This is a genomic window from Sinomonas sp. T428B (genome assembly GCF_056780155.1).
In genome coordinates this window covers 1,398,851-1,453,850 of record NZ_JBRAZR010000001.1, presented here as the reverse complement: position 1 = coordinate 1,453,850, position 55,000 = coordinate 1,398,851, and the positions used below count along the sequence as shown (strand labels likewise).

Annotated in this window: 56 protein-coding genes; 15 read left to right on the top strand and 41 right to left on the bottom strand. The window is 73.1% G+C overall.

What is annotated here, in order from left to right; genetic code table 11:
- Positions 1–188: 188 nt before the first annotated feature.
- From rpsO to ACUYMY_RS06700, 7 genes are all read right to left on the bottom strand, one after another.
- Positions 189–458: a 30S ribosomal protein S15 gene (rpsO, locus tag ACUYMY_RS06730; protein WP_077489187.1), complete on the bottom strand. Its 270-nt coding sequence runs from the start codon at positions 456–458 to the stop codon at positions 189–191.
- A 204-nt stretch (positions 459–662) separates the two neighbouring features.
- A complete protein-coding gene (kynA, locus tag ACUYMY_RS06725; protein WP_481702835.1) occupies positions 663–1,520 on the bottom strand; it encodes a tryptophan 2,3-dioxygenase in 858 nt (285 codons plus the stop codon).
- A 9-nt stretch (positions 1,521–1,529) separates the two neighbouring features.
- Positions 1,530–2,549, bottom strand: a complete 1,020-nt coding sequence (locus ACUYMY_RS06720) for a bifunctional riboflavin kinase/FAD synthetase (RefSeq protein ID WP_481702834.1) — start codon at positions 2,547–2,549, stop codon at positions 1,530–1,532.
- A 38-nt stretch (positions 2,550–2,587) separates the two neighbouring features.
- A complete protein-coding gene (locus ACUYMY_RS06715) occupies positions 2,588–3,034 on the bottom strand; it encodes a hypothetical protein (RefSeq protein WP_481702833.1) in 447 nt (148 codons plus the stop codon).
- Complete coding sequence (locus tag ACUYMY_RS06710) at positions 3,031–3,402, bottom strand: hypothetical protein (protein ID WP_481702832.1); 372 nt, start codon at positions 3,400–3,402, stop codon at positions 3,031–3,033. Before ACUYMY_RS06710 ends, ACUYMY_RS06715 begins: the two co-directional genes overlap by 4 nt.
- Positions 3,399–4,310 carry a tRNA pseudouridine(55) synthase TruB gene (gene truB, locus ACUYMY_RS06705; protein WP_481702831.1) on the bottom strand — a complete coding sequence of 304 codons (912 nt, stop codon included), beginning with the start codon at positions 4,308–4,310 and terminating at the stop codon, positions 3,399–3,401. Before truB ends, ACUYMY_RS06710 begins: the two co-directional genes overlap by 4 nt.
- A 22-nt stretch (positions 4,311–4,332) precedes the next feature.
- Positions 4,333–4,836: a nucleoside deaminase gene (locus ACUYMY_RS06700; RefSeq protein ID WP_481702830.1), complete on the bottom strand. Its 504-nt coding sequence runs from the start codon at positions 4,834–4,836 to the stop codon at positions 4,333–4,335.
- Positions 4,837–4,963: 127 nt separating this feature from the next.
- Here ACUYMY_RS06700 and ACUYMY_RS06695 point away from each other — a divergent pair, with 127 nt between their 5' ends.
- On the top strand, positions 4,964–6,067 hold the full coding sequence (locus tag ACUYMY_RS06695; protein WP_481702829.1) for a ScyD/ScyE family protein: 1,104 nt from the start codon (positions 4,964–4,966) through the stop codon (positions 6,065–6,067).
- Between the two features lie 68 nt (positions 6,068–6,135).
- Here ACUYMY_RS06695 and rbfA read toward each other — a convergent pair whose 3' ends face one another.
- The 5 genes from rbfA to rimP form a co-directional block, all read right to left on the bottom strand.
- Positions 6,136–6,624: a 30S ribosome-binding factor RbfA gene (gene rbfA / locus ACUYMY_RS06690; RefSeq protein WP_481702828.1), complete on the bottom strand. Its 489-nt coding sequence runs from the start codon at positions 6,622–6,624 to the stop codon at positions 6,136–6,138.
- A gap of 99 nt (positions 6,625–6,723) precedes the next feature.
- Positions 6,724–9,603 (bottom strand): translation initiation factor IF-2, encoded by a 2,880-nt coding sequence (gene infB / locus ACUYMY_RS06685; protein ID WP_481702827.1) that lies wholly within the window; start codon positions 9,601–9,603, stop codon positions 6,724–6,726.
- Positions 9,604–9,762: 159 nt separating this feature from the next.
- Positions 9,763–10,083, bottom strand: coding sequence for a YlxR family protein (locus tag ACUYMY_RS06680; protein WP_481702826.1), 321 nt, complete (start codon positions 10,081–10,083; stop codon positions 9,763–9,765).
- 160 nt (positions 10,084–10,243) lie between these two features.
- The gene (gene nusA / locus ACUYMY_RS06675) at positions 10,244–11,212 is read right to left on the bottom strand and encodes a transcription termination factor NusA (RefSeq protein WP_481702825.1); all 969 of its coding nucleotides are present in this window, start codon (positions 11,210–11,212) and stop codon (positions 10,244–10,246) included.
- A complete protein-coding gene (gene rimP / locus ACUYMY_RS06670; protein WP_481702824.1) occupies positions 11,212–11,853 on the bottom strand; it encodes a ribosome maturation factor RimP in 642 nt (213 codons plus the stop codon). The genes nusA and rimP overlap by 1 nt, the downstream gene beginning before the upstream one ends.
- A 95-nt stretch (positions 11,854–11,948) precedes the next feature.
- Between rimP and ACUYMY_RS06665 the strand changes: the two genes are divergently transcribed.
- From ACUYMY_RS06665 to ACUYMY_RS06655, 3 genes are read left to right on the top strand one after another with little or no spacing between them, the layout of a single operon-like run.
- Complete coding sequence (locus ACUYMY_RS06665; protein WP_481702823.1) at positions 11,949–13,091, top strand: DUF4439 domain-containing protein; 1,143 nt, start codon at positions 11,949–11,951, stop codon at positions 13,089–13,091.
- A 52-nt stretch (positions 13,092–13,143) separates the two neighbouring features.
- On the top strand, positions 13,144–13,878 hold the full coding sequence (locus ACUYMY_RS06660) for a VIT1/CCC1 transporter family protein (RefSeq protein WP_481702822.1): 735 nt from the start codon (positions 13,144–13,146) through the stop codon (positions 13,876–13,878).
- Positions 13,875–14,903: an aminoglycoside phosphotransferase family protein gene (locus ACUYMY_RS06655; RefSeq protein ID WP_481702821.1), complete on the top strand. Its 1,029-nt coding sequence runs from the start codon at positions 13,875–13,877 to the stop codon at positions 14,901–14,903. Before ACUYMY_RS06660 ends, ACUYMY_RS06655 begins: the two co-directional genes overlap by 4 nt.
- A gap of 45 nt (positions 14,904–14,948) precedes the next feature.
- On the opposite strand, the gene ACUYMY_RS06650 is transcribed toward ACUYMY_RS06655, so the two are convergent.
- The 3 genes from ACUYMY_RS06650 to ACUYMY_RS06640 all read right to left on the bottom strand — a co-directional run bounded on the left by ACUYMY_RS06650 (position 14,949) and on the right by ACUYMY_RS06640 (position 19,057).
- Positions 14,949–16,346, bottom strand: coding sequence for a pyridoxal phosphate-dependent decarboxylase family protein (locus ACUYMY_RS06650; protein ID WP_481702820.1), 1,398 nt, complete (start codon positions 16,344–16,346; stop codon positions 14,949–14,951).
- A 70-nt stretch (positions 16,347–16,416) separates the two neighbouring features.
- Positions 16,417–17,211 carry a TSUP family transporter gene (locus tag ACUYMY_RS06645; protein WP_481702819.1) on the bottom strand — a complete coding sequence of 265 codons (795 nt, stop codon included), beginning with the start codon at positions 17,209–17,211 and terminating at the stop codon, positions 16,417–16,419.
- A gap of 40 nt (positions 17,212–17,251) precedes the next feature.
- Entirely contained in the window at positions 17,252–19,057 is a 1,806-nt protein-coding gene (locus ACUYMY_RS06640; RefSeq protein ID WP_481702818.1) for a proline--tRNA ligase, read from the bottom strand.
- A gap of 148 nt (positions 19,058–19,205) precedes the next feature.
- On the opposite strand from ACUYMY_RS06640, the gene ACUYMY_RS06635 reads away from it, so the two are divergent.
- The 3 genes from ACUYMY_RS06635 to ACUYMY_RS06625 are packed head-to-tail and all read left to right on the top strand — an operon-like array spanning position 19,206 to position 21,366.
- On the top strand, positions 19,206–19,994 hold the full coding sequence (locus ACUYMY_RS06635) for an ABC transporter ATP-binding protein (protein WP_481702817.1): 789 nt from the start codon (positions 19,206–19,208) through the stop codon (positions 19,992–19,994).
- The gene (locus ACUYMY_RS06630; RefSeq protein WP_481702816.1) at positions 19,991–20,746 is read left to right on the top strand and encodes an ABC transporter permease; all 756 of its coding nucleotides are present in this window, start codon (positions 19,991–19,993) and stop codon (positions 20,744–20,746) included. Before ACUYMY_RS06635 ends, ACUYMY_RS06630 begins: the two co-directional genes overlap by 4 nt.
- Complete coding sequence (locus ACUYMY_RS06625) at positions 20,743–21,366, top strand: TetR/AcrR family transcriptional regulator (protein ID WP_481702815.1); 624 nt, start codon at positions 20,743–20,745, stop codon at positions 21,364–21,366. Before ACUYMY_RS06630 ends, ACUYMY_RS06625 begins: the two co-directional genes overlap by 4 nt.
- Here ACUYMY_RS06625 and ACUYMY_RS06620 read toward each other — a convergent pair.
- The 14 genes from ACUYMY_RS06620 to ACUYMY_RS06555 form a co-directional block, all read right to left on the bottom strand.
- On the bottom strand, positions 21,363–22,130 hold the full coding sequence (locus ACUYMY_RS06620) for a hypothetical protein (RefSeq protein ID WP_481702814.1): 768 nt from the start codon (positions 22,128–22,130) through the stop codon (positions 21,363–21,365). The two genes, ACUYMY_RS06625 and ACUYMY_RS06620, sit on opposite strands and share 4 nt — an antisense overlap.
- 55 nt (positions 22,131–22,185) lie before the next feature.
- The gene (locus ACUYMY_RS06615) at positions 22,186–23,064 is read right to left on the bottom strand and encodes a GNAT family N-acetyltransferase (protein WP_481704986.1); all 879 of its coding nucleotides are present in this window, start codon (positions 23,062–23,064) and stop codon (positions 22,186–22,188) included.
- Positions 23,027–24,193, bottom strand: a complete 1,167-nt coding sequence (ispG, locus tag ACUYMY_RS06610) for a flavodoxin-dependent (E)-4-hydroxy-3-methylbut-2-enyl-diphosphate synthase (RefSeq protein ID WP_481702813.1) — start codon at positions 24,191–24,193, stop codon at positions 23,027–23,029. Before ispG ends, ACUYMY_RS06615 begins: the two co-directional genes overlap by 38 nt.
- Positions 24,194–24,252: 59 nt before the next feature.
- Positions 24,253–24,549, bottom strand: coding sequence for a YciI family protein (locus ACUYMY_RS06605; protein WP_481702812.1), 297 nt, complete (start codon positions 24,547–24,549; stop codon positions 24,253–24,255).
- Positions 24,550–24,569: 20 nt separating this feature from the next.
- Complete coding sequence (locus ACUYMY_RS06600; protein ID WP_481702811.1) at positions 24,570–25,901, bottom strand: M50 family metallopeptidase; 1,332 nt, start codon at positions 25,899–25,901, stop codon at positions 24,570–24,572.
- Between the two features lie 12 nt (positions 25,902–25,913).
- On the bottom strand, positions 25,914–27,155 hold the full coding sequence (gene dxr / locus ACUYMY_RS06595) for a 1-deoxy-D-xylulose-5-phosphate reductoisomerase (protein WP_481702810.1): 1,242 nt from the start codon (positions 27,153–27,155) through the stop codon (positions 25,914–25,916).
- 81 nt (positions 27,156–27,236) lie between these two features.
- On the bottom strand, positions 27,237–27,971 hold the full coding sequence (locus tag ACUYMY_RS06590; protein ID WP_481702809.1) for a TSUP family transporter: 735 nt from the start codon (positions 27,969–27,971) through the stop codon (positions 27,237–27,239).
- A gap of 44 nt (positions 27,972–28,015) precedes the next feature.
- A complete protein-coding gene (locus ACUYMY_RS06585; RefSeq protein ID WP_481702808.1) occupies positions 28,016–28,858 on the bottom strand; it encodes an HpcH/HpaI aldolase/citrate lyase family protein in 843 nt (280 codons plus the stop codon).
- On the bottom strand, positions 28,855–29,313 hold the full coding sequence (locus ACUYMY_RS06580) for a MaoC family dehydratase (RefSeq protein ID WP_481704985.1): 459 nt from the start codon (positions 29,311–29,313) through the stop codon (positions 28,855–28,857). Before ACUYMY_RS06580 ends, ACUYMY_RS06585 begins: the two co-directional genes overlap by 4 nt.
- A gap of 76 nt (positions 29,314–29,389) precedes the next feature.
- Positions 29,390–30,079, bottom strand: a complete 690-nt coding sequence (locus tag ACUYMY_RS06575; RefSeq protein WP_481702807.1) for a CoA transferase subunit B — start codon at positions 30,077–30,079, stop codon at positions 29,390–29,392.
- Positions 30,079–30,855, bottom strand: coding sequence for a CoA transferase subunit A (locus ACUYMY_RS06570; RefSeq protein WP_481702806.1), 777 nt, complete (start codon positions 30,853–30,855; stop codon positions 30,079–30,081). Before ACUYMY_RS06570 ends, ACUYMY_RS06575 begins: the two co-directional genes overlap by 1 nt.
- A 91-nt stretch (positions 30,856–30,946) precedes the next feature.
- The gene (locus ACUYMY_RS06565; protein WP_481702805.1) at positions 30,947–32,122 is read right to left on the bottom strand and encodes an acyl-CoA dehydrogenase family protein; all 1,176 of its coding nucleotides are present in this window, start codon (positions 32,120–32,122) and stop codon (positions 30,947–30,949) included.
- 35 nt (positions 32,123–32,157) lie between these two features.
- Positions 32,158–34,392, bottom strand: coding sequence for an acetyl/propionyl/methylcrotonyl-CoA carboxylase subunit alpha (locus ACUYMY_RS06560; protein WP_481702804.1), 2,235 nt, complete (start codon positions 34,390–34,392; stop codon positions 32,158–32,160).
- A 4-nt stretch (positions 34,393–34,396) separates the two neighbouring features.
- Positions 34,397–36,004: a carboxyl transferase domain-containing protein gene (locus ACUYMY_RS06555; protein WP_481702803.1), complete on the bottom strand. Its 1,608-nt coding sequence runs from the start codon at positions 36,002–36,004 to the stop codon at positions 34,397–34,399.
- Positions 36,005–36,105: 101 nt separating this feature from the next.
- On the opposite strand from ACUYMY_RS06555, the gene ACUYMY_RS06550 reads away from it, so the two are divergent.
- Positions 36,106–36,708, top strand: a complete 603-nt coding sequence (locus ACUYMY_RS06550; RefSeq protein ID WP_481702802.1) for a TetR/AcrR family transcriptional regulator — start codon at positions 36,106–36,108, stop codon at positions 36,706–36,708.
- Between the two features lie 115 nt (positions 36,709–36,823).
- On the opposite strand, the gene ACUYMY_RS06545 is transcribed toward ACUYMY_RS06550, so the two are convergent.
- The 3 genes from ACUYMY_RS06545 to pdhA are packed head-to-tail and all read right to left on the bottom strand — an operon-like array spanning position 36,824 to position 40,373.
- Positions 36,824–38,179, bottom strand: coding sequence for a dihydrolipoamide acetyltransferase family protein (locus ACUYMY_RS06545; RefSeq protein WP_481704984.1), 1,356 nt, complete (start codon positions 38,177–38,179; stop codon positions 36,824–36,826).
- A gap of 32 nt (positions 38,180–38,211) precedes the next feature.
- The gene (locus ACUYMY_RS06540) at positions 38,212–39,234 is read right to left on the bottom strand and encodes an alpha-ketoacid dehydrogenase subunit beta (protein WP_481702801.1); all 1,023 of its coding nucleotides are present in this window, start codon (positions 39,232–39,234) and stop codon (positions 38,212–38,214) included.
- Positions 39,234–40,373 carry a pyruvate dehydrogenase (acetyl-transferring) E1 component subunit alpha gene (gene pdhA, locus ACUYMY_RS06535; RefSeq protein ID WP_481704983.1) on the bottom strand — a complete coding sequence of 380 codons (1,140 nt, stop codon included), beginning with the start codon at positions 40,371–40,373 and terminating at the stop codon, positions 39,234–39,236. The genes ACUYMY_RS06540 and pdhA overlap by 1 nt, the downstream gene beginning before the upstream one ends.
- 177 nt (positions 40,374–40,550) lie before the next feature.
- Between pdhA and ACUYMY_RS06530 the strand changes: the two genes are divergently transcribed.
- Positions 40,551–41,027, top strand: a complete 477-nt coding sequence (locus ACUYMY_RS06530) for an Lrp/AsnC family transcriptional regulator (protein WP_481702800.1) — start codon at positions 40,551–40,553, stop codon at positions 41,025–41,027.
- A 34-nt stretch (positions 41,028–41,061) separates the two neighbouring features.
- Positions 41,062–41,586: a hypothetical protein gene (locus ACUYMY_RS06525; protein WP_481702799.1), complete on the top strand. Its 525-nt coding sequence runs from the start codon at positions 41,062–41,064 to the stop codon at positions 41,584–41,586.
- A gap of 92 nt (positions 41,587–41,678) precedes the next feature.
- On the opposite strand, the gene ACUYMY_RS06520 is transcribed toward ACUYMY_RS06525, so the two are convergent.
- Both ACUYMY_RS06520 and ACUYMY_RS06515 read right to left on the bottom strand, forming a co-directional pair.
- Complete coding sequence (locus ACUYMY_RS06520; RefSeq protein ID WP_481702798.1) at positions 41,679–43,283, bottom strand: solute symporter family protein; 1,605 nt, start codon at positions 43,281–43,283, stop codon at positions 41,679–41,681.
- Positions 43,280–43,666, bottom strand: a complete 387-nt coding sequence (locus tag ACUYMY_RS06515; protein WP_481704982.1) for a DUF485 domain-containing protein — start codon at positions 43,664–43,666, stop codon at positions 43,280–43,282. The genes ACUYMY_RS06520 and ACUYMY_RS06515 overlap by 4 nt, the downstream gene beginning before the upstream one ends.
- A 232-nt stretch (positions 43,667–43,898) precedes the next feature.
- Between ACUYMY_RS06515 and ACUYMY_RS06510 the strand changes: the two genes are divergently transcribed.
- Genes ACUYMY_RS06510 through ACUYMY_RS06495 form a run of 4 tightly spaced genes read left to right on the top strand, consistent with a single transcriptional unit; the run spans position 43,899 to position 47,792 of the window.
- On the top strand, positions 43,899–45,119 hold the full coding sequence (locus ACUYMY_RS06510) for a sensor histidine kinase (RefSeq protein ID WP_481702797.1): 1,221 nt from the start codon (positions 43,899–43,901) through the stop codon (positions 45,117–45,119).
- Positions 45,120–45,124: 5 nt separating this feature from the next.
- A complete protein-coding gene (locus ACUYMY_RS06505) occupies positions 45,125–45,856 on the top strand; it encodes a LytR/AlgR family response regulator transcription factor (RefSeq protein ID WP_481702796.1) in 732 nt (243 codons plus the stop codon).
- Positions 45,853–46,290 (top strand): hypothetical protein, encoded by a 438-nt coding sequence (locus tag ACUYMY_RS06500; RefSeq protein ID WP_481702795.1) that lies wholly within the window; start codon positions 45,853–45,855, stop codon positions 46,288–46,290. Before ACUYMY_RS06505 ends, ACUYMY_RS06500 begins: the two co-directional genes overlap by 4 nt.
- Positions 46,287–47,792, top strand: coding sequence for a sodium/solute symporter (locus tag ACUYMY_RS06495; RefSeq protein WP_481702794.1), 1,506 nt, complete (start codon positions 46,287–46,289; stop codon positions 47,790–47,792). Before ACUYMY_RS06500 ends, ACUYMY_RS06495 begins: the two co-directional genes overlap by 4 nt.
- Before the next feature lie 55 nt (positions 47,793–47,847).
- Here ACUYMY_RS06495 and ACUYMY_RS06490 read toward each other — a convergent pair whose 3' ends face one another.
- The 6 genes from ACUYMY_RS06490 to rpsB all read right to left on the bottom strand — a co-directional run bounded on the left by ACUYMY_RS06490 (position 47,848) and on the right by rpsB (position 52,792).
- Positions 47,848–48,423 carry a DivIVA domain-containing protein gene (locus ACUYMY_RS06490; RefSeq protein ID WP_481702793.1) on the bottom strand — a complete coding sequence of 192 codons (576 nt, stop codon included), beginning with the start codon at positions 48,421–48,423 and terminating at the stop codon, positions 47,848–47,850.
- A 54-nt stretch (positions 48,424–48,477) separates the two neighbouring features.
- Positions 48,478–49,422: a phosphatidate cytidylyltransferase gene (locus tag ACUYMY_RS06485; protein ID WP_481702792.1), complete on the bottom strand. Its 945-nt coding sequence runs from the start codon at positions 49,420–49,422 to the stop codon at positions 48,478–48,480.
- Positions 49,422–49,979 carry a ribosome recycling factor gene (frr, locus tag ACUYMY_RS06480; protein WP_481702791.1) on the bottom strand — a complete coding sequence of 186 codons (558 nt, stop codon included), beginning with the start codon at positions 49,977–49,979 and terminating at the stop codon, positions 49,422–49,424. The genes ACUYMY_RS06485 and frr overlap by 1 nt, the downstream gene beginning before the upstream one ends.
- A gap of 98 nt (positions 49,980–50,077) precedes the next feature.
- Positions 50,078–50,857 (bottom strand): UMP kinase, encoded by a 780-nt coding sequence (gene pyrH, locus ACUYMY_RS06475; RefSeq protein ID WP_481702790.1) that lies wholly within the window; start codon positions 50,855–50,857, stop codon positions 50,078–50,080.
- A gap of 107 nt (positions 50,858–50,964) precedes the next feature.
- Positions 50,965–51,801: a translation elongation factor Ts gene (tsf, locus tag ACUYMY_RS06470; RefSeq protein ID WP_481702789.1), complete on the bottom strand. Its 837-nt coding sequence runs from the start codon at positions 51,799–51,801 to the stop codon at positions 50,965–50,967.
- A gap of 127 nt (positions 51,802–51,928) precedes the next feature.
- A complete protein-coding gene (rpsB, locus tag ACUYMY_RS06465) occupies positions 51,929–52,792 on the bottom strand; it encodes a 30S ribosomal protein S2 (RefSeq protein WP_481702788.1) in 864 nt (287 codons plus the stop codon).
- Between the two features lie 430 nt (positions 52,793–53,222).
- Between rpsB and ACUYMY_RS06460 the strand changes: the two genes are divergently transcribed.
- Positions 53,223–53,798, top strand: coding sequence for a M23 family metallopeptidase (locus ACUYMY_RS06460; protein ID WP_481702787.1), 576 nt, complete (start codon positions 53,223–53,225; stop codon positions 53,796–53,798).
- 7 nt (positions 53,799–53,805) lie between these two features.
- Here the strand turns inward: ACUYMY_RS06460 and ACUYMY_RS06455 are convergent, their stop codons facing one another.
- Positions 53,806–54,996, bottom strand: coding sequence for an acyl-CoA dehydrogenase family protein (locus ACUYMY_RS06455; protein ID WP_481702786.1), 1,191 nt, complete (start codon positions 54,994–54,996; stop codon positions 53,806–53,808).
- Positions 54,997–55,000 lie beyond the last annotated feature (4 nt).

The following is a 55,000-nucleotide window of genomic DNA, read 5'->3' as shown; positions in this document are numbered from 1 at the left end:
CGATCGAGGCCTCTCGGACATCCGCGTCGGCGGATGCCCGCAGGGGCCACTACCGAGGACCGCAGGCTGCCGGTGCCTCCGAAGGGTAGGTCACTACGTGCTGGGACGGGCGGGGCGCCCGTCCCGAAAGGTGGAAGCGGCCCGTGCCCCTGTGCGCGAGGCACGGAAAGCACGGGCCGCTGCCAAGACTATCGGCGCAGGCCGAGTCGCTCGATGAGCGAACGGTAGCGGGCGATGTCGGTGTCGTGCAGGTACGCGAGCATGCGCTTGCGGCGACCCACGAGCGCGAGCAGGCCGCGCTGGGTGTGGAAGTCGTGCTTGTGCTGCTTCATGTGCTCAGTCAGGTCCTTGATGCGCTTGGTCAGGACGGCGACCTGGACCTCGGGGGACCCGGTGTCGCCTTCCTTCGTCGCGTACTCCTGGATGATTGCCTGCTTGACGGCGGGATCCAAAGCCATGGAAGCTCCTCGTGTCGTGCCGTGCGGCCCGCTGGACGGTGCGTCCCCGGGGAACGCCGACCCGCCGCCGCCCGAGGGCGGCAGGCCCGGTGGAACCGGTGCCGGCGCGGCCCAGGCCGCCACGGACTGCAGCGAGGGCCACCGAGGATTCTATCCGCTCGTGCCGCACTGTGTCGAAACGTGCGCCGCCGCTTGGCTCTGCCGCTAGGCCCCGATCTCGGTCCGGACGGCGAACAGCTCGGGGAAGAAGGTCAGGTCGAGGGCCCTGCGCAGGAACCCGACGCCGGTCGAGCCGCCCGTGCCCGTCTTGAACCCGATCGTGCGCTGGACCGTGCGCAGGTGCCGGAAGCGCCACAGCTGGAAGTTGTCCTCGAGGTCCACGAGCTCCTCGCACGTCTCGTACGCCGCCCAATGCTGCTCGGCCTGCTCATAGATCTCCTTGAACAGGGGCACGAGGCCGTCGCAGAAGGTGTGCGCGGCCGTGACGTCCCGCTCGAGGACCTCGGCCGGGACGGCGTAGCCATGGCGGGCGAGGTAGCGCAGGAACTCATCGTAGAGGCTAGGCGCCTCGAGGACGGCCCGCAGCTGCGCCTGCGCCTCGGGCTCGGCGTCGAACACCGGCAGCATGGCCGCGTTCTTGTTGCCGAGCGCGAACTCGACGGCACGGTACTGCCACGACTGGAACCCGGACGCGTGGCCGAGGAAGCCCCGGAACTGGGCGTACTCGTGGGGCGTGAGCGTCGCGAGTACGCTCCACTGCTCGGTGAGGGTCTTCTGGATGTGCTTGACCCGCGCGATGGCCTTGAGCGCCGCGCCGAGGTTGTCCTCGCGGAGCCACCCGCACGCGCTGCGCAGCTCATGGAGGACCAGCTTGAGCCACAGCTCGGTTGTCTGGTGCTGGATGATGAACAGGAGCTCGTCGTGGTGCTCCGGCTCGCTGACGGGCCTCTGGGCGCTCAGGAGGGTCTCGAGCTGGAGGTAGCCGCCGTAGCTCAGCCGCCCCGAGAGGTCCCGGACGATCCCGTCCTCGAGGGGTCGGGTGTTGGGGTTGTGGGTCGTCACGCCTTCACGCTAGCGCGGCTGGCCTGTCCCGGCGAGGACGCGCCGGGCCTGGTCGACGTCGAGCTTCATCTGCTCCACGAGCGCCTCGGGCCCCCGGTAGGCGACCATGCCGCGCAGGCGGCCGACGAACTCGACGGCGACCTTCTGCCCGTAGAGGTCGAAGTCCTCGGGCGACTCGTCGGGCCGGTCGATCACGTGGGCCTCGACCTGGCGGGAGACGCCGGCGAAGGTCGGGTTCGAGCCGACCGAGATGGCCGCGGGCCAGCGGGTGCCGGCCTCGTCGACGAGCCAGCCGGCGTAGATGCCGTCGGCGGGGATGTGCCCGGCGGCGTCGTGCTCGAGGTTCGCCGTGGGGAAGCCGAGGGCACGCCCGCGGGCGGCGCCGTGCACGACCTCGCCGTGCATCGAGTGCGGCCGCCCGAGGATCTCCGCCGCGAGCTCCACGTCGCCGGCCTCGAGCGCCTCCCGGACCCAGGTCGACGACGCGCGCCGCTCCTCGCCGTCGTCCGCGCCGGCGTGTCCCCCGGCGGCGGCGCCGCTCGGCGGAATGTGCTCGGTGAACTCCTTGACGACGACGACCTCGAACCCGAACTTCTCCCCGAGTTCCCGCATCGTGGACAGGTCCCCCGCGTTGCCCCGGCCGAAGCGCACGTCGTGCCCCACGACCACGTGGCTGGCCCGGAGCCCGTCGACGAAGACGCTGCCGACGAACTCCTCGGCGGTCTGCTGGGCGAACTCGAGCGTGTAGTGCAGGACGAGGATCGCGTCGAGGCCGTACTGGGCCAGGATCGCGAGCCGGTCCTCGAGGTCCATGATGAGGTGCGGCGCGGTGTCCGGGTGGTGCACCGTCGCGGGGTGCGGGTCGAACGTGACCGCCACCGTGCGGCTCCCTGCCGAGGCGGCGGCGCGCTTGAGCTCGGCGAGCACCTGCTGGTGGCCGCGGTGCACCCCGTCGAAGTTGCCGATGGTGACCGCGGCGGGCCCGAAGTCCTCGGGAACCTCGTCTAGGCCGTGCCAGATCAGAACCATCGTCCTCGCCTCGTCGCCGTGAGCATCGGTACCCTAGCCTACCGGCTGGCCGTGGGGTGGGCGGCCGGGCGCTCGGCACGGCGCGGGCGGTTCACGAAGAGCCACACGAGGCCGAGCAGCGGCAGGGCCAGCGGGACGTAGCCGTAGCCGCGGCCGAACCCGCTCCACACCGTGTCGTGCGGGAACGCCTCGGGGGCGAGGACGCTCGCCGCGCCGACGGCCAGGACGCCCACGAGCTCGAGGAGCACGGCCGAGAGGGTCACGTACCAGCTCGCGGTGCCGCGGCGCGCCATCGCCACGGTCGCGACGATGTAGACGACGGCGGCGAGCGCGCTCAGGGAGTACGCGAGGGGTGCCTCGGCGAACTTGGTCGCGATCTGGTAGCCCGCGCGGGCTGTCGAGGACACGGCGAAGATGCCGTAGACGGCCACGATGATGCGTCCGAGCCCCACGCTGCGGGTGCTCGGGGATGACTGGCGTGTCACAGGGTTGCTCCGTCCCAGATCTGCTCCATGCGGAACAGCATCACGAAGATGGTCAGCGGCACCGCGGCGAGCACGGCGTTGCTCCACCGGGTCTTGTCGGCCACAGCCCACCAGAACGCCGCGACCGGCACGAGGAGGGCGGTGATGAGGTAGCCCCAGAACTCCCACGTCTCGCCGTGGACCGGCTCGCCCCCGGACTGGCGGATGCCGGCCCCGACGCCATAGGCGACGAGGAAGAGCTCGACGGCGGCGACGGACAGGATCGCGGCATCGCCCGGGTAGGGCTTCATGATCACGGCGGCGAGGCAGACCAGGAGGGACACCACGCACACGGCGGCGCCGACCACGAAGAACGGGTCGGGGATCATGCGCCATCCCCGCGGGCGGCGAAGACGAGCTCGGGCTTCGCGACCGGGCCCGCGTCCTTGAGCAGGGCGACGAGCGACCCGTCCGGGGCGAACGCGGCCGTCACGGTGTCCTTGTCCGCGTCCTTGTCCGCGCCCGCGCGGCTCGCCGGGATGCGGCGGCCGAAGGAGAGCTCGACGGCCTCGTCCTCGCTCAGCTCGCGCACGGGCAGGAGGGAGCGGGCCGCGTCGGCGAGGGGCAGGAGGGCGAGGTCCTCGGCGAGCTGCTCGAGCGTGCGCGCCTGGCCGATGCCGTAGGGTCCGACCTGGGTGCGGCGCAGGGCCGTGAGGTGGCCGCCGACGCCGAGGTCGGCGCCCATGTCGCGGGCGAGGGCGCGGATGTAGGTGCCGGAGGAGCAGCGCACCGTCACGTCGACGTCCTGGAGCCGGCCGTTGCGGACCCGGCGGACCTCGTGCACGTCGAAGGAGTGGATCGTCACCGGCCGCGCCTCGAGCGCGACGTCGTGGCCCGCGCGGACGCGCGCGTACGAGCGCTCCCCGGCGACCTTGATCGCGCTCACGCTGCTCGGGACCTGCTGGATCTCGCCCGTGAGCCGGACGGCGGCGGCCCGGATCTGCTCCTCGGTCACCGCGGCGGCGATGCGCTCCTCAAGGACGTCGCCCTCGGCGTCGTCCGTCACGGTGCTCTGTCCGAGCCGGATGGTCGCGGTGTAGGTCTTCTCGGTGCCGACGATGTAGGACAGCAGGCGTGTCGCCTTGTTCACCCCGACGACGAGCACGCCCGTGGCCATGGGATCGAGGGTGCCCGCATGCCCCACCTTGCGGGTCCCCGCGAGGCGCCGGACCTTCCCCACCACGTCGTGGCTCGTCCACCCGCGCGGCTTGTCCACGATCACCAGTCCAGAAAGCACGCCTCCCAGTATATGGAGGCGTTCAGTACTCGATGCGCCCGCCGAACTCCGCCCAGGCCTCGAAGGGGCGCCCGCTGCCCGCGAGGTCGACCTGCGCGACAGGCATGAGCGAGCGGTCGGCGCCGTCGAAGTACTCGTAGAAGACGGCGTCGTCGAAGCCCGCCGCCGCGGCGTCCCCGCGGTCCGCCGCGAAGTGCACCGCTCCGACCCGGGCCCACAGCGCCGCGGCCAGGCACAGCGGGCAGGGCTCGCAGCTCGCGTAGAGGACGGCGCCGTGGAGGTCGAAGTCGGCTGTCTCTGCCGCCGCCCGCCGGATCGCGACGACCTCGGCGTGCGCGGTCGGGTCGTTGTCCCGCGTGACGCGGTTCACGCCGTCGAACGTCCGCCCGTCGGGCATGACGACGACGGCGCCGAACGGCCCGCCGCCGTCGGCGACGTTCGCGACGGCGAGCCCGACGGCGCGCTCGAGGTGGCGCTGCACGTCGCTCTCGGCCAGCCCCGCCTCGACGCTCTCCCGGTTCCCCATGCGCCCATGCTAAGCGCCCGCTGGCCTCTGGCGGACCTAGCGCGGCCGAGGTGAGCGGTCTATGGTGGCTGCCAACTGGAGGACGCCATTTCATGGTCTCGGTGTCAGAACTGCCAGGGAGACACCCATGAAGAGAATCCCGGCCATCCTCGCCGCGTCCGCGCTGCTGCTCATGCCCGCGGGTGCGGCCCACGCCGCTCCGCCAGCCTCGGAGCCAACAGTCATCGCCTCGGGTCTCATCTCGCCGCTCCACGTGAGCATTGGGCCCGGCAAGTCAGCGATGGTCAGCCAGGAGTTTGCCGGCCTCCTGACCCGGGTCAACCACGACGGATCGACGGAGAACCTCGTCTCGGAGCCGGGGTGGCTCCTCGCCGGATCCGATACCCGGGGCGCAACGACGTACTACCTCGACAGCCAAGGCGCCGGCCCCTTCGACAACCCCCCGGTGGAGAACATCGGCAGGCTACTGGCGGTGGGCCCGGATGGCAGCGTGCGCGTGATCACCGACCAGATCGGCGCCTACGAGGCGGCGAACAATCCGGACCAGGTCAACCGCTATGGCCTGACCGAATTCGATGCGGAGTGCGCCGCCGAGCTCAAGGCGACGGACCCGTTCCATGAGGCCCAGTACACAGGCGAGGCCGACTCGCATCCCTACGCGCTCGACGTCGTCGGCAGGACGGCCTACGTCGCGGATGCCGGCATGAACGCCGTGATCGCGGTTGACCTCATCACGGGCGCGATCTCAACGGTTGCCATCCTTCCGCCGAGGCCCGTCAGAGTGTCCGCCCAGCAGGCAGAAGACCTGGGAGTTCCGGCCTGCGCCGGGCTGACCTACGCCTTCGAGCCGGTCCCGACGGACGTCGAGCGGGGGCGCGATGGGTGGCTCTACGTCTCCTCCCTTCCGGGCGGCCCTGAGGAGCCCGTCCTCGGCGTCCGGGGCGCGATCTTCACGATCAACCCCGCGACCGGGGACGTGCAGCTGTACGCCGACCGCATCCTCACCCCGACGGGCATCGCCTTCGGGCAAAGGGGGGAGCTGTATGTGGCCTCGCTCTTCGGTGGCGGCATCTACCGCGTGCCGGCGGGCGGCGGACCAGCGGAGCTCTTCCTGCAGGCCGCGCTGCCTGCCGACGTCACCGTCAGCGGGTCAACGCTCTACGCAACGACCAACGTCCTCGGACCAGAGGAGGCGCCTCCAGCGGGACAGCTCATCTCGCTCAAGCTGTAGAACAGACAGAAAGCACGCGAGGCCCGCATCCTCATGGGTGCGGGCCTCGCGTCTTTCGTGGACGGACCTCAGTCCACGGTCTCGTCTTCGACGTCGTCGAACTCGCCGCGGTCGGTCACGTCGTCGGCGTCCTCGGCGCCCGTCTCCTTGCGGTACGGGTCGGCCTCGCCGGCGGGCTTGGCGCCGGCGGCGAGGCGGGCCACTTCGGCGTCGCGCTCCTTGGCCTGCCGGAGCAGGTCCTCGAGGTGCGAGGCGTTGACGGGGACCTCGTCGGCGACGAACTCGAGCGTGGGCGTGAGGCGGATGGTGAGGTTGCGCCCCACCTCGCGCCGCAGGACGCCCTTCTTGGCCTCGAGCACGTCGCGGGCGCCCTGCTGGGACGCGGCGTCGCCGAAGACCGTGTAGTAGACGGTCGCATGCTGCAGGTCGTTCGTGACGCGGGCGTCGGTCACGGTGATGGTCTCGGCGCGCTCGTCCTTGACGGCCTTGCGCAGCGCCTCCGCCACCACCACCTTGATGCGCTGCGCGAGACGCGCGGCGCGTGCCGGATCGGCCATGGGATGAACTCCTAGGGGTCGTGCCGGCAGCGCGGCTGCCGGGGCGTGGGAGGGACAGGAAAGGGGGTCCCGCGGGCGGGACCCCCTTCCTCGGGACGGCTAGACGCGCGGCTTCTCGCGCATCTCGAACGTCTCGATGATGTCCTCGAGCTGGATGTCGTTGAACGAGCCAAGGCCGATACCGCACTCGAAGCCCTCCCGGACCTCGGTCGCGTCGTCCTTGAACCGCTTGAGCGACTCGATGGTCAGCTTGTCGCCGATCACGACGCCGTCGCGCAGCACACGGGCCTTCGCGTTGCGGCGGATGAGGCCGCTGCGGACGATCGAACCGGCGATGTTGCCGAACTTGGAGGACTTGAAGACCTCGCGCACCTCGGCGGTGCCCAGCTGGACCTCCTCGTACTCCGGCTTGAGCATGCCCTTGAGCGCGAGCTCGATGTCCTCGATCGCCGCGTAGATGACCGAGTAGAAGCGCATGTCCACGCCCTCGCGGTCCGCGAGCTCGGCGACGCGCTCGGCCGGCTTGACGTTGAAGCCGATGATGATCGCGTTGTCGACCGTCGCAAGGTTGACGTCGTTCTGGGTGATCGCGCCGACACCGCGGTGGATGACGCGGAGCTGGACGTCCTCGCCCACATCGATCTTGAGCAGCGAGTCCTCGAGCGCCTCGACGGCACCCGAGACGTCGCCCTTGAGGATGAGGTTGAGGGTGTCGATCTTGCCCTCGGCCACAGCCTGGTCGAAGTCCTCGAGGCTGATGCGCTTGCGGCGCTTGGCCAGCTGGGCGTTGCGCTCGGCGGCCTCCCGCTTCTCAGCGATCTGGCGGGCGGTGCGCTCGTCCTCGGTCACGAGGAACGTGTCACCGGCGCGCGGCACCGAGGACAGGCCCAGGACCTGGACAGGGCGCGACGGCGTCGCGGCCTCGACGGCCTCGCCGTCCTCGTCGAACATCGCACGGACGCGGCCGTGGGCGGTGCCCGCCACGATCGTGTCGCCGACGCGCAGGGTGCCCGACTGGACCAGGACGGTCGCGACTGCGCCGCGGCCCTTGTCGAGGTTGGCCTCGATCGCGACGCCGCGGGCGTCCTTGTTCGGGTTGGCCCGCAGGTCGAGGGCTGCGTCCGCGGTCAGGAGCACCGCGGAGAGCAGGTCGTCGATGTTGAGGTTCTGGCGTGCGGAGACGTCCACGAACATCGTGTCGCCGCCGTACTCCTCGGGAACGAGGCCGTACTCGGTGAGCTGGCCGCGGATCTTGTCCGGGTTCGCGCCCTCCTTGTCGATCTTGTTCACCGCGACGACGATCGGCACGTTGGCCGCCTGCGCGTGGTTGAGCGCCTCAACCGTCTGCGGCATGACGCCGTCGTCGGCGGCCACGACGAGCACCGCGATGTCGGTCACCTGTGCACCGCGGGCACGCATGGCGGTGAACGCCTCGTGGCCCGGGGTGTCGATGAACGTCAGGCGGCGCTGCTCACCCTCGTGGTCGAACCCGATCTGGTAGGCACCGATGTGCTGCGTGATGCCGCCGTGCTCGCCCGCGACCACGTTGGTGTTGCGGATCGCGTCGAGGAGGCGGGTCTTGCCGTGGTCGACGTGGCCCATGACCGTCACGACCGCGGGGCGCTTCTCGAGGTCCTCGTCGGTCTCGGCCTCGAGCTCGGCGTCGAGGTCGATGTCGAAGGACTCGAGCAGCTCGCGCTCCTCGTCCTCCGGCGAGACGACCTGGATCTTGTACCCGAGCTCCTCGCCGAGGACCGAGAAGGTCTCCTCGTCGAGGGACTGCGTTGCGGTCGCCATCTCGCCGAGGTGGAAGAGCACCGTGACGAGCGACGCCGGGTTCGCATCGATCTTCTCAGCGAAGTCCGTGATGGACGCGCCGCGGCGCAGGCGCACGATCGTGCTGCCGTCGCCACGGGGCACCGAGACGCCGCCGAGCGACGGAGCGCTCATCTGCTCCAGTTCCTGGCGCTTCGCGCGCTTCGACTTGCGCTGCTTGCCGCGGCCTGCGCCGCCCTTGCCGAAGGCTCCCTGCGTGCCGCCGCGTCCGCGGCCGCCCTTGCCGAAGCCGCCGCCTGCGGGCGCGCCGCCACCGCCGCCGGGGGCGCCCCCGGGGCGACCCGGGCCGCGGCCGCCGGTACCGGCGGGACGCGCGCCCGGCTGCGGGCGGTCAGTGCGGGGAGGCATCATGCCGGGGTTCGGGCGCGGGCCGCCCGTGCCGCCGGGGCGCGGGGCACCCGGACGGGGCGCACCGGTGCGGGGGGCGCCAGGACGCGGGATGCCTGCGGTGCCGCCGCCGGGACGCGGGGCCGCGGGACGGGGACCGCCGGGACGCGGACCGCCCGGACGCTCGCCGTCACGGCCGCCGCCCGGACGGGGCATGCCCTGCGAGGACGCGAAGGGGTTGTTGCCCGGGCGCGGCGCACGGTCGCTGTCGCGACCGGGGCGCTGCATGCCCTGCGAGGACGAGAACGGGTTGTTGCCCGGGCGGGGTCCGCCGGGACGCGGGCCAGGGGTGGCGCCGGGACGGGCTGCCGGGCGCGGCGCCTCGGGGCGCGCGGCCGGACGCTCGCTGGGGCGCGGGGCCTCAGCGCGCGGCGCGCTCGGGGCCGCGGGGGCCGGGCGGGACGCCTCGGCCGCGGGGCGCGGAGCCTCGGCGGCGGGGCGCGGGGCCTCCGCCGCCGGACGCGGTGCCGGGGCGGGACGGGTGGACGACGGCGCCGCGGCGGCCGGGCGCGCGGGCCCGGGCGTCGGGGCGGAGCTGGCAGCCCTCGGCGCGGCCGGGCGCGACTTCTCGCCCGCCTTGGAGCCGGGCTTGCCGCCTTCGGCGGGGTAGGCGTCGCGAAGCTTCTTCACGACGGGCGCCTCGATCGTCGAGGACGCGGAACGCACGAATTCGCCGAGCTCTGCGAGCTTGGCGACGGCGTCCTTGGAGGTGATACCGAGCTCCTTGGCGAGCTCGTGTACGCGGACCTTGGCCACATTTCTCCTGTCTCGGTCCGCGCCGAGCCAGGCACGAACCGTCTACTGCTTGCTGCTGGTCCCGTCAGCGAACTCCCTGAGCGCTGACGAGCCCTCTGCGGTGCGCACCACAAAGATCATGGCTACGCACTCATCGGATGGGGACTCATCGGGTGTCCATCAGATTTCTGACCCGCTTTCAGCTTGGACGGTGTCGGGCCCGGCAAATCCCGGGACCGAGGAGCCGAAGTAGTCGTCGACGGGCGTCGCGTCCACCGGGCCTCGGAAGGCACGCTGGAACGCCCGCCGCTTGACGGCTTGCTTCAGGCATGCCCCGTCGGAGTGCAGCCACGCACCGCGACCGGGCAGCCGGCGGCGCGGATCCACGACGACGCGCTGGGCGTCATCGGGGTCCCGGACCAGCCGGAGCAGTTCCGACCGGGCCGCGGTCTGGCGGCATCCGATGCACGTGCGCAGGGGCTCGGCGGTACTGCGCGTCATCCCACTGCTCTCTGCCTCGCCGCGGCCTTGTGGCCGCGGCTCGCGCATCGCACGATCATCGTCTGGCGCCGGGCGCGAACCCGGACTTGTCTATTCTAGACCCTTGCCCCGCAGAACCTTGCATGCGCCGCGACGCCTCCGGCCCCGCCTGGGCGAGGGCTCAGGCCTGGGCGTCGGATCCGATGTCGATCCGCCAGCCGGTGAGCTTCGCGGCGAGGCGGGCATTCTGGCCCTCCTTGCCGATCGCGAGCGAGAGCTGGTAGTCCGGCACGAGGACCCGCGCCGAGCGCGTGGCCTCGTCGACGATGGTCACGCTCGTGACCTTCGACGGCGAGAGCGCGTTGGCGATGAAGGTCGCCGCGTCGTCGCTGTAGTCGACGATGTCGATCTTCTCGTCGTTGAGCTCCGTCATGACCGCGCGCACGCGGGAGCCGAGCTCGCCGATGCACGCGCCCTTGGCGTTGATGCCGGGGACGTTCGCGCGCACCGCGATCTTGGTCCGGTGCCCGGCCTCGCGCGCGATCGCGACGATCTCCACGGCCTTGTCCGCGATCTCGGGGACCTCGAGCTCGAAGAGCCGCTTGACGAGCCCCGGGTGGGAGCGGGACAGCGTGATGGACGGGCCCTTCATCCCGCGGTGGACGTCCACCACGTAGGCGCGGATGCGCGTGCCGTGGCGGTAGTCCTCGCCCGGGACCTGCTCGGGCGGCGGCAGGAGGGCCTCGACGGCGCCGAGGTTCACCTGCACCATGTTCGGGTTGTGCCCCTGCTGGATCGTGCCGGCGATGAGCTCCCCCTCGCGGCCCTTGAACTCGCCGAGGACGTTGTCGTCCTCGACGTCGCGCAGCCGCTGCAGGATGACCTGCCGGGCCGTCATCGCGGCGATGCGGCCGAAGCCCTCGGGGGTGTCGTCGAACTCCCCGATCGGGTTGCCCTCCTCGTCGACCTCCGTCGCCCAGATGGTCACGTGGCCGCTCTTGCGGTCGACCTCGGCGCGGGCCTTGTCGATCGCGCCCGGCGACTTGTGGTACGCGAGCAGGAGTGCCTGCTCGATGGTGGGGATGAGCTTGTCGACGGGGATGTCCCGCTCACGCTCCAGCAGGCGCAGCGCGCTCATGTCGATGTCCACTAGGCCTCCTCGGCGTTCTCGGTGTCAGGGTGGTCGTCGGCGGCGTCGTCGTCGAGGTCCGCCTCGTCGAACTGCGCCTCGTCGAGGTGCGCGAACTCGATCTCGACCTTGCCGCTGCGGATGCGCTCGAACGGCAGCTCGACGGGCTCGCCGGGCTTGGGCTTGACGCCCTTCTTCGCCGGCAGGTCGGGCACGACGACGATGCCGGCGGCGCTGACCTCGCGCAGGCGCCCGGTGACGTTCTCCCCCTGGATGACGTTGACCTTGACGAGCCGACCGCGGGCGCGGCGCCAGTGCCGCGGCTCGGTGAGCGGGCGGCCCACGCCCGGCGAGGAGACCTCGAGGTCGTAGGGGCGGCTGTCGCCCGCGGTCTCGGCGTCCATGACGACGGAGAGCTCGCGCGAGAGCTCCGCGATGACGTCGAGCCCCACGCCGCCGGTCTCCTCGTCGGGGAGGTCGACGACGACGTGCACGGTGCGGTGCTTCCCCGCGGGCTTGACGGTGACGCCCTCGAGCACGAGTCCGTGGGCCTGGACCGCCGGCTCGAGCACTGTGTGGAGGCGGGCTTCTTCTCCGCTTGCCGGGGATGCCTCCTGCGCCTTCGACGGGCTGCCCGCCTCGGGCAGATCGGGCTCGGACATGGCGGTCCGCCTCCTTTGCTCAGTTGTGCCCCTAGCCTATCGGCTCCGGAGGCGGGGCGCGGCAGCCGCCCGGGGCCGTGGCATGATCTAGAGCCGTGACATCCACCACCGAGGGCCCCGACGCTTCCGCGCGCCCGCACGACGCCGCCGCCCCCCGCCGCTGGCCGCGGCCCCTCGTGTGGGCCGCATCCGCGGCGGTGGCCCTCGCCGTGGGCGCCGGGGCGGCGCTCATCGCCGCGCCCGCGCCCCGCCCCCCGCAGCCCTCAGCGAGCGAGCTCGCGCTCGCGGCCGCCGAGGACGACGCCGTCCGGCTCGCCGCCGCGGCCGGGGCCCTCGCCGCCGCCGGCCCCGAGCCTGCCCGGGCGGCCGCTCGCGGCGCCGCGTCCGTCCTCAACCTCCAGGCGGCCGTGCTCGACGGGCGCCCCCAGCTCCCCGAGGACGCCGCCGGGGCCTCGCCGTCGTCGCCGGGCTCGCCGTCCTCGGGCTCGCCGTCATCCCCCACGCCGCCGCCGTCACCCTCCATGGTTCCGGCCCCCGCGCCCGGCGACCTCGCGCGCGGGCTCGCGGACAGCGCCCGCCGGCGCCTGGCCGACGTCGGGCGGGTCGACGGTCCCACCGCCGCGGCCCTCGCGTCCGTCGCCGCGGGCCAGCTCCTCGCGGCCCGCTCGCTCGACCCGCTCGTAGGGGACGTCGCCGCCGGAACGGCAGACACAGGTGCGGAAGGCACCGGCACGGCGAGCACCGGGACATCGGCCGCGTGCCCCTCCCCCGGTCCCGATCCGGCGCCGTTCGAGGCCGTCCAGACGGCCGAGGCCGCGAGCGTGTGGGCCTACACCGTCCTCGCGGCACGGGCTGTCGGCGAGGGGGCCCGCGGCGAGCGGGCCGAGCGGCTCGAGGCCGCCGCCGCGCACGAGGCCCAGCTCGCGCTGCTCGCCCGCGCAGCCGGGCAGGCCTGCGCGGCCCTGCCCCCGCGGGCGCCCGGGGCCGCCCTCCCGGCGGACGCGGGCAGCCCGGCCTCGCTCGCGGCCCTCGAAGAGTCGGCGGCCCAGGCCTGGGCTGACCTCGTCGGCGCCGCGGCGCCCGGGGCGCGGCCCGCCGCCACCCAGGGCCTGGCCGCGGCTGCCGCGGGGCGCGCCGCCGCGGGCCCGCTCGAGCCGGCGGAAGCGGCGTTCCCCGGACACCGCGCGGCGCAGGAGTCGGCAGCCTCCCTCGCAGCCCCCGGCCCCGCCGCGGACTGAGCGCAGGCCCGGGTTGCTGGCAGCGGGGCGTCAGCACTGCGAGAGTGGAAGCATGCCGAGTGAATCCGCTGAATCAGCCACTGAGCTCCATCCCGAGCCGCAGGGCACCGACCTCGCCGCGAAGCTGAACTGGCTCCGCGCGGGCATCCTCGGCGCCAACGACGGCATCGTCTCGGTCGCCGCCGTCGTCGTCGGCGTCGCAGGCGTCACGACGGCCACGGGGCCGATCCTCGCCGCCGGGGCCGCGGCCCTCGCGGGCGGGGCGATCTCGATGGCGCTCGGCGAGTACGTCTCGGTGAGCAGCCAGAGCGACAGCCAGCGGCACCTCATCGCGAAGGAGAGCCAGGAGCTCGAGGAGAAGCCGCGCGAGGAGTTCGACGAGCTCGTCGAGCTGTACCGCGGCAAGGGGCTCTCCGAGGCCACGGCCGCGAGGGTCGCCAAGGAGCTCACCGCGCGGGACCCGCTGCGCGCCCACCTCGACATCGAGCTCGGGATCGACCCCGACGAGATCGTGAGCCCGTGGCACGCAGCCTTCGCCTCGGCGATCTCCTTCCTCCTCGGCGCGGCCCTGCCGCTGCTGACAATCCTGCTCTTCCCGCCGGACGTCCGCGTCCCGGCGACGTTCGCGGCCGTGCTGGCCGCGCTGGCCCTCACGGGCACCTTCGGCGCGTGGATCGGCGGCGGCTCCCGCGTGCGGGCGGCCGTGCGCGTCGTCCTCGGCGGGGCGCTCGCGCTCGCGACGACGTTCGGCCTCGGCAGCCTGCTCGGCACCACGGGCCTCGTATGACCCACGAGCGTGAGCGCGAGGCGCTCGTCCCGGAGTCCCTGCGCGAGCGCTGCCTACGCTCCCCCGGGGGCAGGGCCTGGCTCGACTCGCTGCCCGGGACGCTCGCCGAGCGCTGCGCCGCATGGGGCCTCGTGCCCGACCTGCCGCCCTGGCAGCCCGGGTTCGCGGGCATGTGGGCCGTGGTCGTCCCGGTGCGCCGCGGGGACGAGCCGCTCGCGCTCAAGCTCGTGCGTCCGCACCCGGAGGCATCGCTCGAGCCCGTGGCCCTGCGCCTGTGGGACGGGGCCGGGGCCGTCCGGCTCGTCGACGCGGACCCGGCCTCCGGCGCGCTCCTGCTCGAGCGCCTCGACGCGGGCCGGCGGCTCGAGGACGTGGCCTTCCCCGAGGCCGCCGCGGTCTGGGGCGCCCTCGTGCAACGGCTCTCCATCCCCGAGGACGAGCGCGCCGAGTGGGCGATGCTCGAGCGGATCGACGCCCGGGCCGAGCGCTGGAGCGACGAGCTGCCCGAGCGCTGGGAGCGGCTCGGGCGGCCGTTCCCGCGCTGGCTCCTCGAGGCCGCCCTCGACGTGTGCGCGACCCGCGGCGCGGTGGGCAGGCGCGGGGGCCGCGACGTCCTCGTGCACACCGACCTGCACGGCATGAACGTCCTCGCGGTCCTCGATGGAGCCGAAGGCCCGGCGGGGGCGGCGGACGCGGGCTTCCGGGCGATCGACCCGCAGGTGGCCGTCGGCGAGGCCGAGTACGCCGTCGCGCCCATGCTGTGGAACCGGCTCCGTGAGCTGCCCGAGCGGGGCGCGCCCGAGGCCCTCGCGGAGCGCTGCCGGCTGCTAGCGGCGGAGGCGCGGCTCGACGCCGAGGCCGCGCGCGAGTGGGCGGTGCTGCGGGAGGTCGAGAACGCCCTCGGCCACGCGGAGCGGCCCGGGCACCGGGAGGACCTCGAACGGTCCCTGTGGGTCGCGAGCGCGCTCTGCGGCCGGCTGCTGCCCGGCCTCCCGGGGGCCCGGGACTTCGCGCCGCTGGGCTGAGGACGGCACTCGCAAGGCGGCGCCGCAGAAGGAGCCTCCGCGGTCTCAGAGCCCCTCGGTCGCGGCGAGGGCCTCCCGGACGGCGGCCACGGACACGTCGATGTCTGCCGCGTCGGTGGACCAGTTCGTGACCGAGATGCGCAGGACGGCGCGCCCGTGCCAGCGCGAGCCTGTCATCCACACCCGGCCGTCGGCGACGAGCCAGTCCGCGACGGCGCGGGTGCGCTCGTCGCTGCCGAAGGCGAGGGACACCTGGCTGAAGACGACGTCGTTGAGCACCTCGGCCCCGGGGAGCTCGGCGATCCGCCGGGCCAGCTCCCCCGCATTGGCCGCGAGGCCGCCCACGAGCCCGGCCACGCCGTCCCGGCCCAGGGAGCGCAGCGCCGCCCAGACCGTGACGCCACGCGCCCGCCGCGAGAGCTCCGGGACCTTCTCGAACGGGTCCCCGGGCCCGTGGTCGCCGTGGGCATCGTGCATGAGGTAGTCCGCGTGCAGGCCGAGCGCCGTCCGCAGGGCAGGCACGTCGCGGCAGGCCACGATCCCGCAGTCGTAGGGGACGTTGAGGTTCTTGTGCGCGTCCGTGGCCCACGAGTCCGCGCCGGCGGCGCCCTCCATGAGGTGCCGGGTCGCCGGGGACGCGGCCGCCCACAGGCCGAACGCGCCGTCGATGTGGACCCACGCGCCGTGCTCGCGGGCGGCGGCGATGGCCGCGGGGAAGGGGTCGAAGGCGCCCGAGTGGAGGTTCCCGGCCTGGAGGCAGACGACGGCGGGCCCCTCCCCGCGCGCGAGCGCGGCGGCGAGCGCGTCCGGCCGCACCCGGCCCTCGCCGTCGACCGCCACGGCCTCCGGCGCGCCGAGGCCGAGGTACCGCAGCGCCATGTCGACCGTGTCGTGCCGCTCGGCGCCGACGAGCACGCGGACGCGGGGACCGCCGGCGAGCCCCCGGGCGTTGACGTCCCATCCGGCGCGCTCGAGCACCCGCCACCGGGCCGCCGCGAGGCCCGCGAAGTTCGCCATGCTCGCGCCGGTGACGAAACCGATGTCGGCGCCGGGAGGGAGGCCGAGCAGGTCCACGACCCAGCGGCCCGCGGCCTCCTCGGCCGCGGCGACGGCGGGCGTCGCGAAGCGCAGGCCCGTGTTCTGGTCCCACGCGCTCACGAGCCAGTCGGCGGCCATGGCGGCGGGCAGGGTCCCGCCGATGACGAAGCCGTAGAACCGTCCCGAGGCCATGGCGGTCAGGCCCGGCTCGGCCGTCCGGGCGAGCAGGTCGACGACGTCGGCCGGGTCCCCGCCGGCGTCCGGGAGGCCGCCGTCGAACGCCTCGGCGAGCGCGTCCGCCGTCGTGCGCGGGGCCACGGGCCGGTCCGGGAGGCTGCCGAGCCAGCGCCGCGCGTGCGACGCGGCCCGGGCGAGGGGTGCGTCGAAGTCCTCGGGCCTGAGCATGGTGCGCATGCTACGCCGCTGGCCGTGTGTGCGGAACCGGCCGCGGTGCGGGCCGCCGCGCGCCCGGGAGTCAGGCGACGTTCTCGGCCCAGACGTCGGCCCCGAGCTTGACCGCGAGGGCCGCGACGACGGCGAGGAAGACCCACCGGATGAACCGGCTCCCGCGCGCGACGGCCATCCGCGCGCCCAGGTACCCGCCGCACATGTTCGCGGCTCCGAGGGCGATGCCGAGGCCCCAGAGGACCGCTCCGTGGGGCACGAAGAGGAGGAGGGCCCCGAGGTTCGTGGCCATGTTGACGATCTTGGCCTTGGCGCTCGCCTCGAGGAACGCGTAGCCCATGCCGGAGACGAGGGCGATGACGAGGAACGAGCCGGTCCCGGGGCCGATGAGGCCGTCGTAGAACCCGATCGCCGTCCCGAGCCCGCAGGCCGCGGCGAGGTGCCGCCGCCCCTTGAGCCGCAGCTCGGTGTACTCGCCCAGGCGCGGCCGCAGGACCGTGAAGAGGGCGACGGCGACGATCGCCACGAGGATGATCGGCTTGAACACGCGCGAGGGCAGGACCGTGGCGAGCGCTGCCCCGCCGAGCGAGCCGGCGAGGGCCACGAGCGCCATCGGCACGGCCGTGGCCAGGTCCGGCCGGACGCGGCGCGCGTAGGTGAGCGCGCTCGTCGTCGTCCCGAAGACCGAGCCGAGCTTGTTCGTCGCGAGCGCCTGGACGGGCGTGATGCCCGGGACGGCGAGCAGCGCGGGCAGCTGGAGGAGGCCTCCCCCGCCCACGACGGCGTCGACCCAGCCCGCGGCGAAGCCGGCCGCGACGATGAGCGCGAGCGTGAGGGGTTCGAGGCCCTCGAAGCCCGTCAGCACGCGCCCGCCGGGTGTGTCTGGTCCCCCCGCACCTGACGGGCTAAGCGCCGGCGCGCACGGCGGCGACGACGCGGTCCACGACGTCGGCGACCGGGACATCCTCGGCGGTGCCGCTGCGGCGGTCCTTGACCTCGAGCGTGCCCGAGGCGAGGCCCTTGCCCACGGCGACGATCGTCGGCACGCCGATGAGCTCGGCGTCGCCGAACTTGACGCCCGGGGAGACCTTGGGCCGGTCATCGAGCATGACCGTGAGGCCGCGGGCCTCGAGCTCGGCGGCGACGCGCTCGGCCTCGGCGAAGATCTCCTCGCCCCGCCCGACGGCGACGACGTGGACGTCCGCGGGGGCTACGGCGCGGGGCCAGATCAGGCCCTTCTCGTCGTGGTTCGACTCGGCGAGGGCCGCGACGGCGCGGGTCACGCCGATGCCGTAGGAGCCCATGGTCACGACGACCTGCTTGCCGTTCGCGTCCAGCACCTTCAGGTCCAGCGCCGCGGCGTACTTGCGGCCGAGCTGGAAGATGTGGCCCATCTCGATGCCGCGGGCGGTCTCGAGCGGGCCCGAGCCGTCCGGCGCCTCGTCCCCCGCGCGGACCTCGGTGCACTCGATGACGCCGTCCCAGCCGAAGTCCCGGCCGGCGACGAGGCCGTAGACGTGCTTGCCGTGCTCGTTGGCGCCCGTGATCCACGTGGTGCCCGAGACGACCCGGGGGTCGACGAGGTACAGGAGCTTGGCCTTGCCCTCGAGCCCGAGGAGCGCGTCGTCGCGGTCGAGGCCCGGGCCGAGGTAGCCCTTGACGATGAGCGGGGCCTCCTTGAGCTCCTCGTCGCTCGCGGCGTCGATGCCGATCTCGCCCGCGACGGGCAGGAAGGCGCCGATGTTGGCCTCGACGCGCTTGAGGTCCACGTTCCGGTCCCCGGGCACGCCGAGCACGACGAGCTGCTTCTCGCCCGTGGGCAGCTTGACGGAGAGGACGACGTTCTTGAGCGTGTCCGCGGCCGTCCAGGGCCGCTCGGGATTCGGGTAGATCGTCTGGGACGCCGCGACGAGCGTCTCGATCGTGGGCGTGTCCGGGGTGTCGAGGACGACGGCGGGGGGCGCGGCCGTGTAGTCGATCTCCGGCGGGGCGACGGTGGTGACGGCCTCGACGTTGGCCGCGTAGCCGCCGGCGGAGCGGACGAACGTGTCCTCGCCGACCTCGGTCGGGTGCAGGAACTCCTCGCTCTTGGAGCCGCCCATCGCGCCCGCGGTCGCCTTGACCGGCACGACGTCGAGCCCAAGCCGGTCGAAGATCTTCAGGTAGGCGCGGCGGTGGGCCTGGTAGCTCTGCTCCAGGCCGGCGTCGTCGGCGTCGAACGAGTAGGAGTCCTTCATGATGAACTCGCGCCCGCGCAGGAGGCCCGCGCGGGGGCGCGCCTCGTCGCGGTACTTGTTCTGGATCTGGTAGATGCTCAGCGGCAGGTCCTTGTACGAGGAGTACAGGTCCTTGACGAGGAGGGTGAACACCTCCTCGTGGGTCGGCGCGAGGAGGTAGTCCGCCTGCTTGCGGTCCTTGAGGCGGAAGATCCCCTCGCCGTACTCGGTCCAGCGGTTCGTCGCCTCGTAGGGCTCCTTGGGCAGCAGGGCCGGGAAGTGGACCTCCTGGGCGCCGATCGCCGCCATCTCCTCGCGGATGATCTGCTCGACCCGGCGCAGCACCGCGAGGCCCAGCGGGAGCCACGTGTAGATGCCGGGGGCGGCGCGGCGGATGTAGCCGGCCCGCACGAGGAGCTTGTGGCTGGCCACCTCGGCGTCGGCCGGGTCCTCGCGCAGGGTTCGCAGGAACAGGGTGGAGAGTCGCAGGACCACGCGGGGCATCCGTTCTCGTGCAGGTTCTCGTCCAGGGCAGGGAGAGCCGAGGGAAAAGGTCAGCTACCAATGTAGCCCAGCCGGAACGTTGACCGCCCAACGGGCCCGCCCTACCCTCAATTCATCATGTGATGAATTGGAGCGCGCCATGCCTCACACGCCAGCCCATGCGGCCCCCACCCCGCCCGCCATCGAGGCCGATTTGCTCTCGGTGCGCATCCGGCGCACCCCCATCCTCGACGGCCTCGGCTTCACCGTGCCGGAGGGCCGCATCACGGGCCTCCTCGGCCCCTCGGGCAGCGGCAAGAGCACGCTCATGCGCGCGATCGTCGGCGTCCAGCGCCTGGCCGGGGGCTCGCTCACGGTGCTGGGCCGGCCCGCCGGAGCCAGTGCGCTGCGCGGGCGGATCGGCTACATGACGCAGGACCCGAGCGTCTACCGGGACCTCACGGTCCTGGACAATGTGCGCTACTTCGGAGCCATCCACGGCCGCTCGGCGGCGGATGCACGGGCCGCCGTCGAGGCCGTGGGCCTCACCGACGTCGCGAGGCGGCGGGCCGGCTCGCTCTCCGGCGGGCAGTTCAGCCGCGTCTCGCTCGCGTGCGCCCTCGTCGGCGAGCCCGAGCTGCTCGTCCTCGACGAGCCCACCGTCGGCCTCGACCCCGTGCTGCGCGCGGACCTGTGGGACCAGTTCCACCTCCTCGCCGCGGGCGGCACGACCCTCCTCGTCTCGAGCCACGTCATGGAGGAGGCCGGCCGGTGCGACTCCCTCCTGCTCCTGCGCGAGGGGCGGCTCCTGGCCCAGCTCACGCCCGGGCAGCTGCGCGAGCGCGGCGGCAGCGAGGACCTCGAGGCCGCCTTCCTCGGCATCATCCGCGCGGACCTCGCCCGGCAGGCTGCCGGGCTCCCCGCCCCGACCAAGGAGCATGCGGCATGAACCCGCGCATCCTCGCCGCGACCGCGGCGCGCGTCCTTACCCAGCTGCGCCGGGACCACCGCACGATTGCGATGATCCTCGTCGTCCCGGCGGCGCTCCTGTCGATCGTGTACTGGCTCTTCGAGAACGAGACGCTGCCGCCCGGCGCGCCCCGCACCTTCGACCGCGTCGGGCTCATCATGCTCGCGATCTTCCCGTTCGTCGTGATGTTCCTCATCACCTCGATCACGATGCTGCGCGAGCGGACGTCGGGGACGCTCGAGCGGCTCATGACGACGCCGATCCACCAGGCCGACCTGCTCTTCGGCTACGGCATCGCCTTCTCGCTCATGGCGGCGCTGCAGTCCGGCGTCGCGACGGGGGTCGCCTACTGGGTCTTCGACCTGGACATCGACGGCAACGCCGGGCTCGTCGTCGCCGTCGCCGTCCTCAATGCCGTCCTCGGGGTCGCGCTCGGCCTGTTCTGCAGCGCGTTCGCGCGCACCGAGTTCCAGGCCGTGCAGTTCATGCCTGTCGTCGTCGTCCCGCAGATCCTCCTGTGCGGGCTGTTCGTGGCGCGGGACCGGATGAACGAGGTCTTCCAGGCCGTCTCCGACTGGATGCCGCTCACCTACTCCGTCGACGCGCTCCAGGAGATCGCCGCGAACGCGGATCCGACGGCGGACATGTGGCGCGACTTCGCGACGATGGGGGCGATCGTGCTCGGGCTGCTCGTCCTCGCCTCGTTCACGCTGCCCCGGAAGAGCTCGTGACGGGGCTGCGCCGGGGCCGCCCCGGCGACGCGGGCGCCGGCAACCGCAGGGAGCTCATCGTCTCCGCCGCGACGAGGCTCTTCGCCGAGCACGGCTTCGACGCGGTGAGCCTGCGGCAGATCGCGCGCGAGGCGGGCGTGGATCCGGCGCTCGTCCACCACTACTTCGCCGGCAAGGACGAGGTCTATGCCGCCTCGGTCGAGCTGCCGGCGGACCCCGACGAGGTCCTGGCCGGGCTCGGCGACCGCCCCCTCGACGAGCGGGCCACCGCCCTCCTCACCGCCCTCGTGCGCCTGTGGGAGGGCCCGGCAGGGCATGCGCTCGCGGCGTTCGTCCGCGGCTCCCTCGGGTCGAAGCGGCGCACGGCCGCGATGCGCGAGGTGTTCCGGCGGCGCATCCTCCCGCACGTCTCCGACGGCCTTCCGGGGGACGCCGCCGAGCGCGAGCTGCGGGGCACGCTGGGGGCCACCCAGGTCCTGGGATTCGTGCTCCTGCGCTACGTGGTGCGCCTCGAACCGATCGCCTCCATGCCCGCCGAGTCGGCAGTCCGCCTCGTGGCCCCCGCGGTGCAGCGGCACCTGACAGGTCCGCTGCCGCCGGTCTCCGGCGGCCGCCCCTAGAGCGGGAGCCGCGCGAACGCCATGTCGACGTACGCGCGGACGGCGGCCGCGGCGTCGTCCGGGCGGGCGTCCACGAGGAGCACCTCGACCGTGACCGTGCCCTTGACCGCGACAGCGTGGACGACGCTGCGCTGCTGCGGCATGCTCCCGGCCGAGGGATCGGGGACGCTGGCCGTCGCGGTGACCATGACCCCGTCGGCCGAGGTCCCCGGGTCCGCCGCGGCGGCGGAGACGGGGACCCGCTGGCCGCCGAGGGTCACCTCGAAGCGTGCGCACGCGGCCACGCGCTCGGCCAGGGCCTTGGCCTCTGCGGAGGCCGCGGCGGGATCCGCGTGGCTCTTGAGCCCGACGGCGGTGTTCCTGGCCCGGTTGTCGGACGGGGCGAGGATGAGGGCGGCCGCGGCCTTGTCGAGCCCGGAGGCCGTCGACGGCGCCGTGACGGCCCCGCAGTCCGCGGGCGAGGGCTCGGCGAACAGCGCCGGCACGGCCGCGCCGCCCTGGGCGGCCAGCTGGGCGTGGTCGAGCACCGTCCCGCCCAGCTTGAGGGCGGTGCGCGTCTGGGCAGCGGTCTCGACGAGCTCCTCGGCGGAGAAGCTGCGCTGCTGCCCCGAGGCGTTGAGGCCGGGGACGCCGTCGCCCGTGGACGGCGGGAGCGCCGCCCCCGCCCGGCAGCCGGACAGCACGACGGCGGCGGCGAGGGCCGCGGCCGCGAGCACAGGCCGGCGTCGTGCGGTCCCGAGACGGCGTGCGTGCGGAACGGACATGCTCGTGGATCCCCCGTCGGTAGGCATGCTGGATTCAGCCCCCAGCCTACGGGGTTCAGAACAGGACAGTCGCGAAGGTGCCTACCTGCTCGAAGCCCACGGTGCGGTACGCGGCGCGGGCGCGGTGGTTGTAGTCGTTGACGTAGAGGCTCACGACCGGGGCGATGCGGCGAGCATGGTCGACGACGGCGGCCATCCCGCCGTGGCTGAGCCCGGTGCCGCGGTAGCCGGGGTCCACCCAGACGCCCTGGACCTGGGTCGCGGTCGCGGCGACGGAGCCGAGCTCGGCCTTGAACATGACCTCCCCGCGCGGGCCGAAGCGCGCGAACGAGTGCCCGGCCGCGATGAGCTGGCGGACCCGGCGGTAGTAGTTCTCGCTGCCCCCGGCCACGGGCGAGTACCCGACCTCCTCCTCGAACATCGACACGCAGGCGGGGGCGAGCGCGGCGAAGTCGTCGAGGGTCGTCACGCGCACGAGCGGGTCGGCGGGGACGGCCGGCGGCCCGTCGAGGGCCAGGAGCGGCTGGTCGGGGCGCACGTCCCGCGCCGCGGGGCCGTGCAGCTCCGCAAAGATCGCCAGAGTGGCCTTGGCGGGCCCGAAGATCGAGGCGAAGCGGCGGTGCGAGGACCGGATCGACTCGGCGTACAGGGGCGCGTGCTCGGCCGGGACCTCCACCGGGACGATGTTGGCACCGAGCCAGCAGGCGCTCGTGAGCCGCCCATCGCCGTCGAACGCACCGAGCACCTCCGCGCCGGCGGCCGTGGGAGCGGCCGTCCCGTGCAGCGCGAGGTGGGCGGCGATGAAGACGTTCGCCACCGGGTCCGCGGCGGCGAGCTCCGTGAGGGCACGGGTGTCCGCGTCCTCGAGCCTGCGCACCGCGACGGCGGCGCCGCGGCTACGAGACGGTGACCACGGGGCCGCCCTGGACAGCATCTTCGCCACCAGCCTCCCCCATCTCCTCGGCGATCTTCATCGCTTCCTCGATCAGAGTCTCCACGATGTCCGCCTCGGGCACGGTCTTGATGACCTGGCCCTTGACGAAGATCTGGCCCTTGCCGTTGCCGGACGCGACGCCGAGGTCGGCCTCGCGCGCCTCGCCAGGACCGTTAACGACGCAGCCCATGACGGCCACGCGCAGCGGGACCTCCATGCCCTCAAGGCCGGCCGTGACCTGCTCAGCGAGCGTGTACACGTCGACCTGCGCCCGTCCGCACGAGGGGCACGAGACGATCTCGAGCTTGCGCGGGCGCAGGTTGAGCGACTGCAGGATCTGGATCCCGACCTTGACCTCCTCGACCGGCGGGGCCGAGAGGGAGACGCGGATCGTGTCCCCGATGCCCCGGGACAGGAGCGCCCCGAACGCGGTCGCGGACTTGATCGTGCCCTGGAAGGCCGGGCCAGCCTCGGTCACGCCGAGGTGGAGCGGCCAGTCGCCGCGCTCGGCGAGGAGCTCGTACGCGCGGACCATGACGACCGGGTCGTTGTGCTTGACCGAGATCTTGAAGTCGTGGAAGTCGTGCTCCTCGAAGAGGCTCGCCTCCCACACGGCGCTCTCGACGAGGGCCTCGGGCGTGGCCTTGCCGTACTTCTGGAGGAGGCGCGGGTCGAGCGAGCCCGCGTTGACGCCGATGCGGATCGACGTGCCGTGGTCCTTGGCCGCCTGGGCGATCTCCTTGACCTGGTCGTCGAACTTGCGGATGTTGCCGGGGTTGACGCGCACGGCGGCGCAGCCGGCCTCGATCGCCGCGAAGACGTACTTCGGCTGGAAGTGGATGTCCGCGATCACCGGGATCTGGGACTTCTTCGCGATGATCGGCAGGGCCTCGGCATCGTCGGCGCTCGGGCAGGCCACGCGGACGATGTCGCAGCCGGCGGCGGTGAGCTCCGCGATCTGCTGGAGGGTCGCGTTGATGTCGGTGGTCGGCGTCGTCGTCATGGACTGGACGCTGACCGGCGACTCGGAGCCGACGCCGACCGAGCCGACACGGATCTGCCGCGTCGGCCGCCGGGGCGCGAGGACGGGCGGCGGGGCGGCTGGCATTCCGAGGCTGACCGAGGTCACGTGCTTCAGGCTCCTTCGGGGTGGTGCGGGGTTCTCTGGCTGGGAGGCCGGGGGCCGGCTCAGGCGGTGGCGGCCTCGGCGAGGAGGCCGATGATCGGGTTCCACACGGTCGCGCCGGTCTCGGCGATGAGGCCGGCCTCGGCGAACGGGTCCTGGGCCAGGAGGGCGTCGAGCTCGGCGCGGTCCTCGGCCCGGAAGATCAGCAGGGCGCTGCCGCCGCCCTCGTAGGGTCCGCTCGCGAGCAGGGCGCCCTCCTCGGCGCGCTCCCGGAGCCACGCGCGGTGGGCGGGGCGGACCTCGTCGAGGCGGTCGGGGGCCCCGGTCACGTAGCGGTATTCGACGGCGAAGACAGTCATGGGTCCAGCCTATCCCCCGCTCACCCGAACAGCTTCACCGGCTTCACGATGTCGGCGTAGATGAGCAGCACGCTCATGAGGATCAGGACGCTCGCCACGGCGTACGTCAGCGGCAGGAGCCGGGCGATGTCGAAGGGCCCGGGGTCGGGCCGCCTCCGCCAGGCCGCCACGCGCCGTCGTGCGCCCTCATAGAGCGCCCCGGCGATGTGCCCGCCGTCGAGCGGCAGGAGGGGGATGAGGTTGAACACGGCCAGGGCGAGGTTGACGCCGGCCAGGATGCCGAAGAGCGTGCCGACGCGCGCCTCGAGCGGGACCTCCTCGAGCGCCGCGACCTCGCCGGCGACGCGTCCGACGCCGACGACGCTGATGGGGCCGTTCGGGTCCCGCTCCGCCGTGCTGAACGCCGCCTCGCCGACCGCGACGAGGCGCGCGGGCAGGTTGAGCACGATGCCGGTGACCTGGACGATGTTCTCCCCCACCGCCGGCAGCACGGCGGACGCGGGCTCGGGCGCGAGCTCCTGCCGGGGGCCGATGCCGAGGAAGCCGACCTCGGTGGTCTGGTAGGTCCCGTCGGGGTTCGTCACGGCCTGGCCGTGGGGCCCGACGACGGGCCGGGCGCTGAGCACGGGCGTCACCGCGGTGTGGACCTCGGCGCCGTCGCGCAGGAGCGTCACGGGCACCTCGCGGCCGGCGGAGGCCCGGATCCAGGAGGTGAGCTGGTCCCAGCCCGCGACCTCGCGATCGTCGAACGCGACGACCGTGTCCCCCGGCCTGAACCCCGCCGCGGCGGCCGGCGTCGGGGTGCACGTGGCCGGGTCGGGGGTCTCCTCGCTGCCCTCGACGACCATGCACGCGGAGACGTTCGCGAGCTGGAGGGTGGGGTGCGGCGTGCCGAAGCCCATGAGCGTGACGGCCGTGAACAGCACGCCGAGCACGATGTTCATGGCCGGGCCGCCGAGCATGACGACGACCTTCTTCCAGACGGGGAGCTGGTAGAAGAGCCGCCCATGGTCCTCGGGCCGGACCTCCTCGTGCGCCTGGTCCCGCGCGGCCTCCGCGAGCCCCTGGAACATCCCCGTGCTCGAGGCGCGCACGGACCCATCCCGGGCGTTCGGCGGGAACATGCCGACCATCGCGACGTAGCCGCCGAGCGGCAGGGCCTTGACGCCGTACTCCGTCTCGCCGCGGGTCCTCGAGAACAGCGTCGGCCCGAAGCCGATCATGTACCGGGTCACGCGGACCTTGAACAGCTTCGCTGGCAGCAGGTGGCCGACCTCGTGCAGCGCGATCGACGCGGCGATGCCGATCGCGACGAAGACGACGCCGAGGACGAACAGGACAGTGGGATTCACGAAAATGGACTCCTAACTCCGAGAGTCCAAACGGTCGTGGGCCCGCTTCCGTGCCCACTCCTCGGCCTCGAGGACGGATTCCACCGTGAGCTCAGGCGCGCCGTCGTGCTCGGAGAGCACCGCCTCGACGGTGTCCACGATGTCGAGGAAGCCGATCGCGCCGGCGTGGAAGGCCTCGACGGCCTCCTCGTTCGCGGCGTTGAACACGGCTGGGAACGTGCCGCCCTGCTTCGCGGCCTCGCGGGCGAGCCCGACCGCGGGGAACGCCTCGCCATCGAGCGGCTCGAAGGTCCAGGACGCCGCCTGGGTGAAGTCGCAGGGGGTCGCGGCGTGCGGGACCCGGTCCGGCCAGCCGAGGCCGAGCGCGATGGGCAGGCGCATGTCCGGCGGGGACGCCTGGGCGATGATCGAGCCGTCCGTGAACTGCACCATCGAGTGCACGACCGACTGGGGGTGGACGACGACGTCGATCGCCTCGAGCGGGGTCCCGAACAGGAGGTGCGCCTCGATGAGCTCGAGCCCCTTGTTCACGAGGGTCGCCGAGTTGGTCGTGACGACCCTGCCCATGTCCCACGTGGGGTGGTTGAGCGCCTCGGACGGGGTCACGTGGGCCAGCTCCGAGCGCGTGCGGCCGCGGAAGGGCCCGCCGGAGGCGGTGAGGATGAGCTTCTCGACCTCGGCCGCCCGGCCCGAGCGCAGGCACTGGGCGATCGCGGAGTGCTCGGAGTCGACGGGGACGATCTGCCCCGGCGAGGCCGCCCCCGTCACGAGCGCCCCGCCGACGATGAGGCTCTCCTTGTTGGCGAGCGCGAGCGTCGCGCCGGAGCGGAGCGCGGCGAGGGTCGGGGCGAGCCCGATGCTGCCCGTGATGCCGTTGAGCACGACGTCGGCCGGGCCGCTCCCGCCGTCCCAGGCGGCGATGCGCGTCGCGGCGTCGGGGCCTGAGAACAGCACTGGCTCGTACCCGCCGACGCCCTGCCGCTCCGCGGCCTCCGCGATCTCGGTGAGCAGCTCGTCGACGCTCCCCGCCGCGATGCCGACGGCCTCGGCCCGCGTGTGCACGGCCTGCCGCGCGATCGCGGCGATGTTCCCCCCGCCCGCCGCGAGCGCCGTGACGCGGAAGCGGTGCGGGGCGCGGTCGACGACGTCGATCGCCTGGGTGCCGATGCTGCCGGTGGAGCCGAGCAGGATCACGGACCTCGGGGAGTCGGAGCGCGGGGAATCAGTGCGCTGCTCGGCGCCGGGAGTCTGCATGCCCCCAGTATCCCAGCTGCGCTCTCTCCCAGGTGCGCGTTGCCCCCTGCGGGAACGGCCCAGGGCGAACGGGGATAGGGCTCACAGGCGCGCGATGCCGTTGGCGATCGCGAGCACCGCGCCCGCGTAGGCGATGACGACGACGGCGAGGCGCACGGTCCTGCCTGCGAGCCGGCGCGAGAGCAGGTCTCCCGCCGTGATCCCCACGAGCATGCACGCGAACACCCCGGCCCACTGCCACAGCTCGAGGGCCGGGGTGTGCCCGCCGGTCGCGACGACCTTGGCGAGGAACGACGTCGTGCCCGTGGTGATGAAGAACGGCTGGAGGGTCGCGCCGAAGCGGCGCTGGTCCCAGCTGCTGAGCACCGCGTAGGCGGTCACGGCCGGCCCGCCGACGGCCGCGGCGGCGTTCATGAGGCCGGAGGCGAAGCCGCTCGCGGCGATGACGCCGAGGCCGTCGACGCGCCGCCTAGCCCGTGCGGCGAGCTGCGACATGGCAAGGCCGGTGATGAGCGTCAGCCCGATCCCGATCTGGAGCGGGCCTGCTGGCGCGCGGCTCGCGATCACCGCGCCGAGGGCGATCCCGGCCAGCCCGGGCACGATGAGGCCGGCATAGCGGCGCCAGTCCACGTCCCGCCACACCCTCGAGAGGATGAGCGTGGAGGACAGGGCGCCGCACGCGTTGACGACCATGACGCCGTCGAGCGGGCCGAGGAGGACGACGAGCACGGGCGAGACCATGAGCCCGAACCCCAGCCCGGCGACGCGCTGGGCCATGGCCCCGACGACGACGGCGAGCAGGACGGCGGCGAACACCCGAGCATCCTAAGCCGGTCTCTTCGGGTGACCCCGCCCGTCGCCTAGGCGCCCGCGCGGCGCAGGACCGCCTCGGCGTGGCGCAGGATGGGGCCGTCGATCATGCGCCCCCGATGCTGGAACACTCCTGTTCCAGCCTCCTCGGCGGCGGCGAGGAGCTCGCGCGCGTCCGCGACCGCCTGCTCCGAGGGGCGGTAGGCGTCCCGCACGGCGGCGACCTGGCTCGGGTGGATGCAGGCCTTGGCGGCGAAGCCAGACGCGGCGGCGTCGGCCGACTCGGCCGCGAGGCCCGCGAGGTCCGGGATGTCCGTGTACACCGCATCCACGGCCGCCTTGCCGTAGGCGCCGGCGGCCAGCAGCACGCTCGAGCGGGCGTGCAGCGCGATGGCCCGGTAGGCGCCGTCGTCCGCCCGGCTCGACGTCCCGCCCAGGGACGCGACGAGGTCCTCGGCACCCCACATGAGCGCGACCGTGTTCGGCTCGGCGGCGATCGCGGGCGCGGCCAGCACCCCGGCGGCCGTCTCGCACAGCGCGATGACGCCGTAGGCGCGCAGGAGCGCGAGCTGCTCCGGCGACTCGGCCTTGGCGAGCATGACCATCCTGTACGGCGTGGCCTCGAGGGCCTCGAGGTCCGCCTCGAAGTGCACGCCCGAGGAGCCTGGGCCGGCGGCGTTGACCCGGACGATCGTCCGCTCCGGGTCGAGCGGGACCTCGGCCAGGTTCAGCCGGGCCTCGGCCTTCGCGTCCGGTGCGACGGCGTCCTCGAGGTCGAGGATGACGGCGTCGGCCCGCTCGGCGGCCTTGGCGAAGCGCTCGGGCCGGTCGGCGGGGCAGAACAGGAGGGCGGGGCCGAGGCCGAAGCCGTCCGCGAGGGGGTGGGTGTTCATGCCCCCACCCTATGGGCCTCGCGCGTCCACATGAGGCAGCTGCGCCTGGCCCGCGCGACGACGGTCCCGTCCTGGTTGCGGCCCGTGTGCTCCATGGTCACGATCCCCTGCCCGGGGCGCGAGGACGAGAGGCGCTTCTCGGTCACGGCGGTCTCGGTGTAGAGCGTGTCCCCGTGGAAGAGCGGGTGCGGGAAGGCCACGTCGGTGAGCCCGAGCTGGGCGACGATCGTGCCCTGCGTGAGCTGCGTGACCGACTGGCCGACCATGGTGGACAGCGTGAGCATCGAGTTCACGAGCCTCTGCCCGAACGGCTGCCCCGCGCTCCACGCGGCGTCGAGGTGGAGCGCCTGGGTGTTCATGGTCAGGGTCGTGAACAGGACGTTGTCCGCCTCGGTGAGGGTCCGGCCGGGGCGGTGCGCGTAGAGGACGCCCTCCTCGAGCTCGTCGAAGTACAGCCCGCGCTGGACGACGAGGCGCGGCGCCTCCTCGCCGTCGGGCGCGGGCGCCTGCCCCTCTTCACTCGCCTCCGGCTCACGGCTCCTTGTCACGGATCTCCACCTCCAGCTCGGCCGCGGTGGCCGCCACGACGTCGGCCTCGGACACCTCGGGCGCGAGCTCGCGCAGCACGAGCACCGCTCCTCCCCGCGCCGGCTCCATCCCCGCCCCCACCCCATCGCGGACGACGTCGATGACACCCAGGTCGGTCACGATCCGGTCCACGCACCCCCGCCCGGTGAGCGGGAGCGTGCACTCGGGCAGGATCTTCGGGTTCCCGTTCTTGTCGGTGTGCTCCATCATGACGATGAGCCGCTTGGCCCCGAAGACGAGGTCCATCGCGCCGCCCATGCCCTTGACCATCTTGCCGGGGATCATCCAGTTGGCGAGGTCCCCGTTCGCCGAGACCTCCATGGCGCCGAGCACGGCGACGTCGACGTGCCCGCCGCGGACCATCCCGAAGGACGTCGACGAGTCGAAGAACGCCGCGCCCTTGTTCACGGTAACGGTCTCCTTGCCGGCGTTGATGAGGTCCGGGTCCACGTCCTCCTCGCGCGGGTACGGGCCCGTGCCGAGGATCCCGTTCTCGGAGTGCAGGACCACCTCGACCCCGGCGGGGATGTAGTTGGGGATGAGGGTCGGCATGCCGATCCCGAGGTTGACGTACTGTCCGTTCCTGAGCTCGCGCGCCACGCGCGCGGCGAGCTCGTTGCGGGTCCACGGCATCACGATCCCCCTTCGCTGGCGGCCACTGTCCTCTTCTCGATCCGCTTCTCAGAGTGCGGGCTCCCCGGCGGCACATGCACGACGCGCTGGACGAAGATCCCCGGCAGGTGCACGTGCTCGGGGTCGAGGCCGCCGGGCTCGACGAGCTCCTCGACCTCGGCGATCGTGACCCGTCCGGCCATCGCGCACAGCGGGTTGAAGTTCATCGCGGTCGCGTGGAAGACGAGGTTGCCGTGCCGGTCGCCCTTCTGGGCATGCACGAGCGCGAAGTCGGGGGTGAGGGACTCCTCGAGGACGTAGTCGGCGCCGTGGAAGGTGCGCACCTCCTTCGGCGAGGACGCGAGCACGACGTTCCCCTCGGCGTCGTACCTCTGCGGCAGCCCGCCCTCGGCGACGAGTGTTCCCACCCCCGCCGCCGTGAAGAAGGCGGGGATGCCGGCCCCGCCGGCGCGCAGCTTCTCGGCGAGCGTGCCCTGCGGGGTCAGGACCACCTCGAGCTCACCGGCGAGGTACTGCCGGGCGAACTCCTTGTTCTCGCCCACGTAGGAGCTGATGGTGCGGCGGATGCGCCCGGCGGAGAGCAGGATGCCCAGGCCCCAGTCGTCGACGCCGCAGTTGTTGCTGATCGTCGTGAGGTCCCGCGTGCCCTGGCGGTGCAGGGCGTCGATGAGCGCCACGGGGATCCCGCACAGCCCGAAGCCGCCGACGGCGAGCGACGCGCCGTCGCCGATGTCCGCCACCGCCTGCTCGGCGCTGGCCACCACTTTGTCGATCACAGCCCCTCCTCATTGAGTCTCTCCGCCCGCGCGCGCGGGGTCCGCTCAACCCATCCAATACACGCACCGCCGGTTTGGCTAGAGCTGGCCCTCAGAGCCCCAGCTCGCGCGCGATGAGCATGAGCTGGACCTCGGTGGTGCCCTCCCCGATCTCGAGGATCTTCGAGTCGCGGTAGTGCCGGGCGACCGTGGACTCGTTGATGAACCCGTAGCCGCCGAACACCTGCGTCGCGTCCCGGGAGTTGTCCATCGCGGCCTCGCCGGCCACCATCTTCGCGATCGCCGCCTGGGTCTTGAACGGCTTCCCGGCGAGCATGCGCGCGGCAGCGTCGTAGTAGGCGAGCCGCGCGGTGTGGGCGCGGGCCTGCATGCGGGCGATCTTGAACTGGATCCCCTGGTACTTGCCGATCGTCGAGCCGAAGGCCCGGCGCTCCTTCGCGTACTTGACGGACAGGTCCACACAGCCCTGCGCCGCGCCCGTGGCGAGGGCCGCGATCGCGATCCGCCCCTCGTCAAGGACCGTGAGGAAGTTCGCGTAGCCCCTGCCCCGCTCCCCGAGGAGGTTCTCCTCCGGCACGCGCGCGCCCTTGAACGAGAGCGGGTGGGTGTCCGAGGCGTTCCAGCCCACCTTGCTGTACGCCTTCTCGGCCCGGAATCCCGGGGTGCCGCGGGGGACGATGATCGTCGAGATCTCCTTGCGCTCGGTCCCGTCGGGGCGCCGCTCGGTGCCCGTCACGGCCGTGACGGTGACGAACGCGGTGATGTCCGTGCCGGAGTTCGTGATGAACTCCTTCGCGCCGTTGATCACCCACTCCCTGCCGTCCGCCCCGTCCTCGAGCCTCGCGGTCGTCTTCGTCCCCCCGGCGTCCGAGCCGGCCTCGGGCTCGGTGAGGCCGAAGCCCGCGAGTGCCTTCCCCGACGCGAGGTCCGGGAGCCAGCGCTCCTTCTGCTCGTCGGTGCCGAAGCGGTAGATGGGCATGGCGCCCAGGGAGACGGCGGCCTCGAGCGTGATCGCGACCGACTGGTCCACGCGGCCGAGCTGCTCGAGGGCCAGGGCGAGGGCGAAGAAGTCCCCGCCCATGCCGCCGTGCTCCTCGGGGAACGGCAGGCCGAACAGGCCCAGCTCCCCCATCTGCTTGATCACCTCATAGGGGAAGCTGTGCTCCTCGTCGTGCTTCGCGGACACGGGCGCGACGACCTCGTCGGCGAACTCGCGCACGGTGTCACTGAGCTCCCGGTACTCGTCGGCGAGCTGGAAGTCGACCATGGTTCTCCTCGGTTCTCCTGGTCTGGTCCGGTGGTTCAGGGGGTGCCCGCGGCGGCCGGCGGCTCGGCCGGCTCCGGGGGTTCCGCGGGGACGACGGTCGCGACGACCTGGTCCGCCTTGACGAGCCCGCCGACGGCGACGTGCAACTGGACTGTGCCCGCGAGCGCCGCGACGAGCTGGTGCTCCATCTTCATGGCCTCGACGCTCACGAGCGGCTGGCCCGCCTCGACGGCCTGGCCCGGCTCGACGGCGATCGAGACGACGGTGCCGGGCATCGGCGTGCGGACCTCCGGGTCCGCCTCGCCCTCGTGGCGGTGCACGGCGGCCCGGACGCGCTCGAGCCGGGCCGCGCGGCCCAGCACGGGCAGCGCCGCGGACCAGCCGCCCTCGCCCAGGAAGAGGGTGCGCTCGCCCGTCGCGGGGTCAGTGCGTTCGGCCCAGGCGAAGGCGTGCTCCTCGCCGTCGAGCTCGAGGAGGACGTCGTGGGGCCCGGTCGACGTGAGGCTCGCCTTCCGCTCGGGCCCGGGGCCGGACCCCGAGTCGATGCGGACGACGGCGGCCTGCCGGGCCTGGGGGCCCCGGTCCGGCGGCGGGCCGGCCTGCGGCGCGGCAACCATCACCGTGGCGAGGCCGCCCTCGGGGGTGCCGAGGGAGACGCGGCGGGGAGCGGGCGCGCCGAGGCGCCACGAGTCGGCCCGCCATGGGCCGGCCGCGGTGGCCGGGTGATCCACGCCCGATTCCCCCGCGCCGTCCCCTGCGGGCGCGGCCGCGAGCAGGGCCGCCGCAGCGTACTCGGCCTCGCCGGGGGCCCTGAAGTCCAGGTGGCCTAGCCGGCGCTCGATGAGCGTCGTGTCGAGGTGGCCGGCGCGGACGTCTGGGTCGGCGAGGAGGAGGCGGAGGTACTCGACGTTGGTCGCGAGGCCGAGCACGGTGGTGCCGCCCAGGGCCGCGTCGAGGGCGGCGAGGGCCTCCGCCCGGTCGCGGCCCCAGGCGACGGCCTTGGCGAGCATCGGGTCGTAGTCCGATCCGATGTCGACCCCCTCGGCGAGGGAGCTGTCGACGCGCACCCGGGGCCCGCCGTCGTGCTCGGCGTCCCCCGCCCCCGCGGGCACTGCGAGGGGCGCGCCGCGCAGCTCGGCCGAGCCCGGCTCGCGCAGGAGCTCGACGCGGCCCGTCGCGGGGACGAAGCCGCGGGCCGGGACCTCGGCGTAGATGCGGGCCTCGATCGCGTGCCCGTCGAGGCGGATGGCGTCCTGGGCGAGGGCGAGCGGCTCGCCGGCGGCGATCCGCAGCTGCTGCTCGACGAGGTCGATTCCGGTGACCATCTCGGTGACGGGGTGCTCGACCTGGAGGCGCGTGTTCATCTCCATGAAGAAGAACTCGTCGGGGTGCTCGTCCGAGACGAGGAACTCCACGGTCCCGGCGCCCACGTAGGCGACGCTGCGGGCGGCGTCGCACGCCGCGGCGCCGATCCGCTCCCGCGTCGCGGCGTCCAGGAGCGGCGAGGGCGCCTCCTCGATGACCTTCTGGTGGCGGCGCTGGAGCGAGCACTCGCGCTCGCCGAGGTGGACCGTCGTGCCGTGGCTGTCCGCGAGGACCTGGACCTCGATGTGCCGCGGGGCCCGGATGAGCCGCTCGAGCAGGAGGGTGTCGTCGCCGAACGCGGCCGAGGCGACCCGGCGGGCCGTCGCGAGCGCCCGCGGGAGCCCCTCGGCGGACTCGACCGCCTGCATGCCCTTGCCGCCGCCCCCGGCGGAGGGCTTGATGAGCAGCGGGTACCCCACGCCGTCGGCCGCGGCGAGGAGTTCCTCATCGGTGAGGCCCGGCTCGGCGACGCCGGGGACCACCGGGACGCCGTAGCCGGCCACGTGGTTCTTGGCCCGGATCTTGTCCCCCATGACCGCGAGCGCCTCGGCGCCCGGGCCCACGAACACGACCCCGGCCTCGGCGAGCGCGCGGGCGAGCTCGGCGTTCTCGCTCAGGAATCCGTAGCCGGGGTGGACGGCCTCCGCGCCGGTCGCGCGGCACGCGGCCACGATCGCGGGGATGCTCAGGTAGCTCTGGGCGGCGGGGGCAGGGCCGAGGCGGACGGCCTCGTCGGCCTCGCGCACGTGCCGGGCGCCGGCGTCGGCGTCGCTGTAGACGGCGACGGACGCGACGCCGAGCCGCCGCAGCGTGCGGATCACGCGGCAGGCGATCTCGCCGCGGTTGGCCACGAGGACCTTGGCGAAGGGCGGGGCCGCGGGGGGCCTTGGGCTCGACGGGATCATGGCCTCACATCCTGAAGACGCCGAAGTTCGGCTCGGGCAGCGCCGCTCCCGCGACGACGGCGAGCGCCATGCCGAGCACCCGGCGCGTGTCCGCGGGGTCGATCACGCCGTCGTCCCAGAGCCTTGCGGTCGAGTAGTACGGGCTCCCCTGCTCCTCGTACTGGGTCCGGATGGGCGCCTTGAAGGCCTCCTCGTCCTCGGCCGACCACTCCTGCCCGGCGGCCTCGAGCCCGTCGCGGCGCACCGTCGCGAGGACGCTCGCGGCCTGGTTGCCGCCCATGACCGAGATGCGGCTCGCGGGCCACATCCAGAGGAAGCGCGGCGAGTACGCCCGCCCGCACATCGAGTAGTTCCCGGCGCCGAACGAGCCCCCGATCACGACCGTGAGCTTGGGCACCCGGGTCGTGGCGACGGCGGTGACCATCTTGGCCCCGTGCTTGGCGATGCCGCCGTGCTCGTAGTCGCGTCCCACCATGAAGCCCGAGATGTTCTGCAGGAACACGAGCGGGACGCCGCGCTGGTCGCACAGCTCGATGAAGTGGGCGCCCTTGAGCGCGGACTCGGCGAAGAGGACGCCGTTGTTCGCAACGATCCCGACGGGGTGGCCGTGGATGCGGGCGAAGCCGGTCACGAGCGTCGCGCCGTACTCGCGCTTGAACTCGTGGAAGGCGCTGCCGTCCACGAGCCGGGCGATGACCTCGCGCACGTCGTACTGGGCGTTGACGTCCGTCGGGACGGCGCCGTAGAGCTCCTGCACGGAGGCCTTCGGCTCGACGGCGGGGAGCACGTCCCACGGGGGCTTGGCCGGCGGCGGGAGCGTCTCGACGATGCTGCGGACGATCTCGAGGGCGTGCTCGTCGTTGTCCGCGAGGTGGTCCGCGACCCCCGAGATCCGCGCGTGCACGTCGCCCCCGCCGAGCTCCTCGGCCGTGACGACCTCCCCGATCGCGGCCTTCACAAGGGGCGGGCCGCCGAGGAAGATCGTGCCCTGGTTCCGCACGATCACGGTCTCGTCGCTCATCGCGGGCACGTAGGCGCCGCCCGCGGTGCAGGAGCCGAGCACGGCGGCGATCTGCGGGACCCCCGCCGCCGAGAGCCTCGCCTGGTTGTAGAAGATCCGGCCGAAGTGCTCCCGGTCCGGGAACACCTCGTCCTGCTTGGGCAGGAAGGCCCCGCCCGAGTCGACGAGGTAGATGCACGGGAGCCGGTTCTCGAGCGCGATCTCCTGCGCGCGCAGGTGCTTCTTGACCGTCATCGGGTAGTAGGTGCCGCCCTTGACCGTCGCGTCGTTGGAGACGACGAGGACGTGCCGGCCGTGCACGAGGCCGATGCCGGCGATGACCCCCGCGGCCGGGCACTCGCCGTCGTACATCCCCTCTGCGGCGAGGGGCGCGATCTCGAGGAAGGGCGAGCCCTCGTCGAGCAGCACGTCGATGCGCTCCCGCGGCAGGAGCTTGCCCCGGGCCACGTGCCGCTCCCGGGAGCGCTCGGGGCCGCCGAGGGCCGCGGCGGCGAGGCGGCCGCGCAGCTCGGCGGCGAGGGCGCGCTGGGCGGCCTCGTTCTCTGCGAAAGCTGGGCCGGCTCGGTCGATCCGGCTGAGCAGGGTCTCCATCCGCGTCCTCCCGGGCCCGCGTCCTCGCGGGCTGAGTTAATGACAGCTAACTGGAATCCAAGTTAATGTGGATTAACTGTGATGTCCAGCACGGGAGGGACATGAGCGAGCCATCCAGCCCGCGCAGCGAGGCGAAGGCCTCGCGCCGCCAGGCGATCCTCGACGCGGCCGCGGGCCTCTTCGCCGCCCAGGGGTTCGCGGGCGCGTCCCTCGAGGATGTCGGGGCGGAGGCCGGGGTGCGCGGGCCGGCCATCTACCGGCACTTCGCCGGAAAGCAGGCCATGCTCGGCGCCCTCCTGCTCGAGGCGAGCGAGGCGCTGCTCGAGGGCGGGCGCCAGGTCGCGGCCCAGGCGCACGACGACGCCGCGCGGCTGGGCGCGCTCGTCGCCTTCCAGGTGGACTTCGCGCTCGCCCGGCCGGACGTCATCCGGATCCAGGACAGGGACTTCGGGGCGCTCTCCGACGCCGACCGCGAGCGCGTGCGCGCGCTCCAGCTCGAGTACGTCGACGTGTGGCGGGATGCGCTCGCGCCCCTGCACCCGGACGAGGGCGCCCCGGCGCTGCGGCTGCGGGCCCAGGCGGTGTTCGGGCTCATCAACTCGACCCCGCACTCGGTGCGCCGCCACGGCGGGCGCGTCCCAACGGCGACGGCCCGGCGTCTCCTCGAGTCCATGGCGCTCGCGGCCCTCACGGCCCGCCCGTGAGGGGTCACTTCCCCTCCCGTGAGGGGTCACTTCCCCATCCCTGAGGGGTCACTTCCCATTCGAACGAAAGGGATATGACCCCTCAACCGGTGGGACATGACCCCTCAACGGGCGGTCAGACCATCGTCAGGACCATGGCCGGGTCGGCGAGGATCGCGCCGACGTCGGCGAGGAAGCGGGAGGCCTGCTCGCCGTCGACGAGACGGTGGTCGAACGTCAGCGACAGCGTCATGACCTGCCGCAGCGCGACCTGCCCCTCGAACTCCCACGGCACGCGCCGCACCTGGCCCACGGCGACGATCGCCGCCTCGCCCGGGGTGAGGATCGGCGTGCCGGCGTCGATGCCGAACACGCCGATGTTCGTGATCGAGATCGTCCCGCCCGAAAGCTCGGCGGGCCCGGCGTGCCCCTCCTTCGCCGTGGCCGCGAGGTCCGCGAGCGCCTGGGCGAGCTCCGCGAGGCCCATGCGGTCGGCGTCCTTGATGTTCGGCACGAGGAGCCCGCGCGGCGTCGCCGCCGCGATGCCGAGGTTCACGTAGTGGTACTGCACGATCTCCTGGGCCGCCTCGTCCCAGTGCGAGTTGAGCGTCGGGTTGCGCGTGAGCCCGATGAGCACGGCCTTGGCCACGAGCGTCAGGGGCGTGAGCTTGAGGCCCGAGAAAGCCCGGCTCTCCCGCAGCCGCGCGAGCAGCTCCATCGACGGGGTCACGTCGACCGTGAGGAACTCGGACGCCTGCGGCGCCGTGAACGCGCTCGCGACCATCGCCGCGGCGGTGTGCTTGCGCACGCCCTTGATGGGCGTGCGCGTCTGGCGCTCGCCCGGCTCCGGGGCGCGGACGACGCCGGCACCCGCCCGGGCGGCCGCCGCGCCTTCCGCCTCGGCTCCCTTCCCTGCGGGGCCGATCGCGGCGAGGACGTCGTCGCGCGTGATGAGCCCGGTGGGCCCGGTGCCCGCGAGGCCCTCGAGGTCGACGCCGAGGTCCTTGGCGAGCTTGCGGACGGGCGGCGTCGAGCGGGGGCGCTCGGGGCGGCGGGGCGCAGCTTCCGGAACGCCCGGGCCGGGCGCCGGCCCCGGCTCAGGCGCGCCCTGGCCCGCCCACGTCCTGCCCTTGCGGGCGGGACGCTCGCTCCCCTCCACGAGGGCCCCGTAGCCCACGAGGTTGGGCTCGCGCTTCTGGGTGGGCGCGCCGACGCCGGCCGGACCCGACCGCGCGGGCGGGCGCACGGCGTCGGCCGCGACCTCGAAGGAGACGATCGGCGCCCCGACGGCGACGGTCGTCCCGGGCTCGGCGAGGATCTCGACGACCGTGCCGGTGAACGGACTCGGGATCTCGACGACGGCCTTGGCGGTCTCGACCTCGGCGATGACCTGGTTGAGGGTCACGCGGTCCCCCGCGGCCACGCGCCAGGCCACGATCTCCGACTCGGTCAGGCCCTCACCCAGGTCCGGGAGGCGGAACTCCCGGATCACAGTGTTGGGAGAGCCGGCGTGGGTCGTTTCGCTCACTGGCCCTCCTCGAGCCCGCTCAGGGAGTTCGGCCTGCCGAGGGCGCGGTCCACGCCGTCGAGGATCCGGTCGAGGTCCGGCAGGTGGTGGTGCTCGATCTTCGAGTACGGGTACGGGATGTCGAACCCGGTCACGCGAACGGGCGCGTGCTCGAGGTGGTAGAAGCAGCGCTCGGTGATGCTCGCGGCGATCTCGGCCCCGAGCCCGCCGGACTGCGGGGCCTCGTGCGCGATCACGAGCCTGCCGGTGCGGCGCACCGACTCCTCCACGACGGGGTAGTCGACGGGCGAGAGCGAGCGCAGGTCGATGACCTCGACGGACACGCCCTCGTCGGAGGCCGCGACGGCGGCGTCGAGGCATGTCTTGACGAGCGGCCCGTAGGAGACGAGCGTGACGTCGTCGCCCTCCACGGCGACCCGTGCCGAGCCCATGGAAAGCCCGCCGGGCCCCTCGAGCCCGATGGCCTCGTCGACCTCCCCCCTGTCGTGGTAGCGCCGCTTGGGCTCGAAGAACACGACGGGGTCGTCGCTCGCGATCGCCTGCTGGATCATGCTGTAGGCGTCCTGCGGGTTGGAGACGGCGACGACGCGCAGCCCCGGGGTGTGCGCGAAGTACGCCTCCGGGGACTCGGAGTGGTGCTCGGGGGAGCCGATGCCGCCCCCGAAGGGCACGCGGATGGTCAGCGGAACCCTGACGTTGCCGCGCGTGCGGTAGTGCAGCTTCGCGACCTGGGACACGATCTGGTCGAAGGCCGGGTAGACGAAGCCGTCGAACTGGATCTCGACGACGGGCCGGTACCCGCGGTAGGCCATGCCGATCGCCGTTCCCATGATCCCGGCCTCCGCGAGCGGGGTGTCGATCACCCGGTGGGGGCCGAAGTCTTTCTGGAGCCCGTCGGTGATGCGGAAGACGCCGCCGAGCCGGCCGATGTCCTCGCCCATGAGCACGACCTTGGGGTCCCGCTCCATGGCCCGACGGAGGCCTGCGGTGATCGCCCTCCCGAACGTCATCTCGGCCATCACTGGGCCCCTTCCCGCTCGGCTGCGGCATGTTTGTGCACGTGGCCGGCCTCGAGGCCGGCGAGGTACCGCGTGTAGTGGTCCTTCTGCCGGTCCAGCTGGGTGTGCGGCCCGGTGTACACGTGCTCGAAGACGGCCGACGCCGGCGGGTCGGGCATGTGCACCGTCTCCTCGCGCAGGCGGGCGGCGACGTCGTCAGCCGTGGCCCGGACGCGCTCCCTCAGGGCGTCGTCGAGCAGGCCGCGCGAGGCGAGATAGGCCTCGAGCCGGGCGATCGGATCCTTCTCGCGCCAGTCCTCGAGCTCGTTCGCGTCGCGGTACCTCGTCGGGTCGTCGGCCGTGGTGTGCGGGCCCATGCGGTAGGTCACCGCCTCGATGAACGAGGGGCCGTTGCCGCTGCGTGCCCGCTCGAGGGCCTCGCGGGTCACGGCGAGGCACGCGAGGACGTCGTTGCCGTCCACGCGCACGCTCGGGATGCCGAAGCCGGGGGCGCGGTGGGCGATCGGCACGTGCGCCTGCAGGCCCACGGGCTCGGAGATCGCCCACTGGTTGTTCTGGCAGAAGAACACGACCGGGGCCTGGAAGCTCGCGGCGAAGACCATGGCCTCGTTCACGTCGCCCTGGCTCGTCGCGCCGTCGCCGAAGTAGGTGATCGCCGCGGCGTCGGCGCCGTCGAACTGGATGCCCATCGCGTACCCGGTCGCGTGCAGGGTCTGCGCGCCGATGATGACCTGCGTGGGGGCCATGTTCACCGAGAACGGGTCCCACCCGGCGTTCGCGCAGCCCCGCCAGACCCGCATCATGTCCCCGACGTCGACCCCGCGGCAGTACGCGACCGCGCTCTCGCGGTAGCTCGAGAAGACGAAGTCGTCCTCGCGCAGGGCCCGTCCCGAGCCGATCTGCGCGCCCTCCTGGCCCAGGAACGGCGGCCAGAGCGCGAGCTCGCCCTGGCGCTGGAGGGCGGTGGCCTCGGCGTCGATGCGCCGCACGACGACGAGGTCCTCGTACAGCCCTGTTAGGACCTCGGCCCCCGCGTCGCCGTCGACGTCGGCGAGATAGGGGTCGTAGCGGCCGTCGGCGATCCGCTCCCCGCGCGGCGTGAGCAGCTGGACCGGCTCGCCCTCCGGCCCCGTCGTCATCTGGTACGTAGACACGGCCCTCGCTGCCCCAATCGTCGTCGGCGGCCCCGGGGGGCCGCAGCTTCCTGCCGGATGACTGTGACCATACTCACAAGGCACAGGGGGTACAACCGAACGCGTCGGAACTGTGCATCCTGCCCAAGGCAGGGGCCAGGCCCCGTGCTAGCCTTGCGCAGCATGCACCTCGTGGACGCCACCGACGCCCGGATCCTGCGCGCGCTCGCCGAGGACCCGCGCCGCACCGTCGTGGCCCTCGCCCAGCGGCTCGGCCTCTCGCGCAACACCGTGCAGGCGCGGCTCGCGCGGCTCGAGGCGTCGCACGCGTTCCTCGGCTTCGACCGGCGCATCAACCCGGCGTCCCTCGGCTACCCCCTCCTGGCCTTCATCACGGTCCACGTCCAGCAGCGCCGGCTCGCCGCGATCACCGAGGAGATCGCGAGGATCCCCGAGGTCCTCGAGGGCCACGGGCTCACCGGCACGGCGGACCTGCTGCTGCGCGTCGTCGCGGTGGACGCCGAGGACCTCTTCCGGATCCACGGCAAGATCCTCGCGTGCGACGGCGTCGAGCGCACCGACACGGCGCTGGCCATGGGCGACCTCATACCATTCAGGATGGACCCCCTGCTCGAGCGGGGCCCGCGCACGCCCGCCTGACCCCGCGCCGCCGACCACCGAGGACCACGAGGCCATGACGTTCCCCCAGCTGCCGAACCGGAGCCAGTCCCGCATCGAGCGTCCCCGCGAGCCCACCCAGCAGGAGCTCTGGCTCGGACCCCAGCCCGCGGGGCGGCCCGGCCGGCGGTGGCTGTGGATCGGGTTCGGGGCGGGCGGGGCCGCCGTCGCGCTCGTGGCGACGGCCGCCGTCGTGCTCGCCGCCGTCGTCTTCAGCCCCGATGCCGCCGTGCGCCAGGCCTCGGAGCAGATGAGCTCTGACCTCGCCTCCGGCAGCACCTCGGCGGCCTACGCGCAGTTCACGCCCGCGCTCAAGCAGACCCTGAGCGAGACGGAGCTGACGAGCGCGCTCACCGAGCTGAAGGTCGACGGCTCGTGCCGGGCCGAGTTCGCGCGCGCGGCCTCGGTCGCCAAGGAGGGCCAGCGCCCGCGCGGCGAGGCCGAGGGGTACCTCGTGTGCGGCTCGCGCGCCTTCGACGTCTCGTACCACTGGGAGGGCGACCCCCTGCTCCTGGACGCCCTGAAGATCCAGCCCCGCTGACGCTCGCGCACGACGACGGGCGGCGGCCTCCGCTGGGAAGCCGCCGCCCGCCGTCGTGCGCCTCACGGCGCCGCTGCGGCGCCTGGCGCGAGCTAGTGCGACACTGCCTTCTCGGCGCCGATGCCCGTGAGGGACCGGACCTCCATCTCGGCCTGCTTGGCCGGATCCTCGGTGCCCTTGTCCAGGACGGTGCCGAGCCAGCCGAGGAAGAACGCGAGCGGGATCGAGACGATGCCCGGGTTGTTCAGCGGGAACCACGCGAAGTTCGCCCCCTGGACCATCGAGGTCGGCGTGCCGGAGACGACCGGCGAGAAGGCGATGAGCACGATGGCCGAGCCGAGGCCGCCGTAGATGCTCCACAGCGCGCCCTTCGTGGTGAAGCGCTTCCAGAAGAGCGAGTAGAGGATCGTGGGCAGGTTGGCCGAGGCCGCGACCGCGAAGGCGAGGGCCACGAGGAACGCCACGTTCTGCCCGTTGGCGAAGATGCCGCCGGCGATCGCGGCGATGCCGATCACGATCACCGTGCGGCGGGCGACCTTGACCTCGGCGGCGGGAGTCGTCTTGCCCTTGGCGAGGACGTTCGCGTAGATGTCGTGGGCGAACGAGGCCGCCGCGGTGATCGTGAGGCCGGCGACGACGGCGAGGATGGTCGCGAACGCGACGGCGGAGATGAACCCGAGCAGGAGCGGGCCGCCGAGGACGAACGCCAGGAGCGGGGCCGCGGAGTTGACCCCGCCCGGGGCCGCCTTGATCGTGTCGGCGCCGATGAGCGCCGCGGCGCCGTAGCCGAGCACGAGGGTGAAGAGGTAGAACGCGCCGATGAGCCAGATCGCCCACACGACCGACTTGCGGGCCTCCTTCGACGTGGGGACCGTGTAGAAGCGCATGAGCACGTGCGGCAGAGCCGCGGTGCCGAGCACGAGGGCCAGGCCGAGGGAGATGAAGTCGAGCTTGCTCGTCTCCGTCTTGCCGTACTGCAGGCCCGGGTTGAGGAGCTTCTCCCCGCCGGCGCCCGCGGTCTCGACCGCCGCGCCGAGCAGCGAGGAGAGGTTGAAGCCGTGCAGGGCGAGGACCCAGACGGTCATGGCGAAGGCGCCCGCGATGAGCAGGACGGCCTTGATGATCTGCACCCACGTGGTGCCCTTCATGCCGCCGAACAGGACGTACATGATCATGAGCGCGCCGACGACCGTGATGACGACGGCCTGCCCCTGCCACGCCGTGATGCCGAGCAGGAGCGCGATGAGGGCGCCGGCTCCGGCCATCTGGGCCAGGAGGTAGAAGAAGCAGACGGCGAGGGTCGAGATCGCGGCGGCGATGCGGACGGGGCGCTCGCGGAGGCGGAACGAGAGGACGTCCGCCATCGTGAACTTGCCCGTGTTGCGCAGGAGCTCGGCGACGAGGAGGAGCGCGACGAGCCACGCGACGAGGAAGCCGATCGAGTACAGGAAGCCGTCATAGCCGTTGACCGCGATCGCGCCGGTGATGCCCAGGAACGAGGCGGCCGAGAGGTAGTCGCCGGCGATCGCGGTGCCGTTCTGGCCGCCCGTGAAGGACCGGCCGCCGGCGTAGTAGTCCGCCGCGGTCTTGTTGTTCTTGCTGGCGCGCACGACGATGACCAGCGTCACGGCCACGAAGAGGCCGAAGATGGCCATGTTGAGCCATGTGCTGCTCTGCAGGCTGGCGGCGAGGTTCATCGGGTGCTCCTGTTGGTTCCCTGGGCGGCGGGATCGAAGTCGTGGCGCTCGATCTCAGACCGGATGGACTCGGCGGCCGGGTCGAGCCTGCGGTTGGCGCGGCGCACGTACCAGGCCGTGATGCCGAACGTGCTGACGAACTGGAGCAGGCCGAGCACGAGGCCGAGCGTGATGTTGCCGGCGAGCTTGATGGACATGAGCCCGTGTGCGTAGTCGGCCAGCAGGACGTACAGGAAGTACCAGAGCAGGAACGCTCCGGCGAGGGGGAAGACGAAGCTGCGGTGGCTCCTGCGCAGCTCCTTGAACTCGGGGCTGGCCTGGACCAGCCGGAAGTCAGGGTGCGCGGCCTTCTCCGCCGCGTCCTGGGAGGCGTCGTTGCCCATGGGGTCCTCCTCGGCAGGCCGGGCCAGCGGGCCCGGCGTTTCAGTGATGCACATCACTCTCGTCGGGCCGGAGGGGACCTTCCAGAGGGCCCGGGCGGCGGATCGGCCAGCGGGGCCGGGCGTGCGCCGAACGGCATCCCGGCGGCGGCGAGCGGCGGCGGGTGGATGGACGACGGCGGGCGGTCGCCGGCGGCGGGTGGATGGACGACGGCGGGCCGCTAGCCTTGGCTGCATGTCCCCCGACTCGCTCTCCCTCGCGGTCATCGCCCTCGTGGTCGCCGCGGGGGTCGCGGCGGCCGCCGTCGCCTGGCGCCTGTGGCGCTCCCGCCGCGACTTCGGCAGCGAGGCCGAGCGGGCGAGCTACACGATCCTGCATGCCGCGTCCCAGGCCGGGCGGTCGCTGCGCGGAGGCCTCGACCCGGAGGGGGCGGCCAGGGCGGCCCGCCACCTGCGCTCGATGATCGGCGCGCCCGCGCTCGCGCTCACGGACGAGTCCCGGCTGCTCGCGTGGGACGGCGCCGGCCCGGCGCATGCCGCCACGGCGATGGCGCTCGCGGCGGCGACCCTCGAGCACGGACGCACGCGCGTGGCCTCCGGGGACGAGCTCGACTGCGCCGCCGCCGGCTGCCGCGAGCGCGAGTGCCCGGTGCGCACCGCCGTCGTCGCCCCCGTCCGCGCCGGGGCGCGGGTCATCGGCACGGTCATCGCCCTCTCCCCCGCGGCGCGGGCCGGCCTCGTGCGGGCCACGGGCGAGCTCGCGGACTGGGTCGCGACGCAGGCCGAGCTCGCCGAGCTCGACCGCTCCCGCACGCTGCTCATGGAGGCCGAGGTGCGGGCCCTGCGGGCGCAGATCAGCCCGCACTTCATCTACAACTCGCTCAACGCGATCGCGTCCTACATCCTCACGGACCCGGCGCGGGCCCGGGAGCTCGTCGTCGAGTTCGCGGACTTCACGCGCTACTCCTTCCGCCGGCACGGCGACTTCACGACCCTCGCCGAGGAGCTCAAGAGCATCGACCGGTACCTCCTGCTCGAGCGGGCCCGGTTCGGCGAGCGGCTCCAGGTGTCCCTGCGCATCGCCCCCGAGGTCCTCGGCACGGTCATCCCGTTCCTGAGCCTCCAGCCGCTCGTCGAGAACGCCGTCCGGCACGGGCTCGAGGCGCGCGAGGGCGTCGGCCACATCGAGATCACGGCCGAGGACACGCCCAACGAGGCGATCGTGCGGATCGAGGACGACGGCGCCGGGATGGACCCCGAGCGGGTGCGCGAGGTCCTCGCGGGCCGGGCCGGCGGGGACCACGTGGGGCTGCGCAACGTCGACGCCCGCCTGCGCCAGGTCTACGGCGACGACCACGGCCTCGTCGTCGAGACCGCACCCGGCGAGGGGACGCTCATCGAGCTGCGCATCCCCAAGTCCCAGCCGCAGCACGAGGTGCGGCCGCCACTAGACTGAGGCGCATGATCTCCGTCCTCGTCGTCGACGACGAGCTGCCCGCCGTGCAGGAGCTGTCCTACCTGCTGGGCCTCGACGGGCGCGTCGGCCCGGTGCACACCGCGACGTCGGGCACCGAGGCGCTGCGCGTGCTCGAGCGCGAGGAGGTCGACGCGATCTTCCTCGACATCCACATGCCCGGCCTGACAGGCCTCGACCTCGCGCGGGTGATCGCCCGCTTCGCCGCCCCGCCCGCCGTCGTCTTCGTCACTGCGGACGAGGACCACGCCCTCGAGGCGTTCGACCTCGCCGCCGTCGACTACCTGCTCAAGCCCGTCCGGCCCGAGCGGCTCGAGCGCTGCGTGGGCCGCGTCGCCGAGCTGCGGGAGCCCTCCGGGGCCGCGGCCGGGAACGAGCCGGCGGTCATCACTGTCGAGCAGGGCGGGGTCACGCGCATGATCCGCCGCGACGACGTCACGTTCGTCCAGGCCCAGGGCGACTACGCGCGCCTGCACACCGACGGCGCGAGCTACCTCGTGCGCGTCCCGCTCAGCGACCTCGAGCGGCAGTGGGGGCCCGCGGGGTTCGTGCGGATCCACCGCTCGTACCTCGTGGCGATGGACGCCGTCGAGCAGCTGCGGCTCTCGGCCGCCCAGCCCACCGTCGTCGTCGGCGGCGCCGAGCTGCCCGTGAGCCGCCGGCTCCTGCCGGGGCTGCGCGAGCGGCTCGCCGTGACCCGGATCAGGCCGCTGCCGTGAGCGGGGCCGAGCGGGAGGAGCCCGACGCGCTGAGCGGGGCGGGCGACGGCGAGGCGGGGCGCCGCGTCGACCGCTCCCGCCGCGTGCGCGTGACCGCGCCGCTGTCCTCGGCCGCGCGGGCGCCCCAGGCGCCCTCGCTCTCGCGCGAGGTCGAGGAGCAGTCGGAGCTCGGCGGCGTCGTGCTGCGCTCGCTCATGCGCTCGCAGCTGAGGCTCGCGGCCGCCGTCGCCGGCGCGTTCCTCGCCGCCGTGCTCACGGTGTGGGCGCTGTCCTCCGTCGCAGCCGGGCTCCCCTGGCTCCCCGGACTCCCGCTCGTGTGGCTGCTCGTGGGGGCGCTCCCGTACCCGGCCGCCGTGCTGTGCGGGATCGCCTACTACCGCGCCGCGATGCGCATCGAGCAGCGCTACGCGGAGCTCCTCGAGGACCGCGGGTGACCCCTGCGATCGGCGTCGCGGCGCTCGCGTCCGTGGCCGTCGCGACCGTCCTCGTCGGCTTCTACGGCCTGCGGATCTCGCGCACGACCGGCGACTTCTACGTGGCCTCCCGCACCGTGCGGCCGTGGTGGAACGCCTCGGCGATCGGCGGCGAGTACCTCTCCGCGGCGAGCTTCCTGGGCGTCGCGGGGCTCATCATGGTCAGCGGCTCCTCGGCCCTGTGGTACCCCGTGGGGTACACGGCCGGGTTCCTCATGCTCCTGCTGTTCGTGGCCGCGCCCCTGCGCCGCTCGGGCGCCTACACGATTCCGGACTTCGCCGGGGCCCGGCTCGGCTCGCTCGCGGCGCGCAGGACGACGAGCGTGCTCGTCGTGCTCATCGGCTGGCTCTACATCGTCCCCCAGCTCCAGGGCGCGGCCCTGGCCGTTCGCATCACGACCGGCCTGCCCGGGTGGGCCGGGTCCGCGGCGGTCGTGGCCGTCGTCGTCTTCGCCGTCATGCTCGGCGGGATGCGCTCGATCACCTTCGTCCAGGCGTTCCAGTTCTGGCTCAAGCTCGCCGCGATCGCCGTCCCGGCCGTGTTCCTCGCCCTGCTCGTGGCCGGCCAGGGGGCGCCCTCGCTCGCCGAGGGACCCGGGACCGACGTCGGTGCCGGGGCGGCCGACGCCGGGACGGCCGACGCCGCCCGGCCGCTCGAGGGCTACAGGACCCTGTCGATCATGGTCGCCCTGCTCTTCGGCACGCTCGGGCTCCCGCACGTCCTCGTGCGCTTCTACACCAACCCCGACGGGCGCTCGGCCCGCCGCACGACAGTGATCGTGCTGTGCCTGCTCTCGGTGTTCTACCTCTTCCCGACGACGCTCGGGGTCCTCGGGCGGCTCGCCGCGCCCGGCCTCGCGAGCGAGGGCGACGCCCTCGCCATCCTCCTGCCCGAGGCCCTCGTCGAGGGGCCGTTGGGGACGGCGCTCTCGGCCCTCGTCCTGGCCGGGGCGATGGCGGCGTTCCTGTCCACGACCTCGGGCCTGCTCGTGTCCGTCGCGGGGGTCATCAGCCAGGAGCTCTTCGGCGGCAGCGTGCGCGGCTTCCGGATCGCGACCCCGCTCTCGGCGCTCGTGCCGCTCGCCGCGGCCGTCGTGGGAGGCTCGCAGGCCCTCGCCGGGAGCGTCGGGCTCGTGTTCGCGTTCACGGCCTCGACCATCTGCCCGCTGCTCGTGCTCGGGATCTGGTGGCGGGGCCTGACGCCGGTCGGGGCGGTGGCGGGGATGGCCACGGGGGCGCTGGCCTGCGGCGGGGCGCTCGTCGCCTCGGGGCTCCTCGGCCCCGCCGGCCGGGCCGGGGGCGCGCTGGCCGTCGTCGCCGAGCTGTGCGCCCAGCCGGCGCTCTGGACGGTCCCGCTCGCCTTCGCGGTCATGGCCCTGGTCTCGCGCGCGGGCCGGACGGGCGTCCCGCGCGGCGCGGACCGGTTCCTCGTGCGGCTGCACTCCCCCGAGCCGCGCCCCTGACCTCCCGCTCAGGAGCCGGACGCCGTCGAGGGGCGGAACCCGGGCCCCGGCCGGGTCAGTCGATCGCCGCCATGAGCTCGACAACGCGGTCGAGGAAGGCGTCGACCTGCGTCTCCTCGTAGCCGTCCCTGCCGGTGACGGTGCGGAAGACGGCGGTGCGCACCTCGTCCGCGCTCATGGGCGAGCCGCGCTCGAGGTAGTCGAGCAGGCGCACGCAGAGCTCGTCGACGTCCTGCGTGCTGTAGCTCGGGGCCTTGGGGCTCGTCGGGCGCCGGAAGCGCTCCCCGTCGGGGCGCACGAGGCGGCCCCGCAGGACGCCGGCGAGCCGGCCGATCTCCCGCAGCCACGCCTCCTCCCCGGAGGACTCGATGAGCACGTCCCGCTCCCGCCGCGCGAACGCGTCCTCGAGCCGGTCGAGGGCGGCATCGACCTCGCTCGCATCGAAGCCGCCGCGGACGGCGTCGAACGAGACGGTCCGGACCTGATGGCTCGTCACCGCCGGGGCGGAGGGGTCCTCGAGGAACGCCCTCGCCTGCTCCATGAACTTCTCGACCTGCTTGGGGCTGTACCCCAGGTCGCCGCGGCCGACGCGGTCGAAGCCCGCCGACGCGCGGTTGTCAGTGTGCGCCACGTGCTCTCATCCTCTCCTGCGCTCGTAGGTCCATCGTGACGCCTCCTAGCGGTCCTACGCACCCGGGAGGAGGCTGAAGACGAGGTAGGCCCCCGGCGCGCCGAACAGGATCGAGTCGAGCCGGTCCATCATGCCGCCGTGCCCGGGCAGGATGCTGCTCATGTCCTTGATCCCCAGTTCGCGCTTGACCATCGACTCCACGAGATCCCCCGCCGTGGAGGCCGCGACCATGACGACGGCGAGCACGGCCCCGACCCACCACGGCCGGCCGAGCAGGACCAGGGCCCCGAGGATCCCGATCGCGACGGCCCCCGCGACGGAGCCGGCGAACCCCTCCCACGTCTTCTTGGGGCTGATCTTCGGCGCCATGGGGTGCCGTCCGAGGCTCGCCCCGACGATGTAGCCGAACGTGTCGTTCGCGACGATGAGCAGGAGCGTCAGGACGAGCTCGAGCGTCGACGGCGGGACGGTGCCCCCGGGCCACAGGCCGAGACCGGCGGGGATGGGCGAGTCGTGCAGGGGAAGCACTGCGAATCCCACGAGGAAGGGGACCCAGAGGAGCACGAAGACCGAGGCGAAGACGCTCCGGGCCGCCCCGGCGGTGTGCTCGAGGCTCTGCCACAGCAGCACGGCCGCGCAGCCGGCGACGAGCGCGAACAGCTGTGCCTCGGCGCCGCCGAAGTACGCGCTCAGCGGGATCACCGCCGTCGCGACCATGACCGGCACGATCGGGACGTGCGTCCCGTGGCCCTCGAGGGCGCGGGACACCTCCCACGCGCCGAGCAGCGCGGCGGAGACCGCGATCACCACGAAGCCCAGGGGCCACAGGAAGAGGCCGCCGAGGAGCGCCGCGAGCAGGGCGAGCCCGACGACGATGGCGGCCGGGAGGTCGCGCCCCGCCCTCGAGGTCCGCGCGAGCTTCCGGGAGCGCCGCTCGCCGAGGGCGGGCGCCCCCGGCGCGGCGATCGGGGACGGCGGACCGGGCTGGGGCTCGGCCATCAGACCTCGAGCAGCTCGGCTTCCTTGCGCTTGACCAGGTCGTCGACCGAGTCGACGTGCTTCTTGGTCAGGACGTCGAGCTCCTTCTCGCCGCGCACGCCCTCGTCCTCGCCGACCTCGCCGTCCTTGACGAGCCTGTCGAGGGATTCCTTGGCCTTGCGGCGGATGCTGCGGATGGACACCTTGGCGTCCTCGCCCTTGCCCTTGACGATCTTGACGTACTCCTTGCGGCGCTCCTGGGTCAGCTCGGGCAGGACCACGCGGATCACGTTGCCGTCGTTGGACGGGTTCGCGCCGACCTCGGAGTCGGAGAGGGCCTTCTCGACGTCGCGCAGCGCGCTCTTGTCATACGGGGTGATGAGGATCGTGCGGGCGTCCGAGACCTGGAACGATGCGAGCTGCTGGAGCGGGGTCGGCGTGCCGTAGTAGTCCACCATGACCTTCGCGTACAGGGCGGGGTTGGCCCGGCCCGTGCGGATCGACGCGAAGTCCTCCTTGGCCACCTCGACGGCCTTCTCCATCTTGTCGGCGGCTTCGAGCAGGGTCTCTTCGATCACGTCTGTCTCCTCAGAGGGGTTTTCTTGCAGCTCACTGCGTGCGCCCCGCCGCTGGCGGGCCGCTCGGGCTAGGAACATCCTAGCCTCATGCGGATGGCCTAGACCGTCACGAGCGTTCCGAGCCGGTCCCCCCGGATCGCCTTCGTGACGTTGCCCTCGCCCTCCATGCCGAACACGACCATGTCGAGCTTGTTGTCCTTGCACATGGTCATCGCGGTCTGGTCCATGACCCGGATGTCCCGGCGCAGTGCCTCGTCGTAGGTGAGCCGCTCGAGCTTCTCGGCCGTCGGGTCCTTCTTCGGGTCTGCCGTGTAGACGCCGTCGACCCCGCTCTTGGCCATGAGGACGACGTCGGCGTGCACCTCGAGCGCGCGCTGGGCGGCGACCGTGTCGGTCGAGAAGTACGGCAGGCCGGCCCCGGCGCCGAAGATCACGACGCGGCCCTTCTCCATGTGCCGGATCGCCCGGCGGGGGATGTACGCCTCGGCGACCTGGCCCATCGTGATCGCGCTCTGGACGCGGGTCTCGACGCCGGCCTGCTCGAGGAAGTCCTGGAGCGCGAGGCAGTTCATCACGGTGCCGAGCATCCCCATGTAGTCCGCGCGGGAGCGGTCCATCCCGGAGAGCGAGAGCTCGGCGCCGCGGAAGAAGTTCCCGCCGCCGACCACGATGGCGATCTCGACGTCGTCGACCGCGGCAGCGATCTGGTCGGCGACGGCGCGGACGGTGTTCGGGTCCACGCCGAGCTTGCCACCCCCGAAGACCTCGCCGGAGAGCTTGAGCAGGACCCTGCGGCGGCGCTGGACCGTGCCCGCGTCGATGGCGGCGGCGGGGAAGTGGGAGGGGGCTGCGGTGTCGGCGGTCTGAACGGTATCCATGAGTGTGTCCCCTCGGGTATGGGTGGCTGGGTCTAGGGTATCGGCACCTGGCGTCGCACGGCACAGCAAAGGGGCGGCCACCGAAGTGGCCGCCCCTGCAGTGCGTGCTACGCGCCGACGCGGAAGCGGGCGACGGCGGTCGCCTCGACACCGGCCTCGGAGAGGACCTGGCCGACGGACTTCTTGGCGTCCTTGGCGAACGCCTGGTCGAGGAGGACCTCGCCCTTGTAGAAGCCGGTCACGCGGCCCTCGACGATCTTCGGCAGGGCAGCCTCGGGCTTGCCCTCCGCCTTGGCGGTCTCCTCGGCGATGCGGCGCTCCGACTCGACGAGGTCGGCCGGGACGTCCTCGCGGCGCAGGTAGTTCGGGGCCATCGCGGCCACGTGGACGGCGACGTCGTGCGCGGCGGCCTGGGCGGCCTCGCCCTCGCCGTCGACGGCGAAGAGGACGCCGACCTGGGCCGGGAGGTCCTTGGACGTCTTGTGGAGGTAGGCGTCGACGGTCTTGCCCTCGATGCGGGCCAGGCGGCGGACGACGACCTTCTCGCCCAGGACCGCGCCCTCCTCGACGACGAACTCGCTCAGCGGCTTGCCCTCGACGTCGGCGGCCAGCAGGGTCTCGAGGTCGGCGGCGCCGGAGGCGATGGCCGTCGCGAGGACCTTGTCGGCCAGCTCGATGAACTTGGCGGACTTGGCGACGAAGTCGGTCTCGCAGTTGACCTCGACCATGACGCCGACGCCGCCGTCGACCTTCGCGGCCACGAGGCCCTCGGCCGTCGAGCGGCCCTCGCGCTTGGTGGCACCCTTGAGGCCCTTGATGCGGATGATCTCGATGGCCTTCTCGGCGTCGCCGTTGGCCTCGTCGAGAGCCTTCTTGACGTCCATCATGCCGGCGCCGGTGCGCTCGCGCAGGGCCTTGATGTCAGCAGCGGTGTAGTTCGCCATGTGAACCCCTCTGTCGTGTTCTCTGCAGTTCTTCCGGCCGGCACGACGGCGGCCCCGTCAGTCGGGGCCGCCATCGCGCCGGGGTCTCCGAGTCCTGGTGGGTCTCGGAGAGGGTCTTTGGGTCGAGTTACTTCGAACCCTCGGCAGACGCCTCGTCCGCCGGAGCCTCGGCCTCAGCGGCGGGGGCCTCGGCAGCGTTCTGCTCGGCGTTCTGCTGCGCGGACTCGCCCTCGAGGAGCTCGCGCTCCCACTCTGCGAGCGGCTCGGCGGAGGTGGCACCCTCGGAGCCGGTGGCGCGGTTGGTGCGCGCGATGAGGCCCTCGGCCACGGCGTCGGCGACGACGCGGGTGAGCAGGTTCACGGAGCGGATGGCGTCGTCGTTGCCCGGGATCGGGAAGTCGACCTCGTCCGGGTCGCAGTTCGTGTCGAGGATCGCCACGACCGGGATGCCCAGCTTCTTGGCCTCGTCGACCGCGAGGTGCTCCTTCTTGGTGTCCACGATCCAGAGGACGGACGGGGTGCGGGAGAGGTTGCGGATGCCGCCGAGGGTCTTCTCGAGCTTGTCCTTCTCGCGCTGGAGGATGAGGAGCTCCTTCTTGGTGCGGCCCGAACCGGCCACGTCCTCGAAGTCGATCTCCTCGAGCTCCTTGAGGCGCTGGATGCGCTTCGCGACCGTGGAGAAGTTGGTGAGCATGCCGCCCAGCCAGCGCTGGTTGACGTACGGCTGGCCGACGCGCGTGGCCTGCTCGGCGATGGCCTCCTGGGCCTGCTTCTTCGTGCCGACGAAGAGCACGGTGCCGCCGTGGGCAACCGTGGCCTTGACGAATTCGAAGGCGCGGTCGATGTAGGACAGCGACTGCTGGAGGTCGATGATGTAGATGCCGTTGCGCTCGGTGAAGATGAAGCGCTTCATCTTCGGGTTCCAACGGCGGGTCTGGTGACCGAAGTGGACGCCGCTGTCGAGCAGCTGGCGCATGGTAACGACGGGCATGCCGACGCTCCTTCCGGCAGGTCATGGATCGAGGGCGCCTGTGGCGGCCCTTGCCCCTGCCATAGTTTTTGACGGTTACTGACGACGACGGCCGGGTGGCCGCTCGCCCCTGGCATCCCCTGCGCCCCCGAACCGCCGAGGCGGACCGCCGGGCGCGCAGTGCCCATGCCGCACAGGCCTGCCCCGGGGGCAGGTTCGCGGGATGGACGCTGGATGCGCGGAGTCGGCTCGCCGTTCCGCCCGGTGGCCAGAGGAATCTGGCACAGCAAAGCGGGCCGGAGAGCCGCGGTACCCAGTGTACTACAGCGCCCCGGGCACGCCGGCGCCCGTAGGCCCTCCACAGCGGCGTCCGCGGGCGTGTCGTCCACATGGGCGCGAGGGGACCTGCCGGTCGCGCCCGGGGTGCCGCAGGCTCTGAAGCATGGCCACGATGTCCAGAGCGGTCCCCCGCCCTCCCGTCCTCGTCGTCCGCGCCCTGGCTGCTGCCGGCGTCGCCGCCCTGCTGCTGCTCGCAGGCACGACGGCGGCGACCCCCACGGGCGCAGCGCCCGCCGCGACCGTGCCGCACCCCGGGTGGGCGTGGCCGCTCGAGCCTAGGCCCGCCGTCGTGCGCGGATTCGACCCGCCCCCGAAGCCCTGGCTCAGCGGCCACCGGGGCGTGGACCTTGCGGCGGGGCGAGGATCGCCCGTGCTCTCGCCCGCCGACGGGACGGTGGTGTTCGCGGGCCGGGTCGTGGACCGGCTCGTCCTGACGATCGACCACGGCGGCGGGCTGCGCAGCAGCTTCGAGCCCGTCGCGTCGCCCCTGGCCGTGGGGACGGCCGTGGCACGCGGCCAGCCCGTCGGCACGCTGGAGCCCCCCGGGGCGGGCCACTGCTCCCCCGCCGACTGCCTGCACTGGGGCGTGCGCCGCGGGGACGAGTACGTCGATCCGCTGCAGTTCGTCGTGGACCGCCGGCCCTCGGTCCTGCTCCCCTGGGACGCCGGGACTCCGGGTCGCCCGTAGGCCTGCCTCAGACGATCGCCGAGACGCCCGTGATGGCCCGGCCGGCGATGAGGGTGTTGACCTCGTGGGTGCCCTCGTAGGTGTAGATGGCCTCGGCGTCGGCGAAGATCTTGGCCATGCGGTAGTCGGTCACGATCCCGTTGCCGCCCAGGAGGCTGCGGCCGATCCCGACCGTCTCTCGCATCCGCGCGGCCGTGAAGGCCTTGGCAAGCGCGGACTGCTCGTCGCGGGCCTGCCCGGCGTCCTCGAGCTGCGCGAGCCGGACCATCATGCCCATCGAGCTCACAGCGTTGCCGAGCATCGTGACGAGCTGGTCCTGGACGAGCTGGAAGGACGCGAGTGGGCGGCCGAACTGCTCCCGCTCGAGGACGTAGGCCCGCGCGACGTCGAAGGCGGCGAGCTGCTGGCCCACGGCCTGCCAGGCCACGCCGATGCGGGTGCTCCTGAGCACGCGGTTGACGTCCTTGAAGCTGTGCGCGTGGGCGAGCCGGAACTCGTCGGGGACGCGGACGCCGTCGAGCGTGATGTCGGCGTTCTGCACGGTGCGCAGGGCGATCTTGTTCTCGATCTTCGCCGCACGGAAGCCCGGCAGCGTCGTGTCCACGAGGAAGCCCTTCACGCCGCCGTCCGCCTCGTCGCGAGCGAAGACGATGACCCAGTCGGAGAACGTTGCGTTGCCGATCCAGCGTTTTGCGCCCCTCAGGACCCACGTCCCGCCCTCCCGGCGCGCGGTCGTGCGCAGGCCGCCGGCCACGTCCGAGCCCCCCAGGGGTTCGGTGAGGCCGAAGGCGCCGATGGCCTCGAGGGAGTACGCCCCGGGGAGCCACGCGGCCTTCTGCTCGTCGGAGGCCAGGAGCTCGAGGGAGCCGGTGAAGAGCCCGTCGTGGACGCCCAGGAAGGTTCCGATCGACGCGTCCGCGCGGGTGAACTCCGCGTGGATGAGGCCGCCGAGGAGGTGGGAGTGCCCCTGCCGGCGGACCGGGCTGACGACGTCGAGCTCCGCGAGCCGCGGGATGAGCTCGTGGGGGAACTCGGCCCGGTCCCAGCAGCCGGAGGCGATGGGCAGCACCTCGCGGGCAAGCCATCCCCTGACCTCCTCGAGGCGGCTGCGCTCCTTCTCGGCGAGGAGGTCCTCGAAGCCGAGCAGGTCGCTCTCGGCGCTGGGAAGGTCTGCTGATGCGGTGGTGGACGAGCGCATGGAT

Excerpts from the sequence above, each read along its gene's own strand:
- rpsO (WP_077489187.1), bottom strand. The coding sequence starts at position 458 with ATGGCTTTGGATCCCGCCGTCAAGCAGGCAATCATCCAGGAGTACGCG.
- ACUYMY_RS06720 (WP_481702834.1), bottom strand. The coding sequence starts at position 2,549 with ATGGTTCTGATCTGGCACGGCCTAGACGAGGTTCCCGAGGACTTCGGG.
- ACUYMY_RS06710 (WP_481702832.1), bottom strand. The coding sequence starts at position 3,402 with ATGATCCCCGACCCGTTCTTCGTGGTCGGCGCCGCCGTGTGCGTGGTG.
- ACUYMY_RS06700 (WP_481702830.1), bottom strand. The coding sequence starts at position 4,836 with ATGGGGAACCGGGAGAGCGTCGAGGCGGGGCTGGCCGAGAGCGACGTG.
- ACUYMY_RS06695 (WP_481702829.1), top strand. The coding sequence starts at position 4,964 with ATGAAGAGAATCCCGGCCATCCTCGCCGCGTCCGCGCTGCTGCTCATG.
- rbfA (WP_481702828.1), bottom strand. The coding sequence starts at position 6,624 with ATGGCCGATCCGGCACGCGCCGCGCGTCTCGCGCAGCGCATCAAGGTG.
- ACUYMY_RS06680 (WP_481702826.1), bottom strand. The coding sequence starts at position 10,083 with ATGACGCGCAGTACCGCCGAGCCCCTGCGCACGTGCATCGGATGCCGC.
- rimP (WP_481702824.1), bottom strand. The coding sequence starts at position 11,853 with ATGTCCGAGCCCGATCTGCCCGAGGCGGGCAGCCCGTCGAAGGCGCAG.
- ACUYMY_RS06660 (WP_481702822.1), top strand. The coding sequence starts at position 13,144 with ATGCCGAGTGAATCCGCTGAATCAGCCACTGAGCTCCATCCCGAGCCG.
- ACUYMY_RS06655 (WP_481702821.1), top strand. The coding sequence starts at position 13,875 with ATGACCCACGAGCGTGAGCGCGAGGCGCTCGTCCCGGAGTCCCTGCGC.
- ACUYMY_RS06650 (WP_481702820.1), bottom strand. The coding sequence starts at position 16,346 with ATGCTCAGGCCCGAGGACTTCGACGCACCCCTCGCCCGGGCCGCGTCG.
- ACUYMY_RS06635 (WP_481702817.1), top strand. The coding sequence starts at position 19,206 with ATGCCTCACACGCCAGCCCATGCGGCCCCCACCCCGCCCGCCATCGAG.
- ACUYMY_RS06630 (WP_481702816.1), top strand. The coding sequence starts at position 19,991 with ATGAACCCGCGCATCCTCGCCGCGACCGCGGCGCGCGTCCTTACCCAG.
- ACUYMY_RS06620 (WP_481702814.1), bottom strand. The coding sequence starts at position 22,130 with ATGTCCGTTCCGCACGCACGCCGTCTCGGGACCGCACGACGCCGGCCT.
- ACUYMY_RS06615 (WP_481704986.1), bottom strand. The coding sequence starts at position 23,064 with ATGCTGTCCAGGGCGGCCCCGTGGTCACCGTCTCGTAGCCGCGGCGCC.
- ACUYMY_RS06605 (WP_481702812.1), bottom strand. The coding sequence starts at position 24,549 with ATGACTGTCTTCGCCGTCGAATACCGCTACGTGACCGGGGCCCCCGAC.
- dxr (WP_481702810.1), bottom strand. The coding sequence starts at position 27,155 with ATGCAGACTCCCGGCGCCGAGCAGCGCACTGATTCCCCGCGCTCCGAC.
- ACUYMY_RS06585 (WP_481702808.1), bottom strand. The coding sequence starts at position 28,858 with ATGAACACCCACCCCCTCGCGGACGGCTTCGGCCTCGGCCCCGCCCTC.
- ACUYMY_RS06575 (WP_481702807.1), bottom strand. The coding sequence starts at position 30,079 with ATGCCGTGGACCCGCAACGAGCTCGCCGCGCGCGTGGCGCGCGAGCTC.
- ACUYMY_RS06565 (WP_481702805.1), bottom strand. The coding sequence starts at position 32,122 with ATGGTCGACTTCCAGCTCGCCGACGAGTACCGGGAGCTCAGTGACACC.
- ACUYMY_RS06560 (WP_481702804.1), bottom strand. The coding sequence starts at position 34,392 with ATGATCCCGTCGAGCCCAAGGCCCCCCGCGGCCCCGCCCTTCGCCAAG.
- ACUYMY_RS06555 (WP_481702803.1), bottom strand. The coding sequence starts at position 36,004 with ATGGAGACCCTGCTCAGCCGGATCGACCGAGCCGGCCCAGCTTTCGCA.
- ACUYMY_RS06550 (WP_481702802.1), top strand. The coding sequence starts at position 36,106 with ATGAGCGAGCCATCCAGCCCGCGCAGCGAGGCGAAGGCCTCGCGCCGC.
- ACUYMY_RS06540 (WP_481702801.1), bottom strand. The coding sequence starts at position 39,234 with ATGGCCGAGATGACGTTCGGGAGGGCGATCACCGCAGGCCTCCGTCGG.
- pdhA (WP_481704983.1), bottom strand. The coding sequence starts at position 40,373 with ATGACGACGGGGCCGGAGGGCGAGCCGGTCCAGCTGCTCACGCCGCGC.
- ACUYMY_RS06530 (WP_481702800.1), top strand. The coding sequence starts at position 40,551 with ATGCACCTCGTGGACGCCACCGACGCCCGGATCCTGCGCGCGCTCGCC.
- ACUYMY_RS06525 (WP_481702799.1), top strand. The coding sequence starts at position 41,062 with ATGACGTTCCCCCAGCTGCCGAACCGGAGCCAGTCCCGCATCGAGCGT.
- ACUYMY_RS06520 (WP_481702798.1), bottom strand. The coding sequence starts at position 43,283 with ATGAACCTCGCCGCCAGCCTGCAGAGCAGCACATGGCTCAACATGGCC.
- ACUYMY_RS06515 (WP_481704982.1), bottom strand. The coding sequence starts at position 43,666 with ATGGGCAACGACGCCTCCCAGGACGCGGCGGAGAAGGCCGCGCACCCT.
- ACUYMY_RS06510 (WP_481702797.1), top strand. The coding sequence starts at position 43,899 with ATGTCCCCCGACTCGCTCTCCCTCGCGGTCATCGCCCTCGTGGTCGCC.
- ACUYMY_RS06505 (WP_481702796.1), top strand. The coding sequence starts at position 45,125 with ATGATCTCCGTCCTCGTCGTCGACGACGAGCTGCCCGCCGTGCAGGAG.
- ACUYMY_RS06485 (WP_481702792.1), bottom strand. The coding sequence starts at position 49,422 with ATGGCCGAGCCCCAGCCCGGTCCGCCGTCCCCGATCGCCGCGCCGGGG.
- pyrH (WP_481702790.1), bottom strand. The coding sequence starts at position 50,857 with ATGGATACCGTTCAGACCGCCGACACCGCAGCCCCCTCCCACTTCCCC.
- tsf (WP_481702789.1), bottom strand. The coding sequence starts at position 51,801 with ATGGCGAACTACACCGCTGCTGACATCAAGGCCCTGCGCGAGCGCACC.
- rpsB (WP_481702788.1), bottom strand. The coding sequence starts at position 52,792 with ATGCCCGTCGTTACCATGCGCCAGCTGCTCGACAGCGGCGTCCACTTC.
- ACUYMY_RS06460 (WP_481702787.1), top strand. The coding sequence starts at position 53,223 with ATGTCCAGAGCGGTCCCCCGCCCTCCCGTCCTCGTCGTCCGCGCCCTG.
- ACUYMY_RS06455 (WP_481702786.1), bottom strand. The coding sequence starts at position 54,996 with ATGCGCTCGTCCACCACCGCATCAGCAGACCTTCCCAGCGCCGAGAGC.